Annotated in this window: 54 protein-coding genes (2 of these 54 running past the window's edge); 27 read left to right on the top strand and 27 right to left on the bottom strand. The window is 71.4% G+C overall.

Annotated elements, in window-relative coordinates:
* A protein-coding gene (locus OG788_RS41095) for a tetratricopeptide repeat protein (RefSeq protein ID WP_406376013.1) crosses the window boundary here: on the bottom strand, positions 1-317 show its start. The gene continues 868 nt to the left of window position 1, outside the view; only the first 317 of its 1,185 coding nucleotides appear in the window; it begins with the start codon at positions 315-317; its stop codon lies off the left edge, out of view.
* A 291-nt stretch (positions 318-608) separates the two neighbouring features.
* Here OG788_RS41095 and OG788_RS41090 point away from each other — a divergent pair, with 291 nt between their 5' ends.
* Entirely contained in the window at positions 609-2,243 is a 1,635-nt protein-coding gene (locus tag OG788_RS41090) for a protein kinase domain-containing protein (RefSeq protein ID WP_406376012.1), read from the top strand.
* A complete protein-coding gene (locus OG788_RS41085; RefSeq protein WP_406376011.1) occupies positions 2,240-2,953 on the top strand; it encodes a hypothetical protein in 714 nt (237 codons plus the stop codon). The genes OG788_RS41090 and OG788_RS41085 overlap by 4 nt, the downstream gene beginning before the upstream one ends.
* Positions 2,954-2,982: 29 nt before the next feature.
* On the opposite strand, the gene OG788_RS41080 is transcribed toward OG788_RS41085, so the two are convergent.
* Positions 2,983-3,987, bottom strand: a complete 1,005-nt coding sequence (locus OG788_RS41080; RefSeq protein ID WP_406376010.1) for a LacI family DNA-binding transcriptional regulator — start codon at positions 3,985-3,987, stop codon at positions 2,983-2,985.
* 159 nt (positions 3,988-4,146) lie between these two features.
* On the opposite strand from OG788_RS41080, the gene OG788_RS41075 reads away from it, so the two are divergent.
* Both OG788_RS41075 and OG788_RS41070 read left to right on the top strand, forming a co-directional pair.
* Positions 4,147-5,037, top strand: coding sequence for an amidohydrolase (locus tag OG788_RS41075; protein WP_406376009.1), 891 nt, complete (start codon positions 4,147-4,149; stop codon positions 5,035-5,037).
* 36 nt (positions 5,038-5,073) lie between these two features.
* The gene (locus tag OG788_RS41070; RefSeq protein WP_406376008.1) at positions 5,074-5,622 is read left to right on the top strand and encodes a cysteine dioxygenase; all 549 of its coding nucleotides are present in this window, start codon (positions 5,074-5,076) and stop codon (positions 5,620-5,622) included.
* Here the strand turns inward: OG788_RS41070 and OG788_RS41065 are convergent.
* A complete protein-coding gene (locus OG788_RS41065) occupies positions 5,580-5,966 on the bottom strand; it encodes an alpha-amylase (RefSeq protein ID WP_351549490.1) in 387 nt (128 codons plus the stop codon). The genes OG788_RS41070 and OG788_RS41065 overlap by 43 nt on opposite strands.
* Here OG788_RS41065 and OG788_RS41060 point away from each other — a divergent pair.
* Entirely contained in the window at positions 5,965-6,195 is a 231-nt protein-coding gene (locus OG788_RS41060) for a hypothetical protein (RefSeq protein ID WP_351549493.1), read from the top strand. The two genes, OG788_RS41065 and OG788_RS41060, sit on opposite strands and share 2 nt — an antisense overlap.
* A 131-nt stretch (positions 6,196-6,326) precedes the next feature.
* Here OG788_RS41060 and OG788_RS41055 read toward each other — a convergent pair whose 3' ends face one another.
* The 3 genes from OG788_RS41055 to OG788_RS41045 form a co-directional block, all read right to left on the bottom strand.
* Entirely contained in the window at positions 6,327-6,818 is a 492-nt protein-coding gene (locus tag OG788_RS41055) for a hypothetical protein (RefSeq protein ID WP_351549495.1), read from the bottom strand.
* A 395-nt stretch (positions 6,819-7,213) separates the two neighbouring features.
* Positions 7,214-7,471: a hypothetical protein gene (locus OG788_RS41050; RefSeq protein WP_406376006.1), complete on the bottom strand. Its 258-nt coding sequence runs from the start codon at positions 7,469-7,471 to the stop codon at positions 7,214-7,216.
* Entirely contained in the window at positions 7,458-7,772 is a 315-nt protein-coding gene (locus OG788_RS41045) for a DUF6400 family protein (RefSeq protein WP_406376005.1), read from the bottom strand. The genes OG788_RS41050 and OG788_RS41045 overlap by 14 nt, the downstream gene beginning before the upstream one ends.
* A gap of 233 nt (positions 7,773-8,005) precedes the next feature.
* Here OG788_RS41045 and OG788_RS41040 point away from each other — a divergent pair, with 233 nt between their 5' ends.
* The 5 genes from OG788_RS41040 to OG788_RS41020 all read left to right on the top strand — a co-directional run bounded on the left by OG788_RS41040 (position 8,006) and on the right by OG788_RS41020 (position 13,129).
* Positions 8,006-8,503 carry a lamin tail domain-containing protein gene (locus OG788_RS41040; RefSeq protein ID WP_406376004.1) on the top strand — a complete coding sequence of 166 codons (498 nt, stop codon included), beginning with the start codon at positions 8,006-8,008 and terminating at the stop codon, positions 8,501-8,503.
* 380 nt (positions 8,504-8,883) lie between these two features.
* Positions 8,884-10,638, top strand: a complete 1,755-nt coding sequence (locus OG788_RS41035) for a diacylglycerol kinase family protein (protein ID WP_406376003.1) — start codon at positions 8,884-8,886, stop codon at positions 10,636-10,638.
* Positions 10,638-11,591, top strand: a complete 954-nt coding sequence (locus OG788_RS41030; RefSeq protein WP_406376002.1) for a YihY/virulence factor BrkB family protein — start codon at positions 10,638-10,640, stop codon at positions 11,589-11,591. The genes OG788_RS41035 and OG788_RS41030 overlap by 1 nt, the downstream gene beginning before the upstream one ends.
* Positions 11,592-12,377 carry a phosphatase PAP2 family protein gene (locus OG788_RS41025; RefSeq protein ID WP_406376001.1) on the top strand — a complete coding sequence of 262 codons (786 nt, stop codon included), beginning with the start codon at positions 11,592-11,594 and terminating at the stop codon, positions 12,375-12,377.
* 80 nt (positions 12,378-12,457) lie between these two features.
* On the top strand, positions 12,458-13,129 hold the full coding sequence (locus OG788_RS41020) for a VOC family protein (RefSeq protein ID WP_406376000.1): 672 nt from the start codon (positions 12,458-12,460) through the stop codon (positions 13,127-13,129).
* 79 nt (positions 13,130-13,208) lie between these two features.
* On the opposite strand, the gene OG788_RS41015 is transcribed toward OG788_RS41020, so the two are convergent.
* The 3 genes from OG788_RS41015 to OG788_RS41005 all read right to left on the bottom strand — a co-directional run bounded on the left by OG788_RS41015 (position 13,209) and on the right by OG788_RS41005 (position 14,885).
* Positions 13,209-13,436 (bottom strand): helix-turn-helix domain-containing protein, encoded by a 228-nt coding sequence (locus OG788_RS41015; protein WP_406375999.1) that lies wholly within the window; start codon positions 13,434-13,436, stop codon positions 13,209-13,211.
* Positions 13,436-14,083, bottom strand: a complete 648-nt coding sequence (locus OG788_RS41010) for a DUF2975 domain-containing protein (protein ID WP_406375998.1) — start codon at positions 14,081-14,083, stop codon at positions 13,436-13,438. The genes OG788_RS41015 and OG788_RS41010 overlap by 1 nt, the downstream gene beginning before the upstream one ends.
* Before the next feature lie 67 nt (positions 14,084-14,150).
* Positions 14,151-14,885, bottom strand: a complete 735-nt coding sequence (locus tag OG788_RS41005) for a hypothetical protein (protein ID WP_406375997.1) — start codon at positions 14,883-14,885, stop codon at positions 14,151-14,153.
* A 269-nt stretch (positions 14,886-15,154) separates the two neighbouring features.
* Between OG788_RS41005 and OG788_RS41000 the strand changes: the two genes are divergently transcribed.
* Entirely contained in the window at positions 15,155-15,487 is a 333-nt protein-coding gene (locus OG788_RS41000) for a putative quinol monooxygenase (protein WP_406375996.1), read from the top strand.
* A 176-nt stretch (positions 15,488-15,663) separates the two neighbouring features.
* Here the strand turns inward: OG788_RS41000 and OG788_RS40995 are convergent, their stop codons facing one another.
* The 9 genes from OG788_RS40995 to OG788_RS40955 all read right to left on the bottom strand — a co-directional run bounded on the left by OG788_RS40995 (position 15,664) and on the right by OG788_RS40955 (position 27,290).
* Entirely contained in the window at positions 15,664-16,380 is a 717-nt protein-coding gene (locus OG788_RS40995; RefSeq protein ID WP_406375995.1) for a DUF4232 domain-containing protein, read from the bottom strand.
* Positions 16,381-16,541: 161 nt separating this feature from the next.
* Positions 16,542-19,652, bottom strand: coding sequence for a BTAD domain-containing putative transcriptional regulator (locus tag OG788_RS40990; RefSeq protein WP_406375993.1), 3,111 nt, complete (start codon positions 19,650-19,652; stop codon positions 16,542-16,544).
* Between the two features lie 625 nt (positions 19,653-20,277).
* Positions 20,278-20,661 carry a DUF2267 domain-containing protein gene (locus OG788_RS40985; protein ID WP_266764567.1) on the bottom strand — a complete coding sequence of 128 codons (384 nt, stop codon included), beginning with the start codon at positions 20,659-20,661 and terminating at the stop codon, positions 20,278-20,280.
* Between the two features lie 231 nt (positions 20,662-20,892).
* Positions 20,893-21,924, bottom strand: a complete 1,032-nt coding sequence (locus OG788_RS40980) for a medium chain dehydrogenase/reductase family protein (protein ID WP_406375992.1) — start codon at positions 21,922-21,924, stop codon at positions 20,893-20,895.
* 194 nt (positions 21,925-22,118) lie between these two features.
* Entirely contained in the window at positions 22,119-22,586 is a 468-nt protein-coding gene (locus OG788_RS40975; RefSeq protein ID WP_406375991.1) for a DUF5990 family protein, read from the bottom strand.
* Positions 22,587-22,705: 119 nt separating this feature from the next.
* Complete coding sequence (gene pgm / locus OG788_RS40970) at positions 22,706-24,346, bottom strand: phosphoglucomutase (alpha-D-glucose-1,6-bisphosphate-dependent) (RefSeq protein ID WP_406375990.1); 1,641 nt, start codon at positions 24,344-24,346, stop codon at positions 22,706-22,708.
* Positions 24,347-24,625: 279 nt separating this feature from the next.
* A complete protein-coding gene (locus OG788_RS40965; RefSeq protein WP_406375989.1) occupies positions 24,626-25,630 on the bottom strand; it encodes an MASE1 domain-containing protein in 1,005 nt (334 codons plus the stop codon).
* A gap of 75 nt (positions 25,631-25,705) precedes the next feature.
* Entirely contained in the window at positions 25,706-26,536 is an 831-nt protein-coding gene (locus tag OG788_RS40960; protein WP_406375988.1) for a PP2C family protein-serine/threonine phosphatase, read from the bottom strand.
* A 169-nt stretch (positions 26,537-26,705) separates the two neighbouring features.
* Positions 26,706-27,290, bottom strand: coding sequence for a TetR/AcrR family transcriptional regulator (locus OG788_RS40955; RefSeq protein WP_406376981.1), 585 nt, complete (start codon positions 27,288-27,290; stop codon positions 26,706-26,708).
* Positions 27,291-27,412: 122 nt separating this feature from the next.
* Between OG788_RS40955 and OG788_RS40950 the strand changes: the two genes are divergently transcribed.
* Entirely contained in the window at positions 27,413-28,441 is a 1,029-nt protein-coding gene (locus tag OG788_RS40950) for an NAD-dependent epimerase/dehydratase family protein (protein ID WP_406375987.1), read from the top strand.
* A 29-nt stretch (positions 28,442-28,470) separates the two neighbouring features.
* On the opposite strand, the gene OG788_RS40945 is transcribed toward OG788_RS40950, so the two are convergent.
* From OG788_RS40945 to OG788_RS40935, 3 genes are all read right to left on the bottom strand, one after another.
* Positions 28,471-30,621, bottom strand: a complete 2,151-nt coding sequence (locus OG788_RS40945) for an MMPL family transporter (protein ID WP_406375986.1) — start codon at positions 30,619-30,621, stop codon at positions 28,471-28,473.
* A 225-nt stretch (positions 30,622-30,846) separates the two neighbouring features.
* The gene (locus tag OG788_RS40940) at positions 30,847-31,611 is read right to left on the bottom strand and encodes an LmeA family phospholipid-binding protein (protein WP_406375985.1); all 765 of its coding nucleotides are present in this window, start codon (positions 31,609-31,611) and stop codon (positions 30,847-30,849) included.
* On the bottom strand, positions 31,608-32,228 hold the full coding sequence (locus OG788_RS40935) for a TetR family transcriptional regulator (RefSeq protein WP_351549556.1): 621 nt from the start codon (positions 32,226-32,228) through the stop codon (positions 31,608-31,610). Before OG788_RS40935 ends, OG788_RS40940 begins: the two co-directional genes overlap by 4 nt.
* Before the next feature lie 295 nt (positions 32,229-32,523).
* On the opposite strand from OG788_RS40935, the gene OG788_RS40930 reads away from it, so the two are divergent.
* The 10 genes from OG788_RS40930 (at position 32,524) to OG788_RS40885 (ending at position 41,180) form a co-directional block, all read left to right on the top strand.
* Entirely contained in the window at positions 32,524-33,459 is a 936-nt protein-coding gene (locus OG788_RS40930) for an ATP-binding cassette domain-containing protein (RefSeq protein WP_356747517.1), read from the top strand.
* On the top strand, positions 33,456-34,304 hold the full coding sequence (locus OG788_RS40925) for an ABC transporter permease (RefSeq protein ID WP_406375984.1): 849 nt from the start codon (positions 33,456-33,458) through the stop codon (positions 34,302-34,304). Before OG788_RS40930 ends, OG788_RS40925 begins: the two co-directional genes overlap by 4 nt.
* Positions 34,305-34,513: 209 nt before the next feature.
* Positions 34,514-35,872, top strand: coding sequence for a sensor histidine kinase (locus tag OG788_RS40920; RefSeq protein WP_406375983.1), 1,359 nt, complete (start codon positions 34,514-34,516; stop codon positions 35,870-35,872).
* On the top strand, positions 35,869-36,546 hold the full coding sequence (locus tag OG788_RS40915) for a response regulator (protein WP_406375982.1): 678 nt from the start codon (positions 35,869-35,871) through the stop codon (positions 36,544-36,546). Before OG788_RS40920 ends, OG788_RS40915 begins: the two co-directional genes overlap by 4 nt.
* A 142-nt stretch (positions 36,547-36,688) precedes the next feature.
* A complete protein-coding gene (locus tag OG788_RS40910) occupies positions 36,689-37,327 on the top strand; it encodes a hypothetical protein (protein ID WP_406376980.1) in 639 nt (212 codons plus the stop codon).
* Between the two features lie 135 nt (positions 37,328-37,462).
* A complete protein-coding gene (locus OG788_RS40905; RefSeq protein ID WP_406375981.1) occupies positions 37,463-37,903 on the top strand; it encodes an OsmC family protein in 441 nt (146 codons plus the stop codon).
* Between the two features lie 112 nt (positions 37,904-38,015).
* Positions 38,016-38,492, top strand: a complete 477-nt coding sequence (locus OG788_RS40900) for an ATP-binding protein (RefSeq protein WP_406375980.1) — start codon at positions 38,016-38,018, stop codon at positions 38,490-38,492.
* A 314-nt stretch (positions 38,493-38,806) separates the two neighbouring features.
* The gene (locus OG788_RS40895; protein WP_406375979.1) at positions 38,807-39,697 is read left to right on the top strand and encodes a Ppx/GppA phosphatase family protein; all 891 of its coding nucleotides are present in this window, start codon (positions 38,807-38,809) and stop codon (positions 39,695-39,697) included.
* Between the two features lie 303 nt (positions 39,698-40,000).
* Complete coding sequence (locus tag OG788_RS40890) at positions 40,001-40,267, top strand: hypothetical protein (protein WP_406375978.1); 267 nt, start codon at positions 40,001-40,003, stop codon at positions 40,265-40,267.
* A 361-nt stretch (positions 40,268-40,628) separates the two neighbouring features.
* Positions 40,629-41,180, top strand: coding sequence for a hypothetical protein (locus OG788_RS40885; protein ID WP_406375977.1), 552 nt, complete (start codon positions 40,629-40,631; stop codon positions 41,178-41,180).
* 128 nt (positions 41,181-41,308) lie between these two features.
* Here the strand turns inward: OG788_RS40885 and OG788_RS40880 are convergent, their stop codons facing one another.
* From OG788_RS40880 to OG788_RS40860, 5 genes are all read right to left on the bottom strand, one after another.
* Positions 41,309-43,849 (bottom strand): discoidin domain-containing protein, encoded by a 2,541-nt coding sequence (locus OG788_RS40880; protein WP_406375976.1) that lies wholly within the window; start codon positions 43,847-43,849, stop codon positions 41,309-41,311.
* Between the two features lie 381 nt (positions 43,850-44,230).
* Positions 44,231-45,925, bottom strand: coding sequence for a hypothetical protein (locus OG788_RS40875; protein ID WP_406375975.1), 1,695 nt, complete (start codon positions 45,923-45,925; stop codon positions 44,231-44,233).
* A 243-nt stretch (positions 45,926-46,168) separates the two neighbouring features.
* The gene (locus tag OG788_RS40870) at positions 46,169-48,448 is read right to left on the bottom strand and encodes a M4 family metallopeptidase (RefSeq protein WP_406375974.1); all 2,280 of its coding nucleotides are present in this window, start codon (positions 48,446-48,448) and stop codon (positions 46,169-46,171) included.
* A gap of 478 nt (positions 48,449-48,926) precedes the next feature.
* On the bottom strand, positions 48,927-50,471 hold the full coding sequence (locus OG788_RS40865; protein WP_406375973.1) for an MFS transporter: 1,545 nt from the start codon (positions 50,469-50,471) through the stop codon (positions 48,927-48,929).
* 325 nt (positions 50,472-50,796) lie between these two features.
* On the bottom strand, positions 50,797-50,970 hold the full coding sequence (locus tag OG788_RS40860; RefSeq protein WP_406375972.1) for a CsbD family protein: 174 nt from the start codon (positions 50,968-50,970) through the stop codon (positions 50,797-50,799).
* Between the two features lie 213 nt (positions 50,971-51,183).
* Between OG788_RS40860 and OG788_RS40855 the strand changes: the two genes are divergently transcribed.
* The 4 genes from OG788_RS40855 (at position 51,184) to OG788_RS40840 (ending at position 53,895) form a co-directional block, all read left to right on the top strand.
* The gene (locus OG788_RS40855; RefSeq protein ID WP_406376979.1) at positions 51,184-51,741 is read left to right on the top strand and encodes a DUF5709 domain-containing protein; all 558 of its coding nucleotides are present in this window, start codon (positions 51,184-51,186) and stop codon (positions 51,739-51,741) included.
* Between the two features lie 667 nt (positions 51,742-52,408).
* Positions 52,409-52,588 (top strand): CsbD family protein, encoded by a 180-nt coding sequence (locus tag OG788_RS40850; RefSeq protein WP_266764544.1) that lies wholly within the window; start codon positions 52,409-52,411, stop codon positions 52,586-52,588.
* Between the two features lie 2 nt (positions 52,589-52,590).
* Entirely contained in the window at positions 52,591-52,959 is a 369-nt protein-coding gene (locus OG788_RS40845) for a low affinity iron permease family protein (protein ID WP_406375971.1), read from the top strand.
* A 222-nt stretch (positions 52,960-53,181) separates the two neighbouring features.
* On the top strand, positions 53,182-53,895 hold the full coding sequence (locus tag OG788_RS40840; RefSeq protein ID WP_406375970.1) for a GvpL/GvpF family gas vesicle protein: 714 nt from the start codon (positions 53,182-53,184) through the stop codon (positions 53,893-53,895).
* A 221-nt stretch (positions 53,896-54,116) separates the two neighbouring features.
* Here the strand turns inward: OG788_RS40840 and OG788_RS40835 are convergent, their stop codons facing one another.
* Positions 54,117-54,965 carry a thermonuclease family protein gene (locus OG788_RS40835; RefSeq protein WP_406375969.1) on the bottom strand — a complete coding sequence of 283 codons (849 nt, stop codon included), beginning with the start codon at positions 54,963-54,965 and terminating at the stop codon, positions 54,117-54,119.
* A gap of 673 nt (positions 54,966-55,638) precedes the next feature.
* On the opposite strand from OG788_RS40835, the gene OG788_RS40830 reads away from it, so the two are divergent.
* A protein-coding gene (locus OG788_RS40830; protein WP_406375968.1) for a GH25 family lysozyme crosses the window boundary here: on the top strand, positions 55,639-56,247 show its 5' portion. Its footprint extends 732 nt past the window's final position; the window shows 609 of its 1,341 coding nt (coding positions 1-609); it begins with the start codon at positions 55,639-55,641; its stop codon lies off the right edge, out of view.

The following is a 56,247-nucleotide window of genomic DNA, read 5'->3' as shown; positions in this document are numbered from 1 at the left end:
TCCGGGACGCGCGGGCCCGTCGCCGACGCGACGCCCGGCGCCATGGCGCGGCCTCGGCCGGAAGCACGCGCCGCGGAGTCCATGCCCACGTCCCGGCGGTCCACGGTCCGGCCCAGGCGGCGGGTGAACACCTCGCACAACAGGTCCGGGACGGGTTCACGGGCGCGGGTGCCGCGGACCCAGTGCGCGATGGAGGTCCGGTCGTAGGTCATGGGCCTGCCCTGGGCGCGCCCCAGCACGTTGACCCGCCGGGCCAACGCCTCGTAGGTCAGATCCGCTTCGTCGATCAGCGCCTTGAGCGACTCGTTGTGCCTCATGCGATGTCCCACTCCTCTCGGCCGGGCCGGCTCAGGGAAGCCGCGTCACCGACGTCAACCGGGAGACCGGCCCGGTGGTTTCGGCCCGGCCGGGCCCGGACCCCTCCCGCACCTGTCCCGCACCCCTCCCGCACCTCGCCGTGCGCGCGGGAGACCCGTGGCGGCGGGCGGGAACCGAACCTCTCCCTTGCCCTGCAACCGAAGTGGCCGGAATCGTGTCTCACAGCACGCGGCTGGGAGCGCGAGGGGATCGGAATGCCTCACGCGCCCCACGTCTTGGGGAGATGGGTCATGAACGATTGGGCGGTGCCGGGCTACACCGAGTCCCGCGAGCTCGGTTCGGGGGCGAGCGGACGCGTCGCGCTGGCCGTTCACGAGCAGACCGGCCTTCCGGTCGCGGTCAAGTACCTCAGCGAGTCGCTGCGAACCCGTCCGGGCTTCGTGCGGGAGTTCCGCGCGGAGGCCCGGCTGCTCGGCGGCCTGCGGAGCGAGCACGTGGCCGGCCTGTACGAGTACGTGGAGGGGCCGGACGGCGCGGCCATCGTGATGGAGCTGGTGGACGGCGTCTGTCTGCGGGCCCTGCTCGCCAAAGACGCTCCCCTGGCCCCGGAAGCCGCTCTCGTCCTCCTCAAGGGCTCCCTCCTCGGCCTCGCCGACGCCCACCGCCTCGGCGTGGTCCACCGTGACTACAAGCCGGAGAACGTCCTCGTCCGCCCCGACGGCACGTCGAAGCTGGTCGACTTCGGGATCGCCGCCGCCGACGGGACCACCGCGGGCATCGCGGGCACCCCGTCGTACATGGCGCCCGAGCAGTGGACCGGCGCCCCCGCCTCTCCGGCCGCCGATGTGTACGCCGCGACCGCGACCTTCTTCGAGTGCCTGACCGGGCGCAAGCCCTATACGGGCGAGAACCTCGCCGAACTCGCGCTCCAGCACGTGGACGGAGTCATTCCCGCCGACGAGGTCCCCGAGCCGGTGCGCTCCCTCGTTCACCGCGGTCTGGCCAAGTCTCCCGAGGAACGGCCCGCCCATGCCGAGGACTTCGTGGCGGAGCTCGAGGCCACGGCCGGCGGCGCGTACGGGCCGGACTGGGAGGAGCGCGGGCGCGGACGGCTCGCGACCCTCGTGGCCCTGTCCCTTCTGCTGCTTCCCTCGGCTCCCCCCGTTCCGCGCCGCGCCACGGACACGGCGCGCACGGTCATCGGCAGGACACCGGACTGGATCCGGGCCTGGAGGCCCAGCCTGCGCTCGCTGCTGGTGTCGGGCGCCGCGCTCGTCGCGGCACTCCTCCTGACGTACGGCATCGACCGGCACGCTCCGGACTTCGGCGCGCCACGACAGGCCGCCCAGGCGCTGGCCACCACCAGCGCGCAGCCGACCGGCCCGAACGGGCCCACGACGACTGACCCCGATTCCCCTACGCCGTCCTCGTCGTCGTCCGCGTCGACTCCGCCCACCCCCTCGGGCTCGGCCGGCGAATCGACCACGGAACCTCCGGTGTCGGCGTCGGCGAGCGCGTCCCCCACGGTCGCGGGCACGACACCGCCGGCCACGCCTACGGCCGAGCCCCCGACGACACCTCCGTCGCCGACCGCCACCGTCAACGTCAAGGCCGTAGCGTTCAGCGGCTTCCGGCAGACGGGCACGGCGACCGCGGCGGCGACGGTCACCGTCACCACCGACGGAACCGGACCGGTCACCCTCACGGTCGCGTGGTTCACCGGCGAGGTCAGCGGTCAGGCCGGGTCCCAGGACGGGGCGGCCGATACGTTCCAGCGCAGTGGATCGACCCAGTACACCCTTGCCCTCGACCACACGTTCCAGGGGACGGGCTGCTATTGGGGCGTCCAGGCCAGGACCCAGCCCGCCTCCGCCGACGGCGGCGCGTGGCAGCAGCTCCTCACCCGGCGGTGCACCCTCCGATGAACGAACGCCCCGGCGCTCCAGGCGCCCACTCCGCCGACGACGACTACAGCGCGACCGTGCTGGCCAGCCACTGGATCCAGCGGCCGGACTCGCCGGACACCCTCCCTCTCCCGGACTCCCCCGACACCCTTCTCCTCGGCGGGAACACGGCTCTGCTCGGCGGGAACACGGCGACCGAGGTGCTGTCGGGACCCGCGGCCCAGGACACGCCTCCCGACCGGGTCGAGGGCACCCTGCTGCGCTTCGGCCCCGGCGTGAACGCCGACACCGTACGCCGTGTCACCCAAGCTCCTCCCGCGGTGGTGGTCCCGGTACGCCGCCGGACCTGGCGCAGGCACGCGCTGCCCACCGTGGTGCTCCTGGCCGTCCTCGCCTTCCTCCTCTGGCACCGTCCCGCGCCGTCCATCGACGTGGACGGCGTCGCGGTCTCCACCGTGTCGTCCTCCCCCGGATGCGACGAGACCGCGGATGTCGTGGCCGTGGTCAGCACCAACGGCAGGCCGGGCACCCTGGCGTACCGCTGGGTCCGCAGCGACGGTACGTTCTCGAAGGTCCTGCACGAGGACCTGACGCGCGGCCAGAAGCGGGCACGACTTCACCTGTTGTGGACGTTCCAGGGCAAGGGCACGTACGGAGCACGCGCCGAGCTGCGTCTGCTCTCGCCCGAGCGGCGCACGGTCTCGACGCGGATCGCCTACCACTGCCGGTGACGCGGCCGGTCCGCGTCACCGGCGGGCCCTCAGACCGCCACGGCCGATCCGCGCGCGCACATCTCCGGAGCGCACAGGATCCGCTTCCTGCGCGCCCGTTTCCCTTCGATCGCGGAAGCGGTCAGCCGGGCGGCCTCCGCGGCGATCTGTGTGAGTCCCCAGCCGACGGTGGTGAGCGGCGGAGTGAGGACGCGGGAGACGGGGTGGTCGTCGAAACCGACGACTGAGACGTCCCGTCCCACCACGAGTGACGCCTCCGCCGCCGCCGCGTACACCCCGTACGCCAGGGAGTCGGAGAAGCAGAAGACGGCGGTGGCGCGCCGGTCCCCGTCGAGGACCCTCCGTGCGACGACGGTCGCCGCGCCCAACTCCTGCGGGCAGGGGACGAGTTCGGCCTGTACCCCTATCCGGTCCGCCGCTTCGCGCACATAGACGTCGGCGGGCCGGTCGGGCGTACTCGGCCGGGTAGGGGTCAGGACGGTCACCCGGCGGTGGCCGAGGCCGTGGAGGTACTCCAGTACGGCGTCGATCCCGGCCCGGTTGTCGAAGATGACCTGCCCGGCCGTGCGCGCCCGGCTCAGCGAGTCACCGACGGCGACGACCGGCAGCGTGTCGGCGATCGCCGCCCACGCCTCCGCCGCCGGGTTCACCGGGGACACCACGAGCGCGTCCACGCGCTGATCCCGCAGCTGCTTGGCGAGGACGAGTTCCCGGTCGGGGTCGCCGCCCGCGTCCAGGATCAGCGCGTAGCGGTCGCCGGCCAGGAGTTCCCGGCCGATGGCCGCCATGAGCTGCTGCTGCCACAGGTCCTGGAGGTCGCCGGCGAGCACGCCGACCATGCTGGTGCGGCCGCTGGCGAGGGCCCGGGCGATGGGGTCGGCCTCGTAGCCGAGTTCGGCCGCGGCCTTGCGTACGCGCTCCTCGGTCTCCTTGGAGACCTGCTTGCCGCGCAGGGCATAGGAGACAGCTGCGGTGGAGAGGCCGGTGGCCTCGGCCACCTCCCTGAGGGTGGTGCGCTTCTGGGGCCTGACCATGCCGGAAAGCCTACCGGGCCGCGTCCGTACAGCGGGCACGTGCTTGACACGCTCTGTTGTGAAGCGCTTAAGTTAAGCGCATCACTGAAACGCTTAACCACCGCTTGACCACTGATGCTCCCGCCCTGTCACCGCAACGGACCCCTCAAGGACCTCAGGGTGCCCATAGACGTCCACCAGCACATCTGGCCGCCCGACTTCGTCGAGCTGCTGCGTGCGCGCACCGCGCCGCCGCACCTGGACGGCTGGACGCTGCACCTGGAGGGCGAGCCGCCCTACGAGGTGGACCCGGCCGACCACGACATCGACGCCCGTACCCGTCTGGCCGGCACCGACGGCCTCGACCTCGCTCTGGTCTCCCTCTCCAGCCCGCTGGGCATCGAGCATCTGCCGCCCGCCGAAGCCCTGCCGCTGCTGAGCGCCTTCCACGAGGGAGCACTCGCCCTCCCGGCCCCCTTCGGCGTATGGGCCTCCCCCTGCCTGAGCGAGCCGGACCCCGGAGCGGTGGAACGCGACCTCCGCCGGGGCTGTGTGGGCCTTCAACTCCCGGCCACAGCACTCCTGGACGCGGCCGGCCTGCGCGCGTGCGCCCCGTTCCTGGACCTCCTGACCCGCCTCGGCAAGCCCCTCTTCGTCCATCCGGGCGTGGCTCCGCCGACGCCCCGGGCCCCTTCCTGGTGGGCGGCCCTGGTCCCCTACCAACAGCAGTCGCACGGTGCGTGGTTCGCGTTCCGGGCCTTCGGCCGTGCCCGCCATCCGGAACTGCGTGTCTGCTTCGCGGCACTCGCCGGCCTGGCCCCGATGCACGGCGAACGTCTCGCGGCCCGGGGCGGCGGCCGCGGCGAGGTCGACTTCGACGTCTTCTACGACACCTCCTCCTACGGCACACGCGCCGTGGACGCCCTCGTCCGGGCCGTCGGTATCGACGTCGTCGTCAGCGGCAGCGACCGCCCGTACGCGCACCTCGTCATCCCCGACCTGGGCGCGGAGGCCGCCGTCCACGCCCTGCGCACCGTCAATCCCGCCCGCCTGCTGCACGGCCGCTCCTGAGCCGGCCGGCGGACCTCACCTGGAAGGGAATCCCCCATGACGTACGCGTCCCTGCCGGACCGCACGCTCGACAAGCACGAACTCCAGCGGCTCGTCGACGACCTCGCCGCCCGGCCCGAACTCTGGCGCGACCGCATCGCCTTCTCCCACCAGGAACGGCACTACGCCTCCCTGTACCGCGACGAGTTCGTCGACGTCTGGCTGCTCTGCTGGACCCGGCGGAACGACACCGGCTGGCACGACCACGACGTGTCGTCAGGCGCCGTCCGGGTCGTCCAGGGCGCGCTGACCGAATCCAACCCCCGCATCGGCGGCCGTCATCTGTCCGTCGGCGTCGGCGCGGGTGACTCCTTCTGCTTCGGCCCCGACCACATCCACCGACTCACCGGTGCCACCGACGACGCGGTCTCCCTGCACGCCTACTCGCCGCCGCTGTGGCGCCTGGGCCAGTACGACATCAACGAGGACGGGCTGATGCGCCGCGTCTCCGTCTCGTACGCCGACGAACTCCGCCCCCTGGACAGCCCCGCCGCGTCAGGGCTTCACACGGTCGCCGGTGTGCAGGCGCTGAGTCCCGTGACGTAGTTGAGCTGGGGGCCGTAGCCCGCGAAGGTGGCGATGGCGCGGGGAAGCACGGTGCGGCACGGGGCGGCCTGGCCGTCGGTGTAGTCGACGGTGACGTCCACGGTCGTGTCGCAGTCGTTGACGACCGTCGTGTAGCGCCAGTCGCTGTAGTAGTGGACGCAGTCCGGTGCAGGCGTCGCGTGGACGGAACCGTCGTCGGAGGCCACCCGGCCACCGTCCCGCGCTGTGGCGGGTGCACCGGTCGCGCTCAACAGGCCGAGAGCCGCGGCGAACAGCCCCAGGACCGTCCTGAGCCGGTGCGGGGGCAGGAATCGACTGGCGGGGAGCATGGTGGCGTCCTTCATGTCGGCGAAGGCAGCGGCCTTCGAGCCGCTGCGCGATGCCACCCTGCAACGCCTGCAAGAATTGCGCAAAGGCATGCAACTTCTTTCAGTCGATGATGAACTCTCAACCGAATCAGTGCCGTTCATGAAAATGCGCAGATCAGAGCCGCGCACCCGGCTCCGGCGCGGGCTCCGCCGCGCCGGCCGGGTCGGGCGGACCGGCGCGTATCGCACTCTCACCGAGGGGTGACAGCACCCCCGGACCTCACCTTCGCCCGGATCGTGCCGACCGCCGGGCGGTGACAACCGGCGGCGCCCCGAGCCGCCTCGGCGGGACGGTGGCCGGCCGCGGTGAACCGTGGTCGGCCGGATGGGCCACGGTCAGCCGCGAGACCTGCCCTGATCCCGTCGGCCCTGGCGGGGCTGGGGGCGGCCACGGCCGCCGGATCGACGACGCGACGGTGCCGGGGGCGCGTCCGCGCTGTTGAAACCGGGCCCGCTCGGGGCACTGAATCCGCCGGGGACCGCGGGCGCGCTCGCCGGGGCGCCGGTGGCGGCCGTGGGCGCGGGCGGCACGACGGGAGTACGGGTACGGGGGACGGCGCGGCCCACGACGCGGGTGTGCGTCATCAACGGCGCACAGGCGGCGCAGACTTCCATCAGGGTCCACACCTGGGCAATGGCCGGATCATGGCGCAGTACCAGCAGCACACTGCCCATGCAGTGCACCTGGCTGTCCTCGTGGGAGGCGCACTGCGTCTGCCGACAGGCGCAGGCGGCGTCCGCGTGCACGGTGGCCGCGCGGGCATGCGCCCCGACGTGGGCCTCGGCGAAGCGGCGCAGCCCGGCGAGGTCACGGGACCGCGGCGGCATGGCGCAGGGAGAGGAGCACGTGACCGACGCGGTGCGGTCGCTGTGGCCGGAGATGCGGACGGTCCAAGTGCGTCCCGGACGTCGCGCGGCAGGGGATTCGGAGTGTGGGAGGTCCAAGACCGGCAGTCCTTCGGCAGTGGGATGTTCGCGCAGGTGCGCATAGTTTCTTTACCCGCGCGGGCCGGTCCGTCATCCACCGGTGGGCCGCGAGCGTCCTCGAATCTACGAGCGATGGCGTGCGCGGGCCCGGACTGCTGTCGTGCGGGGTTGCGATCTTCCCACAGCGGCGCATCGGACAAGTTCGACCCGCCTGGGCCCCTGAGGATATCCCCGCCGTGAAACAGGGGTCCCGTGGGGGCGGGTCTCATGCCCCGCCCGCGACGCCGGCCCGTAGGTCAGCGCTTCGGGCGGCCGGTACGGATCCGGCTCCACAGGGAGCGGGTGGCCCCGAATCCGGTCTCGTGCACCCAGACATGGGTGCACGACGGGCACTGCAGGTGCAGCAGACTGCCGGTGGTGGAGAGCAGATAGCGCCAGTGGTCGGAGCACGACCGCCGCTGCTCGCAGGCCACGCACCCATGGCTGTCGGCACAGTTCGGACAGCTCACCCAGGCGCGGCGCCCGGCGTCCGCCTGGGGATCAAGCGGCAGCACTGCCGTCTCCGCGCCGCGGGAGCACGCCGGACGCGACCAGGTCGTCGTACACGCGCTGCTGCTCGTCGTCGAGACCGGAGTACAGGAGGGCGTACGCGGCCTCCTCTCCGCGCAGTGCCTCCATCGGGTCCCAGTCGGAGCCGAGGGCGGACAGGACCTGGGCCTGCCGCAGGACCTCCTGAGCGGCGAGGTCGATGGTGAAGTCGACCAGTGCGGGGGCGTCCGGTCGGCCGGCACCCGTGGGGCGCGGGCCGCCGGCCTCGCCGGGGCCGTCGGGGAGCGGGGGATTCTGTGGGGCCATGGGACAGAACTTAGGTATGCCTTCCTTGTCGCGACAAGGGGAGGTGGGGCAAATCACAGCAGGTCGGCGGCATGACGGCGGGGTCCGCGGCGGGACGGCCGACCCGCCGGGCGGCCCGCGCGGGACCTCACCAGGGGAGGGTGTTCACGTTTCCCCCACACTCCCGTCACTCAGCGGTCACGCCCTCGGTATGCTCCTGGGGCTCCATCCGCACCACTGAGGGGGGATTCCTCATGCGTATACGCAATGCCCTGGCTGTCACCGCCGCCGCTGCCGGAACGCTCGCAGCCGTCGCCGCCGCCCCGGCGCAGGCCACCGAGTACTCGTCCGCGCTGAAGATCAAGGGCGTCCAGTACGACGCGCCCGGCTCGGACTCCAACAGCTGCTCCACCGGCAACAGCAAGAGCGAGTACCTGACGATCAAGAACTACTCGTCCAGCGCGACGGTGAACCTGAAGGGCTACCGCGTCAAGGACGCCACGGGCAACACGTTCACCTTCCCGGCGAACCACTACCTCCAGCCCGGGGACTACATCAAGCTCCGCGGCGGGCACGGCACCGACTCGGACACGAACAACGTCGTCTACCGCCAGAACTGCAACTTCATCTGGAACAACGACAAGGACACCATCAAGCTGTACAAGCCGTCCGGCGCCGGCGCCGACGTCCACTCGTACACCAAGTCGGCCAACGACCGTGACAACAACGGCTACATCACGTATCACGACTGAGCCGACCGCCAGGGCCCGTTGACGGGTCCGGCGACGGGCTCGGGCTCCGGCCCGCCAGGAACGACCGCCCCAGGTGCACCGGCGCGCACGCGCTCCGCCTGGGGCGGGTCCGACCCGTCGTTCCGGCCATTGCTCACCACATTCGGCAGTCTCCTGGACGTCACGCCCGATCCGGCCGGGCTCGCCTCACCAGGGACGGCGAGCCACTCTCCCCGGATCAGCGCCCCTCCGCGGGACACCCGCTCCAGGCCGGGGCCTCCGCGCATTTCCCCGCCGGGACAGGCCTGTCCGTGACGTTCCGGGGCAAACGGCGATGGACCCGGGAGGAAGCGCGGCCCGGGCCGAAGCCAGCCGCACCGCGCTGACCCCTGGGAGCCGCGATGCCGACCGCCGTGCCGGACCGACCTGGTGCCATACCCGGCATCCGAACCGAAGCCACCGGCCCCGCCCGCTCGTTCGCACCACCCCGGGGCACCGGCAGGACCGCCGCGCGCATCGCCGCGCTCACCGTCTGCCAGGCGGCGTTGATGGTGGGATTCGGACTCCTGGTCACCGGTCCCGCCCGGGGACTGTGGCCGATCACGGCCGAGGACAAGGTGAACGAAGGCCTCGAACGGGCCCGCACCGGCACACTCACCACGCTGTCCTCCGTCGCCTCCGAGGCCGGCAACACCCTCACGGTGATCGCCATCACGCTGGCGACCTGCCTGGGCCTGCTCCTGATACCCCGTCTTCCGATGTGGCGCCAAGCGATCTTCCTCGCCGTCGCCGTCTCGCTCCAGTCGCTGGTCTTCCTGGCCATCACCGAGTCGGTGGACCGGAACCGGCCCGACGTGGACCGCCTCGACGCCTCGCCGCCCACCTCCAGTTACACCTCCGGGCACACCGGCGCGGCGACCGCGCTCTACGCGGGTCTGGCGGTGCTCGCGCTCTCCCGGATCCGCGGACCGTGGCGCAGGATCGTGGGCGGACTGCTGCTGCTCCTGCCGTTGCTCGTGGGTGCCGCCCGGCTCTACCGGGGCATGCACCACCCCACGGACGTCCTGGGCGGTGTCGCCAACGGTGGCCTGTCCCTGCTGATCGTGGGACGCGCCCTGCTCGTCGAGAAGTCCGTGACCGCTCCGCCGTCGGCGGGCGCCGTACCGGCCGCACGCACCCCGGACGCCCGCGGCGGCGAGGCGCGCCCGGGTGCGACCGCCGTGATCCTCAATCCCACGGTGACCGACGAGGCAGCCCGCAACGAGCTGCGGCGGGTCCTCGAACGGCACGGCCACCGCGACCCCGTGTTCCTGGAGACGACCGCGGACGACCCGGGCGCCGGACAGACGGACCAGGCCCTTCGCGAGGGCGCCACGCTGGTGGTGGTCTGCGGCGGGGACGGGACCGTCCGCACGGTCGCCGACGCCCTGGCCGACCGTGATGTTCCGCTGGTCATCGTGCCCTGCGGCACCGGCAATCTGCTGGCGCGCAACCTCGGTCTGCCGCTCTCCCCCACCGCGGCACTCGACGCGGCGCTCGGCGGCAGTCCGCACCGTCTCGACCTGGCGAGCGTCGAGGGCGACGGCCTGACCGCCACCCGGTTCGCCGCGATGGCCGGGGCCGGCCTCGACGCCGAGATGATGGAACACACCGACGAGCACGCCAAGGCTGCCCTGGGCTGGCCCGCCTATGTCCTCGCGGGCGTCCGAACGCTGCGCACACCCCGGATGCGGGTGACCATCCGGCTGGACGACTCCCCCGCCTTCCGCCGCACGGCCCGTATGGTGCTCCTCGCCAACGTCGGAACCGTGCAGGGCGGGGTGACATTGCTGCCCGCCGCCCGACCCGACGACGGGCTGCTCGACCTCCTGGTCCTCGACCCCCGCGGCCCCGGCGGCTGGCTGCGCGCCCTGGGGACGCTGTTGCGCGGCCGCGCCAGGCCGTCCCGGCCGTCCGCCGTGCACACCCTCGCGGCCGAGGGCGACGCCCGAAGCAGGGTCCCCGTCGAGTTCTTCACCTTCCGCCGCGCCGAACTCACCTTCGACACCCCGCAGTCCCGGGAGCTCGACGGGGATCCGGTGGGTACCGGCCGACGCCTCACCGCCGAGGTCAGGCCCGGCGCACTGACCGTTCTGCTGCCGCCCCGGGGGAAGTAATGAGTACCGCGACCAAAGTCCCCGAGACCCGTGACATGACCGGCGACGAGCTCTCCGCCGACGATGCGCTGGCGTCCCTGCGCCGCTACGGCGGCTGGCCCCTGCTGCGCGACGCGTTCATCCGGTTCCGCTACGCCGACGGGTTCAGCCATTCCCGTGCCCTCGCCCTGCAGACGGTGCTGGCCCTGATCCCGCTCGCCATCGCGTTCGTGGGACTCTCCTCGGCACTGCACACCGAGGACGTCGGCAGGGTCGCCGAACTGACCATCCGCCGGCTCGCCGCGGGCCCGAGCGCCGACGTCGTCGACGACGCGCTGCGCCGCAGCCGGCACCAGGCGGGCGACGGGGCACAGGTCGCCCTGTGGTTCGGCCTCGCCTTCTCCCTGGTCAACGTGACCACCGCGATGTGCCAGATAGAGCGCGGTGCCAACCGGATCTACGGCAACGAGCGCGACCGCGACTTCCACCTGAAGTATCTGCGCGGCCTGGTGATGTCTCTGAGTGCGGGAATCCCGCTCGGCCTCGGGTTCATCCTGATGGTGGCGGGCGGCGATCTGGCGTCCGCGGTCGTGACCGTCTATCACCTCGACGGAGGTGCCAAGACCGCCTGGGACCTGCTGCGTTGGCCTTTCGGGCTGCTCCTCGCCCTCATGTCGGCCAGTGCGATCTTCCGCCGCTCGCCCCGGCGACGGCAGCCCGGGTACACCTGGCTGGCCTTCGGCGCCGCCGTGTATCTGGTGCTGTGGACGGCGCTGACCTGGCTGCTGAGTCTCTACCTCGGGGTCAGCGGCTCCTTCGACACGGTCTACGGCCCGCTCAGCGCCTTCATGTCGCTGCTGCTCTGGGCCTACCTGACCTCGATCGCCCTGTTCCTCGGACTGTCCTTCGCCGCGCAGCTGGAGGCCTCACGGGCCCGGCGTCCCGGTCCGATCCACCCCGACCCGGGAGTCTGAATGGCAGCGCGCGTCGCGGTCCGGAGCCTGCGCGAGCGTCGGCGGCGGACGGCCGACCGCCGATTCGGCGTCCGGCTCCTCGGCTCGGCCGCCGTCGCCGCGATCGCCGCGGTCCCCTTCGGGCTGCTCCTCGTCCTCGTCGAGGGACAGTGGCAGCCCCTGCGCCTGCTGGACGCGGGCGCCGCCCGGCGGCTGCACGGCATCGCCCTGGACCATCCCGCCTGGACGAGTACGCTGCGCTTCCTGTCCGACTGGGTCTGGGATCCGCTCACGTTGCGAACGGCCGTGGGACTGCTGACCGTCTGGCTGTTGTACCGCCGGGCGTGGCGACTGGCCGCCTGGTCCGCCGTGACGGCCGTGGCCGGGGGCCTCATCGGGCTGCTGGTGAAGACCGTCGTCGAACGGGCACGTCCGTCGCTGGAGGATCCCGTGGCGCGGGCTCCCGGCTTCTCCTTCCCGTCGGGCCACGCGATGACCGCCACCACTTCGTTCGCCATCCTGTTGCTGGTCCTGCTGCCCATGGTGCCGCGCTCCTGGCGAACGCTCTGCTGGTACGCCGCCGTGGTCTCCGTCCTCGGAGTCGGCTTCACCCGCGTCGCCCTGGGCGTGCACTGGTTCAGCGACGTCGTGGGCGGCTGGCTGCTTGGTCTGGCCGTCGTCGCCCTCACCACCTGGGCGTTCGAGGCCTGGCGGGCCGACGCGGGGCGGGTCCGTGCCGACGTCGCCGAAGGTCTGGAGCCCGAACTCACCGACGAACAGCCGGAACCGGGGGCGTCCGGCGGGTGAGCGCGGGGCACTCGCCACGTGTGGCGGTTCCTTGGACACCTTGCCGCGTGGCGTCGGCGGCGGTCTGGAAGCATGGGCCCATGGACAAGGTCGGCAACCGCGAGATTCTGGAATCGATCGCCAACGGACTGAACGACTGGCGCAAGCTCGCTCAGCCTCTCGCCGCCCGATACCGGGCCACAGACGCGGGCTCCGGGGGCGCTTTCGTGGGCGCGGTCGCGCAGGCGTCGGTCGCCGCCGGGCATGACGTTCCGGAGATCAGGCTGGGGCCCGGTCTGGTCGATGTGAGCCTGTACAGCGTCGACGCGAGCGGTGCCCGCTGGGTCACCCCGAAGGACCTCGACCTGGCTCGCGTCATCTCGGGGCTGGCCCGCGAACACGGGCTGACAGCCACCCCGGACGAGGTGGCCCAGGTGGAGATCGGGCTCGACACCGCGGACGACGCGACGGCGGGCCCCTTCTGGGCGGCGCTGCTCACGGGAGACGCCGGCAACACGGTGCACGACTCGGTCTTCGACCCGACGAACCGTGTCCCCGGCGTGTGGTTCCAGCCGACCGACGCCCACGAGACCCCGCGCCAGCGCTGGCACATGGATCTGTGGCTGGCCCCCGAGGCGGCGCGGACGCGCATTCCGGCCGCTGTCGCCGCCGGGGGCACCGTGGTCGACGATTCCCACTCCCCGTCGTACACCGTGCTCGCCGACCCGGAGGGAAACCGGGTCTGCGTCTGCACGGCGGTCGACCGCGACTGAGAACGCCCGCCGAACGACCCTGGAATCGGCCGATGCCGCGAGCCTCGCGCGGGCCCGGTACTCAGTGCGTGCGGTGGCCTCAGTGCGGGCGGTGGCTGAGGAGATCCCCCGGCTGACACTCCAGCACTTCGCAGAGCCGTGTCAGGGTGGTGAACCGGACTGCTCTCGCCCGGCCGTTCTTCAGGATCGACAGGTTCACGTGCGTGACACCGACCCGATCGGCGAGCTCGGCCAAGGTCATCCCGCGTTCTTCGAGCAGGCGATCGAGATGGACCTCGATCGCGTGCTCCTCCTTGTCCTCGGACATCAGACCGTTCCGTCGAGGTCTTCGCGCATGGCGATGCCGATGCGCATGACCCGGGCGAAGGAAAGGACGCCGAGGCCGGTGAGGATCGCCATGTAGGGCATGTCCCACGTCAACAGGCCGGTGACGGCACTGTCGTCGGTGTTCCGGCTCAGGGAGTGGACGAGAGACTGCTCGGTCGTGGACTCGGTGATCGCGGCGATCACGCTGCCGGCCAGCAGCCACCAGCCCAGCGTGCGCAGGCGTCCCGCGGTTCGCGCGGTGTAGAGGCCATCTCCTTCCGCACCCCTGATCAATCTGAGCACGAGCAGGAAGGCTCCGACGCTGAAGACGAAGGGAGGCACCAGGCCCGTGGTGTGGAGCAGGCTCTGGGCCGTAGTGGGGTCGTCGGTGCAGTAGTTCGGGTGGGCGTCCAACTGGATCGTGGCTCCCGGTGCGGGCTTGAACTCCATGGGCGGCACCTCGCCGCCGCCCACCGTCGCGGACTCGTCCATGACGCAGACGGACTTTTCACCGATGCCGAAGACGTGCACGTTCACGCCGTCCACGAACAGACCGACCACGCCCGCGACCATCAGCACCGCCATCAGCGTCACGATGCCCTTGACCGCGCTCGACATCGGCTCCAGCGGATTACGCACCGTTGCCATGACTACCCCCGTATCGATTATCGATGTTATCGAAAAACGATACACACCCGGTCGGGGCTCGGCAAGATCAATCGACCAGGGAGGTCGGGTCGAGTTCGTACGCCTCCAGGGCCGGCGTCGCGAGAAGGTCCGCGACGCAGGCCGCGGTGCCGCCGACGTAGGTGCTCACCAGGTCGACATCGCCGCCCACGCACCAGGTCCGGTCCTCCGGCCACCACAGGTCAGGGATCTCGGGGACTCCCTCGTGAGACCCCCGCTGAGGTGAGTCGGCGTCATCGAGGGGGCCGGAGAGCAGGATCTCGTCGCGGCCCGGCGTACGGAAAACGGGGACGCCGTCCCACGCGTAGTGGCCGTAGCCTTCCCACAGTCCGTACCAGCACCGGTCAGGGGTGCCCGTGTGCCGGGACAGCACGGGGATTAGTGCGCAGGCCACGTCCGCGGGAGTCGGGCCCTCATGGGGGTGTTCGTCCCAGACGCCGGGGACCGCGGGCGTGTCCTCGTTGCGGTGGACGAGGCGGTCCTCGTCCTTCACTCCGATCAACGCGTGCCAGCATGTCGCGGCGGTGACCGACCGGCCGTACACCGGAGCCACCCGGTCCCAGCGGACGGGTTCCGCGCCGAGCCGTGCCGGGTGGAAGATCCGCGCGTACGCCTCGAAGCCGGGCGCGCACACTCCTGCCACGGTGCCGAACCGGCCCTCGCCTGGCGGCCGTTGCTCCAGCCACGCGGCGGGGGCGAGGTCGCCGCGCTCGACGCGGAGCCGACCGTAGCGGGAGGGGGGCGGGGTGTTGTGGTCATACATGAGTGCAGTGTCACTCGCGCCCGACAGCTCACGCATCCGTGTTCGGGGGCGGCGGGACCTGCCGAGCACGCACCCTGCCCACCGGTCCGGCGCACTGCCGCACCGCATCTGGCCCACCGCATCCGATGCATCGCATCCGATGCGGACGAGCGATCGTCGCCGGACACGACAGACCTCCTTGCGGAGGTTCCCTCTGTCGGCCTACGGGCCCATGGTGTTCAACCGCCGCCGACGGCACAGAATGGCTCGACACCGACCGAGGAGCCTTCATGATCTTCATTACCGTCAAGTTCCGTGTCCGCCCCGAGGACGCGGAGCGGTGGCCCGAGATCACGGCCGACTTCACCGCGGCGACCCGCGCCGAACCCGGCTGCCTCTGGTTCGACTGGTCCCGGAGTCTCGACGATCCGACGGAGTACGTCCTGGTCGAGGCCTTCCGGGACGACGAGGCCGGCGCGTCCCACGTACAGTCCGACCATTTCAAGGCCGCGCAGCAGGCGCTTCCCGGGCACCTGGTCGCGACCCCGCGCATCGTGAACATGAAGATCGACCAGGACGACTGGTCCCTCCTGGGCGAGATGACAGTCGAGGAACAGCCCTAGGGACCAGGGGCAGTTCCGGGGCGGTTCCGGGCGGTGGCCGCAGCCCCGTCCGGTTCACGACGACGGTCGCATTCACTCGCCCCGGGGCCGGTGGGCGGCCTCGGGGCGAGTGGATGCGACCGTGTGTTGCGCGGGCGGTGTGGAACGGGCGGTGAACCCGGGCGACCAGGCCTGGCCTAGAAGTCGTCGGCGCCGTTGCGGAGTTCGTGGGTCCAGTAGCCGGTGGCCCACTTCGCGGAGTCGACGGCGATGCCGTCGGCGCCCGGAGCCCTCACGGTGGCCAGTCCACTGCCGCCCTCGATCATGACCGAGAAGGCCGTCACAGGCTCGGTGTCCTCGTCCTTGCCGCCGTCCGACAGCCTCACGAGAGCGTAGGCGGGTGCCCCGGCGGCCAGCACGACGGGAACGCCGGGCTTGCTCTTGGCGACGGCGGGCACGTTCTCCCGGTGGCTCTCCAGGAACTGGATCTCGGGGAAGCCGTTCATGCGGCAGCTGTGGCCCGAGGTGTTCTTGGCCGTCAGCACGATGTGGGTGTAGGGCGGGCCGCCCTGGTGGGCCGCGCTGATGGCGACGTCCTTGGTGGTGCACGCAGGGGTGGAGCCGGACGCCTTGCCCGAGCCCGAGTCGGACCCCGAACCCGACGCCGCGTCCGAACCCGATCCGGAACCGGTCGAGTTCTTCGCGCCGGTCGAACCGCCCGTGGTGCCGGAGCCCTTCGCGTTGCCGGCGTTCCGCGCGGTCGTCCCCGAGGAAGCTGCCTTCCGGGAGCCGCTGGTGTCCGGGCCCGACGTCTTCGTGCCGGTGCCGTCCTGCCCGCAGGCGGTGAGGGCCAGGGCGAGCATGGCCGTGGTCGTGGCGGCGAACAGAGTGGTGCGGTTACGGATGGTGCTCACGAAGGATCCCCCGAGAAGATGTGCGGAGAACGCCGGGCCATGGGGCGCGCGCCGTCCCTGAACTGCTGACATGCATCAGTCTTGGGCCTGGCGCTCACGTCACGCTGACGTCGCACTGGCGTGCCACTGACGTCCGTGATGTGACCGAGCGCACACGGAGGTCACCCGTCGTCGGCGATCCGGCGCACCGCTTCCTCGTACCGTCTGCGGTAGTCCGCCCCCGGGTTGACCCGCAGCAGCGCCGCCAGGGCCTGTACGGCGCCCTCGTCGTAGCCGGCGCGTTCGGCCTCCCCGGCGGCCCGGTCCAGCAGCAGGATTCCCTCGCTGTCGGCGCCGAGCGCCAGCTGGGCCTCCCCGCTGACGGTCAGCAGCAGTGCCCGCCGGGCCGCCTCCTCGTGCTCGGGGCCGAGATCGAGTGCCGTACGAGCCGATCGCAGCGCCTCTCGGGGCTGGTCCGCGGTGAGTTGTATCCGGGCGAGGTGCTGGAGCGCGAGCATCTCGGTGTGCGCGTCCGGTTCCTCGCGGGCCAGCGCGATGGCCCGGGCGCAGTTCTCCAGCGCGGCCCCGAGGTCGCCCTGCCCGGCTTCGACGACGGCGAGATTGATGAGCGCGGTCGCCTCGCCGAGCCGGTCGCCCGCCTGCCGGGCGAGCGGGGGCGAGATTTCCAGCAGAGCGAGTGCCTCGGTCGGCCGGCCTTCCTCGCTCAGCACCCAGCCGAGCAACGTGAGCACACGCGACTGGGCATACGGGTCGCGCTGGGCACGCGCGCATTCCAGCGCGATGTTCAGCAGCGGAACCCAGTTGTCCCTTACCCGCCACACCACTTGGGGCCACTGGAGCAGGATGATGCGCCAGGCGCGGTCGTCGAGGCCGGCGGCCCGGGCCGCGCCGACGGCCAGGGCCAGGTCGTCGCGCTCGGTGGCCAGCCAGCGCATGGCCGCCGCCCGGTCGGTGAAGTCCCGTACGGCGGCGGGACGCCGGAAGCCTCGGGGCAGCGTGAAGCAGGGTTCGCCGCCCGGTTGCGCGGTGTCGGCGGCAGCGAGAGCGGTGGCGATGTAGTGGTCGAGGACGCCGGTGAGGGCCTCGCGTCCGGATCCGGGATCGAGCGTGCGGGCGTAGAGACGTACCAGATCGTGGAGTTCCCACCGGCCGGGTGCCGTCTCGGTGACCAGGTGCGCGGCGGCGAGGCGATCCAGTGCCGCGGCGGCGACGGGCGGGTCCGTGTCGGCCAGTGCCGCGGCCGTGAAGGGGTCGAAGTGCGCGCCGGGATGGTGGCCGAGCCGGGCGAACTGATGCAGTGCGTCGGGCGGCAGTTGCTGCACGGTCAGTCGCAGGGCGGCGGAGACACTGGTGTCGTCCACGTCGAGATAGGTCAAGCGGCTCCGCTCGTCGGCGAGTTCGTCCGCGAGGTCGGCGAGCGTCCACTGCGGGCGGCCGGCCAGCCGTGCGGCGGTGACGCGCAGGGCGAGGGGCAGCCCGCCGCACAGTTCGGCGAGTCTGCGCGCCGCGACCGGTTCGGCGAGAACGCGGTCCTTGCCGACGACGCCGGCCAACAGGGCCGTGCCGTCCTGGGGTTCGAGACTGTCGAGCGGGACGGCACCGGCCGCCTCGGAGGCGATGAGACCGTCCAGCCGGTGCCGGCTGGTGACCAGGGTGACGCAGTCGGCGCCGCCCGGCAGAAGCGCGCGGACGGTGGCGGAGTCACGGGCGTTGTCGAGGATGACGAGCAGGCGGCGCCGGTGGGTCAGGGAACGGAAGAGCGCGGCCGCGGCCGACGCCGATTCGGGCACGCGGCGCGGGGGCACGCCGAGCGCCGGGAGGAACTCGCGCAGGACTTCTATGAGTTCGGGTTCGCCCGTGTCGCTGAATCCGCGCAGGTCGGCGAAGAGCCGTCCGTCCGGAAACAGGTCGGCGTTGCGGTGAGCCCATTGGACGGCGAGCGCGGTCTTGCCCACCCCGGGCAGCCCGGTGACCAGGCAGACGGGTCCCTCGGCCGCGGTGGCGCGGGTCAGCGCGGCCAGTTCGGCCTCCCGCCCGTGGAAACCGCGGGGTGCCCGAGGCAGCAGATCCGTAGGGTACGGCAGGCCCCCGACCAGGGGCGGGAGAACAACGGGCCTGGAGTGTACGGGCGTTGAGGCGGAGTGTCCGTCGCTACGGTCGCCAGGCGCCGCCGGAGGGAGACCAGCCGGCGAGTCGTACGCGCGGTCTGCGGCCGCGGCGACCGGGCGTGGACCGTGCGGCCCGGACTGCTCTCCCGCCCCTTGACGCACGGACTCTTGATGCGTGAGCCCTTGCAGTACGGACGCCCGGTGCACCACTTCTTGCCGTCCGGAGCCATGATGTCCGGAGGAGCCCTGACGACCGGGCCCTTGGCGTCCCGTCGGTCTCGGTCCTGTCGGTTCATGTCCCGCCGTTCGGGATCCGGGCGCGTTCCGGCCGGACTCGGCGGCCTGGCGGCCGGCCCCGTCAGGTATCCCCGCGGCCGGCGCCGCGACCGGGTCGGCCGACGTGTCCGGCCCGCCCTGCTGGACCTGGTCGCCGCGCAGGATCAGCGCGTACGCCTGGGCGAGTTCGCGCCCCGGGTCGACGCCGAGTTCGTCGACGAGCAGCCGCCTCGTGCGGTGGAACCAGTCCAGCGCCTCCGACTGGCGTCCGGCCCGGTACAGCGCGGTCATCAGGGACGCGGCCAACGGCTCCCGCATGGGGTGGGCGACCGCTTCCGCGCGCAGGACGGCCGCGGCGCGGTCGTGCTCCCCCAACGCGGAGTGAGCACGGGCCAGTTGCTCGACGGCCACCAGCCGCGATTCCTCCAGCGAGTGCGCGGCCGCCTGAAGGGGCGGGCCGGGGAACGCGCCCGCGAGGGCGGGGCCCTGCCACAGGGACAGGGCGTCCTTGAGCATCAGTACGGCGTCGTGCGCGTCCTGCTGCTCCCTGGCCAGCGCGAGCAGCTCCTCGAACCGCTGTGAATCCAGCAGGGTTTCCGGCGCCCGCAGGGTGTACGCGTCGCCGAGTGTGGCCAGTTCGACCCCGTAGGCGGCGGCGTCCGCACCGGCCAGCAGGGCGCGCAGCTGGGACACATGCCCCTGGATGACGCTCCGGGCGTGCAGCGGTGGCGCGTCGTCCCACAGACAGTCCGTCAGACGGGCGACGGGCACAGGCGTGTTGACCGACAGCAGCAGCGCCGCGAGGAGGCTGCGGCGCTTGGCCGGGCCGAGTGGCAGCGGTCCCGCGAGGGTGTCGACCGACACCGTGCCGAGCAGCCGGAACTCCACGGGCGCGATCCCTTCCAGGTGGGAGGCACCCGAGGTCGGAGATGAGGACGAAGTTCCAGGGTATCGGGGGTGCGGCGGCCCGCCGACGGGCCAGGTCGGTGTCCGGCCACGGGCCGCGGGACGCCTCTGCCCTTGCTGGACCGGCTCGAGCCGAGGGATCGACGGAACTATCGGCGCGCACGGAGCCACCGGGGCGACCGGCCCGCGCGAGCGGGACGTGCCGGAGAACGGGTGGCTGGCCGGTACGGGGCCGAGCGCGGATGGCCGGAGCACATCCATGCCCCGGGGCAGGCATGCCGACGGCCCGGGCCGCCGAGGGCGCTTACGGCCCGGAGACGGTCGTGCCGACAGCCCTGCGGTCCCGGCATAAGGTGCCGGGACCGCAGGGCTGGTGGACCGGCCGGGGCCGGGGCCGGTGCGGACTGCCGGGCCCGGGCCCACGGCCCGGGTCGTGGCGCGAACCCGTGCCGCCAGGGGACGGCGAGTGAAAGCGGTGCTGTGGGCCCGTCCGCCTCGAAAGGCGTCGTCCTGGCCGGACGCGGTGGCGTGACTGCCTGAATCGTGCCCCTGCGCCGGACGCGGTAAAAGTGCCCGAATCGCGTCCCTGCGGCGACGCCCCGGCGAGTCAGCCGACGAATTCCTCGACCGGCTTGGAGAACTCCGCTCCGAGTTGCGACATCAGGTTGCCGAACTCCTGCTCGCTGATCGCCTCGCGCAGGGTCACGAGCACCGCGCGGACGCCGCTGTCGGCCTCTTCCTTCTTGAGCACGTTGCGCTCGGCGACGCGCCGTACGGTCTCGTCGTAGCCGAAGACCTCGATGGCCGAGGTGGCCCCTCGCTGAACGGCCTCGGCCAGGCCTTCCGGGAGCTCCAGCGCCAGTGAGCGGTCCTTGCTCCCGCTCAGTCGGTGGGCGAGCGTCTCCAGCGTGGCACGGGTCAGATCGGCCGACTCCTGCCGCGACAGACCCGTGCGCTCCGACACCGCTTGGATGAATTCCCTCTCCTCCACGCGCTGTCTCCTTTTCTGCCTCGTCCGTCCGACGGCTCGGCTGTATGAAGGCCTGGCGGCCCGAGATCCTGGTGGTCACGTGGCCTCGCGGCCCTGCAACAACCCTGACACGGGGCTGCCGGGCCCGCGCGGCCAAGCCGTCGCAGCCTGAAGGTCACCTCGGTGCCCGTCACCGTCGCCGATGACGGCCCCCGCCCGCGCAGAAGCCGGGCGAGACGGTGCCCGGCGGTCCTACGGGTTGAGGACGACCTTTCCGGCGACGGTGCCGGACTCGGCCAGTCGCAGGGCCTCGGCGACCTGGGTCAGCGGCAGTTGGGCGGCGATCTGGGCGGTCACGTCACCGCGCTGGAGGGCGGTGAAGACCTGCGTGAGGTCGGCGCGCAGCCGGGCCCGGAACCGGTTCTTCGACAGGGCCCGGCCGGCCCACACGTTGAAGAAGTAGGCACGGCGGCCGTTGGGCAGGGTGTTCCACAGCCAAACCCTGCCGAGGAGCTTGAGCACGGGTCCCTGCTTGGACCCCGTGTCGTCCCGGGTGGAGGCGCTGCCGTAGGCGACGAGCGTGCCACCGGGGGCGAGCAGGTTCCAGGAGTCGACGGCGCTGCGGCCTCCGACGTGGTCGAAGACGGCGTCGACCCCGCCGGGGGCGAGTTCGCGCACACGGGCGGCGACGTTCTCGGTGCGGTAGTCGACGGGCGTGACGCCCCGTTCCCGCAGGGCGTCGTGGTGGCGCGCGGAGGCCGTACCGATCACCTTCACGCCCGCGGCACGGGCGAGCTGGACGAGGACCGAGCCGACGCCGCCGTTGGCGCCGTGCACCAGAACGGTCTGGCCGGTGCGGACGCGCGCCTTGCGGTGCAGCATCTGCCAGGCGGTGATGCCGTTGACGACCACGGTCTCCGCCTCGGCCGCCCCGATGCCGTCGGGCACCGGCACCACGTCCGCCGCCTCCACACGCACATGGCTGGCCCAGCCGCCGACCTTGACCAGAGCGGCCACCCGCGTGCCGGCCAGCCCCGGGTCGACGCCGTGGCCGGTGGTGAGGACCGTGCCGACGAGGTCGTAGCCGGGCACGAAGGGGAACGGAGGCTGGTCGTAGTACCGCCCGCGGCGCATCTGCTGTTCCGCGAACGAGACTCCGGTCGCCTCCATGCGGATCACGACCTGGCCGGGGCCCGCCACCGGCACGGCGCCGTGCCGGATCTCCAGCCCCTCCGGCTCCACCTTGCCCGGCAGGACGACCTCGACGAGCCCTTCGGCGTTCATGACGACCTCCACTGCGCTCCGCGCTGAGTTATCTGCTCTCGCTTTAGTTAGAGGCTATAACTCGACCACGGCAACCGTCAAGAACTTTCGTTATAGGGTCTAACTCGATCACCTCGGCCGCGATGCCACGCGAGTCCCGCGCACCGGACCCGGCCGTCACCGCCGCCCCGACGGGGCCCCGGGGCGCCGAGGACCTACACAGCGGATTCCGCGGTCCAGGCGATCTGGGGAGGCACGACACGGGCGCACCGCGGGTTGCCGCATTCGTCGGTCAGGCCCAGCCGCCCGACGAGGAGTCCCTCGCGCGCGGCCGCGGCGAGTACGTCGGAGGGGACGGCGTCGAGCATGAGCTTGGCGCGGCGGAACATGCTGAAGACGCCCGCCTCGTCGACGGTGCCCCACGACAGATAGATGAAGCGGTGGCCCAGACGGTCCTGAACGTAGGGGCCCTTGATCTCGATACCCGTCGGCGACGGTGCCGTGGTGCAGTCGAGGGTCCAGGTCGCCGACTCGCCGTCGCCCGGCTGCGGATCGAGCAGCTCGGCCGGGCGGTCGCGGCGTTGCACGGCCACGTGGATGTTGTCGTACGCCGAGACGGCGCGGCCCTCGGGGGCCGGGCACGTGAGGCCGGGCAGGTCGACGGCGTCGATACGGATGCGCATGCGGGCCATCATGCCGCCGAACAGCGCGGCGGCGAGACCCGCGAGGTCTCCGGGGCCGGTTCGACCCCCGGTCGGTACCGGCGCCGTGCGGCTGAGGCCACGGCGCCGGTGCCCCGGCCTCAGCCGGACAGGGCCGCCGAGACCACGGCCTTCGCCTCGTCCTGCACCTGGCGGAGGTGATCGGTCCCGAGGAACGACTCCGCGTAGATCTTGTAGACGTCCTCGGTTCCCGACGGGCGGGCCGCGAACCAGGCGTTGTCGGTGGTCACCTTGATGCCGCCGATGGGTGCGCCGTTGCCGGGTGCCTCGGTGAGGACCGCGGTGACCGCTTCTCCGGCGAGCGTGTCCGTGGTGATCTGCGCGGGTGAGAGCTTGGCGAGGAGGGCCTTCTCGTCGCGGGACGCCGGAGCGTCGATGCGCTCGTAGGCCGGTTCGCCGAAGCGTGAGGTCAGCCCGGCGTAGTGCTCGGAGGGCGTCTTTCCGGTCACTCCGGTGATCTCGGAGGCGAGGAGGGCCAGGATGATGCCGTCCTTGTCGGTGGTCCAGACCGAGCCGTCGCGGCGCAGGAAGGAGGCGCCCGCCGACTCCTCTCCGCCGAATCCGATGGAGCCGCTGACCAGCCCGTCCACGAACCACTTGAATCCCACGGGCACCTCGACCAGTTGACGGCCCAGATCGGCGGCGACCCGGTCGATCATCCCGGACGACACCAGGGTCTTGCCGATCCCGGTGCCGGCGGGCCACCGCTCCCGGTGGGAGTAGAGGTAGGCGATGGCCGCGGCGAGGTAGTGGTTGGGGTTCATGAGTCCGGCGTCGGGGGTGACGATCCCGTGGCGATCCGCGTCGGCGTCGTTGCCCGTGGCAATCCGGAAGCGGTCGCGCTGCTCGATGAGCGAGGCCATCGCGTAGGGCGACGAGCAGTCCATCCGGATCTTGCCGTCCCAGTCCAGCGTCATGAAACGCCAGGTGGGGTCCGTGAGCGGGTTGACCACGGTCAGGTCGAGCGCGTGCTGCTCGGCGATGCGCCCCCAGTAGGCGACCGAGGCCCCGCCCAGGGGATCGGCGCCGATACGGACGCCGGCCGTGCGGATCGCGTCCAGATCCAGCACCTGCGGCAGGTCCGCCACATAGGTGCCGAGGAAGTCGTAGCGGCCGGTGCCGGGAGCGGCGAGCGCCCTGGCGTACGGGATGCGGCGTACGTCCTTGAGGCCGCCCAAGATGAGTTCGTTGGCCCGGTCCTGGATCCAGGAAGTCGCCTCGGAGCCCGCCGGGCCGCCGTTCGGCGGGTTGTACTTGAAGCCGCCGTCGGCCGGCGGATTGTGGGACGGGGTCACGACCACACCGTCCGCGAGGCCCGAGGACCGCCCGCGGTTGTGGGTGAGGATGGCGTGCGAGACCGCCGGTGTGGGCGTGTAGCCGTCGTCGCTGTCGAGGAGCACGGACACGTCGTTGGCCGCGAACACCTCCAGGGCGGTGACCTTCGCGGGTTCCGAGAGCGCATGGCTGTCGGCGCCCAGGAAGAGCGGTCCGTCGATGCCCTGGCCGTCGCGGTATTCGCAGATGGCCTGGCTCGTCGCCGCGATGTGGTCCTCGTTGAATGCGGTCGCCAGTGACGAACCGCGGTGTCCGGACGTACCGAAGGCGACGCGCTGGCCGGGCTCGGCCGGGTCGGGGTGGAGCGCGTAGTACGCGGTGACCAACCGGGCTACGTCGACGAGGTCCTCGGGGCCGGCCGGACTGCCCGCTCGCTCGTGCTGCATGGTGCCCGCACCTCCACATCGGTGGTTTCTTCGTTTGTGGACTCATCTTTCCTCACCGGGCTCCGCAGCGGCACGGTGCCGCCACGACGGCCGAAGGCAGCGTTGGGCCTCACAGCTCCTGCGGTGAGGGCGGCCCGGAGCCCGCGAGAAGCGGCAGCGGCTCGGGCAACGGCGGAGACGCGACGGCGAGGGCCACGGCCACGGCTACGGCTAGGGCGTGGGACGAGAGAAGCCCGACCGCCCTCCTCCCCCGGCGTCGGCCGCGGCCGACGACCGCTGTCAGCCCCGGCCGTCGTTCTCCGCAGGGGGCGGTCTGGGCGAGGAGTTCCCGGCGGTCAGGTGTTCCAGCACCTGCACCAGTTCCTGGCAGGCCCGCTCCACGGAGCGTCTGGTGTTGCGCTGCTCGGTGATCACGGCGGACAGGAGGAGCGCGGTCAGGGCCATGGAGCCGTTGAACGCCTGAAGTTTGATCATGACCGCGGTATGACTCAACTCGTCGAACGGACCGACCTCGTCCGTGGCCGCGACGGTGGCCATGACGGAGGCGAAGAGGGCACACACCAGGCTGCCGGGGAGCTCGAAACGCAGCGCCGCCCAGATCAGCAGCGGATAGACGAGGAACAGCATGCTGATGTCACTGCGCGTGGCGAGGGGCACGATGACGCAGGCCGCGACCAGGAGGACGGCCGCCTCCTTCCACCGCGACAGGCCCACCGGCCCGCGTACGGCGTACAGCATCAGAAGGATGGGGGTGACGATCAGGACTCCCATCGCGTCGCCCACCCACCACGCGAGCCAGACCGGCCAGAAGCCCTCCGCGGCGAGTTTGTCCTGGAGGACCAGAAGGCCGACATCCACCGTCGCGCTGATCATCATGCTGCCCAGGGCGGCCAGGAAGACCAGCGCGAGGCCATCGCGCAAGCGGCTGAGATCGGGGCGGAAGCGCACCCGGCGCAGCAGGAGGTACGCGCAGAGCGGAGCGATGGTGTTGCCCGCGACGATGCCGATCACCGAGGGCTGGAAAGAGGAGAACGAGGACAGGGACAGCACGACCAACAGGGCCCCGAGCGCGATGCCGAAGCACGAGGTGATCCCCAGGAGCAGCAGGGCGGCGACGGCCACGCCGCTGGGCGGCCAGATGGGGGTGAACACGGCCCCCTCCACGGAGAGCTGCCGCAGGAGTCCCAGCCAACCGGCCCCGTAGTAGCAGGCGGCCACCGCCAGCGTCTGAAGAGCGACGACGGCTCGTCGGGACAGCTCGTGTGTACCCACCACAGGAGCCATCAGACACCGCCGAGGCCCTGTCGGCGAGGCGAGCGGGCATCCGGGCCTGCCGGCGAGGCGAGCGGGCGTCCCGCGCTAGGGCCTGAAGGTGTGCTCGCCGTGGCCGACCACGAGTACGGCCGCGTCGTCCTCGTGTCCCACACGTTCGGCTCCCCGGATCACCGCGGCGGCCAGGGAAGCGGCCGACATGCCCGCGACGGCGGCGATTCCGGCGAGCCGTACGACCTGGTCGAGCCCCTCGTCGACGGTCATCGACGGGCCCTCGACGACGCCGTCGGTCAGCAGGACGAAGTGTCCGCCGACGGTGAGCCGGTGCCGGGTCACCGGATACCGCATCCCGGCCTCGACGCCGAGCGGCGGCCCGCCTTCGTCCTCGGCGATGCCGGACTTCCCGTCCGCCGTCGCCCAGACGCAGGGTATGTGCCCGGCCCGCGCGCTCTCCAGGACGCCGGTGGCCGGGTCGAGGCGCATGAAGGTGCAGGTCGCGAAGAGGTCGGAGCCGATGGACAGGATGAGGTCGTTCGTCCGCGCGAGCAGTTCTCCCGGGTCGCTCGTGACGGAGGCGAGCGCCCGAAGGCCGACCCTGACCTGCCCCATGAACGCGGCGGCCTCGATGTTGTGGCCCTGTACGTCGCCTATGGACAGGCCGATGCGCTCGTCGGGCAGCTTGAAGGCGTCGTACCAGTCCCCGCCCACGTTGAGCCCGTAGCAGGCCGGCGCGTACTGGACGGCGACGTCGAATCCGGGGGCGGACGGCATGTCGCCCGGAAGCATGCCGCGTTGCAGCGCGATGGCCAGCTCGACCTGCGAGCGCTGGAACTCCGCGCGTTCACGTGCCTGAGCGGTCAGCGACCCGAGCCTGGCGAGCAGCTCGTCGTCGTCGCCCGTCGGGGGCTTGCGGGACATCGACCACCCCGGGTGAAAAGCCGCACGATGAAAGAAACATTAAAAAAACGGTTCTATCGGATGATAACGACCCGAAGCGCGTGACCTGACATCGGCACTTCCCGGCCGGCCGGCGGCGCGGGCGTCACGCCGTACCTCCGCCGGCCCGGCGGACGAACGGGGGCAGCCCTCACTCCGCCGACGCGGGCTCGGGACGTGGCCGACGGAGGCCGTCGACGATCAGGTCGAGGATCCGTGCGGCACGGGCGTCGCCTCCGTGCGCCGGGTCGATCCGCCACAACACGCTGAGCTGCAGCAGGACGTCCTCGGGGTCGAGTCCGTCCTTGAGCGTCCCGTCGGCCGCTCCGGCGTCGAGCAGCACGGCGATGGCACGGAGGAAGGGTTCGTAGTACTCGTCGTCGAGACCGCGGTTGGTCGCGGCGTGAATGACCTCGGCGACGCCGTACTTGAGCCGGCCGTAGCGGGCGACCTCGTCGAACCAGCGGCGCAGGGCCTCGATCGGCGGGTGCGACGTCACCAGCTCCGGCGCGAGATCGATGAGGTGCTGGATGTCGTGCCGGTACAGCTCGATGATGAGCGATTCCCTGTTGGGGAAATGGCGGTAGAGCGTCCCGATGCCGACGCCCGCCTTCTTGGCGATGCCGGTGAGGGACGCGCCGGCCGACTCGGCCAGCGCCTCGCGGGCCACGGCGAGAATCCGCTCCCGGTTGTCGACCGCGTCTCTGCGGGTCGGCTTCGCGTGCTGCGCGTTCACAGGCAAGGGCCGTCCATCCCGTACGGATTGATAAACGGAGGCCCCTCCGGTAATTTCGAACTTATCGGAGGGCCCTCCGTTTCATTCTCCCACAGCAGCATCCACACCGTGGAGGAGACATCATGGCCGAGCTGGTTCTGGTCACCGGGGGCAGCGGCTACATCGCGGGATGGTGCGTGGCCGAGCTCCTGAAGCGGGGCTACGACGTGCGTACCACCGTGCGTGACCCCGAGAGGGCGAAGAGCGTCACCGCGGCGGTGTCCGGAGTCGTCGACCCCGCGGGCCGGCTGTCCTTCGCCGTCGCCGACCTCACCGCCGACGAGGGCTGGGACGCAGCCCTGAAGGACGTCGACCGCGTTCTGCACGTGGCGTCCCCGCTCGGGATCGCGGCCGGGAACGATCCCGACGCACTGATCGCCCCCGCCCGCGACGGAGCCCTGCGGGTCCTGCGCGCCGCGACCGCGGCCGGGGTGCGACGCGTGGTGATGACCTCGGCGGCGAACGCGGCGAGCCCCTCGTCGTACGCCACGGAAGGAGTGACCGACGAGACGCTGTGGACGGATCCCGACGACCCGACACTCATCCCCTACCGGCGCTCGAAGACGCTCGCCGAGCGCGCGGCCTGGGACTTCATGGACGGCCACGACGGCCCGACCGAACTGACCACCGTCCTCCCCGGAGCCGTGTTCGGCCCGGTCCTCACGACGGAGAACATCGGGTCCGTCGGCATCGTCGCGCGCATGCTCTCGGGCCGGATGAGCGGGATTCCGCGGATCGGGCTGGAGGTGGTGGACGTGCGCGATCTCGTCGACGTGCACATCCGGGCCATGACATCCCCGCAGGCCGGGGGTCAACGCTTCCTGGCCACCGGGGAGTTCATCTGGATGGCGGACATCGCGCGCGCTCTGCGCGAGGAACTCGGGCCCGAGGCGGGCCGGGTGTCCACCCGGCAGGTCCCCGACTTCGTCGTACGCCTGGTGGCCCGCTTCAAGGACCCGTCGTTGCGCGAGATCACTCCGGCTCTCGGCCGACGCAACCGTCACAGCACCGAGAAGGCCCGCCGTGTCCTCGGCTGGCAGCCTCGTCCCGCCCGGCGGACCGTGGTGGACTGCGCCAGGAGCCTGATCGCCCACAGCGCCGTCCACGCCTGATCGGTCCGCCTTCGCCCGGTCCGCAGAGGTCAGACGGTGGTCTGCGGCAGTCGGCGGTCCAGCCACCCCGGCAGCCACCAATTGGCGCGCCCCATCAGGAACATGAGGGACGGCACCAGGACAAGGCGTACGACGGTCGCGTCGAGGACGACGCTGACGGCGAGGCCGAGCGCGAGCATCTTCACCACGACGGCCGGTGAGCCGGTGAAGGACAGGAACACGGCCGTCATGATGAGCGCGGCGCAGGTGATGACCCGTCCGGTGAGCGAGAGACCCGTGCCGACCGCCCGCTCGTTGTCATGGGTCGCGTGCCATTCCTCGGCGATGCGGGAGAGCAGGAAGATCTCGTAGTCCATCGAGAGTCCGAAGACGATGGCGAACATCATCATCGGGACGTAGGACTCGATCGGGACGGGCTCGCTCATGCCGAGCAGGTCGTCTCCCCAGCCCCACTGGAAGACGGCGACCAGGACGCCGTACGAAGCGCCGGTCGTCAGCAGATTCAGGACGACCGCCTTGAGAGGGATCACCAGGCTGCGGAAGACGAGCGTCAGCAGCAGGAACGCGGCGACCAGCACGATGCCGATGATGACGGGCAGGCGTTCGGTGACGGTGTCGCGGAATTCGAGCTGGCCCGCGGTACTGCCGGTCAGATGAGCCGTCGCGCCGGTGCCTTGGAGGGTGTCGGGCAGCGCGGTGTCGGTGAGGGTGGCGAACAGGGCGTCCGTGTCGGCCGATTGGGGGCCGGTGACGGGAACGACCGTGGTGACGAGGATCTTGCCGTCCTGGCTCGGGCGGGGTGGGGTGACGCGGGCGACGCCGTCCGTCTCCGTCAGTCCGTCGGTGAGCCGGCCCGCGACCTGGTCGGCGGACGCGGTCGCGTCGGCCAGGTCGACGACCACGGTGAAGGGCCCGTTGACGCCCGGCCCGAATCCGGGACCGTCGGCGTCGGCTATCCAGTCGTAGGCGTTGCGGGTGGTACTGCCCGCCGGGCCCGCGCCGTCGTCGATGTGCCCGAGGCGCATCGAGAACAGCGGTATCGCGCAGAGGGCGACGAGTGCGCACCCCGCGGTGAAGAACCTCCACGGGTGCCGGGCGACCCGGCGCGCGTAGCGGTGCCATCCGTCGTGGTCCCCGGCGGTCTCGGCGACCGGCCGGCGGCGGACGCGCAGCACGTCGATCCTGCGCCCGACGAGGCCCATGGCCGCGGGCACCAGGGTGAGCGCCGCGAGGGCGGTGACGACCACCGCGACGGTGGCGGCCAGGCCCAGCCGTCCGATCATGGTCAGACCGCAGGCGTACAGGCTGAGCATGGCCACGGCCACGGTGACGGCGGCGACGAGAACCGCCTTGCCGCTGACGGCGGTTGTGCGGGCGACCGCCGTCTCGGGATCGTGCCCGTCGATCAGGTGCTGGCGGAACCGGGTGATCAGGAAGAGCGCGTAGTCGATGCCCACGCCGAGCCCGATCATCGTGGCCAGCGTGGGTGCCGAGGTGGCGAAGGTGAGGGTTCCGGCCACGATGCCGACGACGCCCAGGCCGACGCCGACGCTGATCAGGGCCGTGAGCAGGGGCATGAGGGCCGCGGCGACGCTGCCGAAGGCGAGCAGCAGCACGAAGAGTGCGGCGCTGACGCCGATGGCCTCACTGGCGGTGTCGTCGGCGGGGGCGCGCACGATGTCGTGCAGGTCGCCGCCGTATCCGACGCCGATTCCGGCGTCCCTGGCAGGGGCGGTCGCCGCGTCGAGCCGCTCGGTGTAGGCGTGGCCGAGGGACTTGAGCTTCTGGTCGAAGGACACCGCGGTGTACGTGGTCGCCCCGTCGGCGCTGGTCACGGGCGCGGCGACGGTGGTGACATGGGGCAGGTCCTTCAGGCGGTCGAGCGTCGTCTCCAGCCCGGCTCCGTGGTCGGACACCTTCCCGGAGCCGACGTGGAAGACGACCTTCCCGCCGGGCGCGCCCGCTGCCGGGTCGGACCTCTCCAGCAGATCCGCGCCCACGCTCACCTGGCTTCCGGGGAGGCGCACCTCGTCGCCGTAGGCCGCCCCGACCGCGTGCCGGCCCGCGATCGAGGCCGCCAGGACCAGCAGCCAGGCGGTGATCACCCATACGGGGTGCCGGGCGCAGAAGGCGCCTGTGCGGCGCAGGACCGACGGACGGCGGGCAGGGGGAAGGGACACTGCGCCTCCAAGAAGTGACAGGACTGCCACAACTTAACCGGGAAGATGGCAGGCCCGTCAATTGTCAGTCATGCCACTTCCCAACCTCCTCCCGACCGGGCCAGGCCGAGCTCGCAGCCCCTCCGCCTATCCCGATCCCGGTCCCGTTCCCGATCCAGGTCCCGACCCCGCTTCGGGTCCGGGTCATGGACGCGGCGGGCGCTCCGGCCCACGGCGGGCCGGCGGTCAGCCGTCGACCCGCCCCCGACCCGAAGCGCACGCGGAAGCCGCCTTCGCCTCCTTCTTCAGCCCGCCGGGCGCCACCTCGAAGTCCAGGACGAGACCGTCGCTTCCGGCGTGGGCGCCGACGAGCGTGGCGCCGTCCGGGAGCTTCTGGATGTCGACGGTGCGCGGCTTCAGCTTGTCGGCGAACCCGGTCGCGCCCGGGAGTGCGGAGAGCGTCGACACCGGCACCTCGCGGCCGAGGATCCGGACGTTCTCGGGGGTGATGGTCAGGCTGTGCGCCGTGGTGGACAGGCTCGTCACCACCGTGGCGGGCATACCCGCCTCACCCGCCTTGCCCGTGAGGATGAGGTGCGTGCCGTCCGTCCCCGTCTTCAGCCCGCCCGTGGCGGTGTCGGCGCCGCTCTGCTCGGCGGCGGTCGTGTCCAAGGCGTCGTAGGCGATGGTCGCCGTGGCGGTTCCACCAGTGGTGGCACCGGCGGTCGACACGTCACGCAGGTAGACATCGACGTCCATGTCGGTGCCCTGCCGACGCACGCCGTCGGCGCTGACATGGACGCCGCCGACCGTGCCGGTGAGCGCCTTGAGCCCGGCCAGTGTGTCGTCGAGGTCCACCTGCACTCCCCTGGTGGCGTCGAGGCGGCACTCGGCGGTCTCCGCGACGCGCCGCTGCACCTTGCGTTCCACGACGAGGTCGGTGGTCGCGGCTCCCGCGACGGCGGCGGTCAGGCATATCGCGGTGATGATGACGCGACGGCGATGGCTCACTTGGTGGTGGCTCCGATCATGGACAGGAAGGTGAATGCCTGCGGGAGCAGGCGGTCGGGCTCGACGGGCACTCCGGCCGTACGGCGGTTGCGCAGGGTGCGCAGAACGGCGCGCGCGGCCGACAGCGCGCAGTTGGCGATCACGGCGGCCTGGAGGTCCGCGTCCGGCGCGCCCTCCGGAAGGCGTTCCAGGACGAGTTCGGTGAGGCGCTCCTCGAACTGCTGGAACTGCCGGGACAGGCCTTCGCGCGCCTGCTCGCGGATCTCGCCGAGAGGATGGGCCAGCGCGGTCAGGCTGCTGGTGGCGAAGTAGGCCACCGCGTCGGTGATGGCACCGCAGGCCGCTTCGAGCGGGGCCTCGCTCGCCGGGCGGGCCAGGAAGGCCGCCTCTATGCGCGCGAAGAGTTCGATCCCGTCCGGGAGCAGCAGGGCTTCCTTGCTGTCGAAGTAGCGGAAGAACGTCCGCTCCGACACGTTCGCCTCGGCGGCGATGTCGGCCACCGTCGTCTGCGCGAAGCCGCGTTCGGCGAAGAGCCGCCCGGCGGCCTCCCGCAGCCCGCGCCGGGTCTCGTCCTTCTTGCGCTCGCGCAGACCGGGCTTCTCGGTTCTCTCTGGCATGGTGCCACCCTCACCATTGGCGCCGGGCCTGTCAATTGTCAGCCCTGCCATTTGACACGAGGGCTCCGCACGTCCTGGTGGCCCCAACCGCCCGCCGCAGGAGCTCCGAGCCGGCGTGACACCACGGTCCACCACCCCCGCATCGTCATCCGAACGCCGGACACCGGTGATACCGCGGTACTACGGGCCTCGCCGCACAGAGCTCTTCGGTACCACGGAACCCGGGCCGGCGGCACCTAGCGTGGACGGTGAGCAGCCAGGTGGGGGGCCTGCCCCCGGACGTGAGGGAACATCGATGATCGAGGCACATCAGCTGACGAAGCGCTACGGCGAGAAGACGGCGGTGGACCGGCTGGACTTCGTCGTCAAGCCCGGCACCGTCACCGGCTTCCTCGGCCCGAACGGCGCGGGGAAGTCCACCACCATGCGCATGATCGTCGGACTGGACGCGCCGTCCGGCGGCAGCGTCAAGGTCAACGGCAAGCAGTACGCCCAGCACACAGCGCCGCTCCAGGAGGTCGGCGCGCTGCTGGAGGCCAAGTCCATCCACCCGGGCCGGTCCGCCTTCGACCACCTCATGGCCCAGGCCCACACCCATGGCATTCCGCGCCGCCGGGTGGACGAGGTCATCGAGCTGACCGGCCTCCAGTCGGTGGCCAGGAAGCGTGCGGGCGCCTTCTCCCTCGGAATGGGCCAGCGCCTGGGCATCGCCGCGGCCCTGCTCGGCGACCCGGCCACCGTCATGCTCGACGAACCGGTCAACGGACTGGACCCCGAGGGCGTGCTGTGGATCCGCAATCTGCTGACGGGACTCGCGGCGGACGGCCGTACCGTCTTCGTCTCCTCGCATCTGATGAGCGAGATGGCGCTGGTCGCCGACCACCTGATCGTCGTGGGACGAGGGCGCCTGCTGGCGGACACGACCGTGCGCGAGCTGGTCCAACAGGCCGGCGGTGACACGGTCACCGTGGCGTCCGACGAGCCGGCCCGGCTGCGCGAGGTGCTGGCAGGGCCCGGTGTGGAGATCACCGGTGCGGCCGGATCCGAGGAGCTGCACGTGACGGGCCTGTCCACGCGGGCGATCGGCCTCAAGGCCGCCGAACACGGCATCCCGCTGTACGAGCTCAGCTCCCGGACCGTCTCCTTGGAGCAGGCGTTCATGGACCTGACCCGCGACGCCGTCGAATACCACGCGAGCGCCACCGTCGAGACCTCCGGGAGAGCGGCATGAGCACCGTCACCGTCACCGACAGCCCCACTCCCGCACCGGCGCGGGCGGCACGTCCGGCGTACAAGGTCACCGGGCGTCGCGTGCTGCGCTCCGAGTGGGCGAAGATGTGGTCGCTGCGCTCCACCTGGATCACCCTCGGCCTGGGCCTGCTGTTCCTCGTCGCGTTCGGCGTGATCGCGGCCGCGCACTACAAGTCCGAGCTCGACTCCGGCCACCCCATGCGCCCGGACGACGTCTCGGCCACCGCGCTCAGCCTCTCCGTGTTCGGCACGAACTTCGCTCAACTGGCACTCGGCGTCCTGGGCGTGCTGGTCACCGCGGGCGAGTACTCCACCGGAATGATCCGCTCCACGCTGGCCGCCGTCCCGCGCCGGCTGCCGGTGCTGTGGTCCAAGGCCGCGGCGTTCGGCGTGGTCGCCCTCGTCGTCTCCACCGTCGGCGTGCTCGTGGCGTTCCTGATCGCGAGCGGCATCGTCTCCGGCACCCCCGCGGCCCTCTCCATGTCCCACTCCGGCGTGGTCCGGAGTCTGCTGGGCGCGGGCCTCTACCTCGGTCTGGTCGGCGTGATCGGCACCGCGCTGGGCGCCCTGCTCCGGTCGGTCGCCGGCGGCATCTCCGTCCTGGTCGCCTCGCTGATGCTGGTACCCGGCCTGATCTCGCTGCTGCCCAGCTCGTGGCAGGACGACATCAACCCCTATCTGCCGAGCAGCGCGGGCCAGTCGATGTTCCAGCTGACACACGACTCGGCATCCCTGTCGCCCACCGCCGGACTCGTGGTCTTCCTCGGCTGGACCGTGCTCGCCCTGGCGGGCGCCGCCTACCGTCTCGTCCGGTCGGACGCCTGACACCCCGCGCCGAAGCAGGACGTCCGACGCCCCGCCTCCGGCACGGCGCCGAACCGGATCATCCGGTTCGGCGCCGTGCCCTCCGGGCGCCGGGCCCCCGGAGATCGTGCGTGGTGACGCGCGTACGAGGACATGGGGAGGCGCGTACGAGGACGCGGCCGGACACACAATGGACAGGTGACACCCATGAGCGTGGACCAGTGACTCGCATGAACATCGACGACACCGACCGGCGGACGGCGGTGGACGACCCGCCCTTCGCGGAGGCGGACCTGCCGTGGAACCACCCGCTGGCCCGTGCGCTGTCCCGTCTCGGCCGTCGGCTCAAGCAGGGCGACCGGAACCGTCCGTGGATCCTGGACGCCGCGGTGACGGCTGTGGTGGCGCTGATGTTCTGCGTACCGGAGCTGGTGCACGACGACGACGGCATGCGCCATGGGTTCGACAGCCGGTTCACCGAGCTGCCCTGGCCGGGGACGCTCGCGTTGCAGGCCGGACTGGTGCTTCCGCTGCTCTGGCGGCGCAGACGACCGTCGCTCGCCTTCGCCGTGATCATCTCGGTGTTCCTTCTCCAACTGGCGCTGGGCGTCTGGCTGCGCGCCGACATCGCCGTGCTGATCGCCCTCTACAGCCTGGTGCTGCACGGAGAGCTGCGGCGGCTGCCCGCGGCCTGCGCGGTCACGGCCGGTGCGCTGGGGCTGGTGGCGGTGCGCCTGCCGTCCGAAGTGCACGTCCTGGACGCGCTGTTCTTCCTGTTCAGCACCATAACCGCGGCCGTCGCGCTCGGACTGGCCGTACGGATCCGGCGCGGCCAGCTCGCCGTGCTGCGGGACCGCGCGACCCGGCTGGAGATCGAACGCGACCAGCGCAGCAAGCTGGCCGCCGCCGCCGAACGTACCCGCGTGGCCCGCGAGATGCACGACATCGTCGGTCACAACCTCTCCGTCATCATCACCCTCGCCGACGGCGGCGCCTACGCGACCGACCTCGCGCCCGAACGCGGCAAGCAGGCCCTCCAGCTCATCGGTGACACCGGCCGTCAGGCGCTCGGCGAGCTGCGCCGGATGCTCGGCGTCCTGCGCGAGGGGACACAGACTCCCGCCGAGCCCGAGCTGAGCCCCCAGCCCGGCGTCGGGGACATCGACGCCCTGTGCGAACGGATCCGGTCCGCCGGCCCGCAGGTCGTCCACCGCAGCAGCGGCCGGTTGAACACCCTGGACCGCGGTGTCCAGCTCGCCGTCTACCGCATCGTCCAGGAGGCCCTCACCAACGCGCTCAAGCACGGGGGACCCGACGCGCGCGTCGAGCTCACGGTGAGCGTCGAGGACAGCCTGCTGCACATCGACGTCCATGACACCGGCCGGGGGGCCGACACCGGCCGCGCCCGGCCGCACGACGACGAAGGACACGGAATCCCCGGCATGCGAGAACGCGCGGCCCTCTACAACGGCACAGTCGTCGCGGGACCCGCCCCCGGCGGGGGATGGACCCTGCGGGCCACCCTCGACGTCACCCCTTGGGCCGACATCGGCCTCGCTCAGGCGGCCACCACCGGCGGTGCGGCGTGACCACCGTGCTCATCGTCGACGACCAGCCGCTCCAACGCCTCGGCTTTCGCATGCTCCTGGAGAGCACGCCCGACACCGACGTCGTCGGCGAGGCGTCCCACGGCGGTGACGCCGTCCGCAGGGCGGCCGAACTCCGCCCGGACGTGATCCTCATGGACGTACGGATGCCGGGTATGGACGGGATCGAGGCCACGCGTCGGGTCGTCGCGTCCGGTGGCCGCTCCCGCGTCCTCATCCTCACCACGTTCGACCTGGACGAATACGCCTACGCCGCACTGCGCGCGGGGGCCAGCGGCTTCCTCCTGAAGGACGCCCATCCCGAGGAGCTCCTCGCCGGTATCCGCGCGGTCGCCGCGGGCGACGCCGTGATCGCCCCCGCGCTGACCCGCCGCCTGCTGGACGCCTACTCCCGGCACCTCCCCCACGATCCGTCGGGCGGCAGGCCGCAGGACGACCCCCGGCTACGCGCCCTGACGGATCGGGAGTACGAGATCTTCGGCGCCATCGGCCAGGGCTGGAGCAACAGCGAGATCGCCGAGCGCCTGGTCGTGGCGGAATCCACCGTGAAGACCCATGTCGGCCGCGTCCTGTCGAAGGTGGGAGCCCGCGACCGCGTCCAGGCGGTGATCCTGGCCTACGACCTGGGCCTCGTCCACCCGAACCCGTCGGCTTGACGCGCAGGTTCCGGGGGGAGGTCGCCGACGTGCGCGTACCGCGTCGTGCCCACCGCGCGGCGGGCACGGTCCGAGGCGGTGCTCCTGGTGCCCCGGGCTTCCTGGCGTTCCCCCGGGCGGGCACACTGACGGCGTGCTGATCATGGATGCCGTCATGGAGACCTACGAGGCGAGGGACTTCACCCTCTGGCCCACCGCTGCCCCGCCCGCGGACGGCCTCCTGCCGTTGTCCGGCCGCCTGTCCCCGGCCGAGACCGGTACGGCGATGGCGGTCCTCGCCACCTACAACAAGGGGGAACGCCGACGGGGAGCCCGGGACCCCGAGGACGGTGGGGAGCTGATCCGCCGGCTGAAGGCCACCGAGCGCGTCGTCGCTCCCGGTGGCCTCAGACTCACGGACACCGCGACCGGCGTCACGGCGGCGCCCGGATGCTGCGTCGGCACGGAGGACTGGCGGGACTGGCTCGGGCTGGCGACCGGTGAGGAGCCCTGGCTCGGCCACGATCCCACGCCGGTGGTCGAGCACGCCGGGGCGATCGTCAGGCTCTGGCCCGACGAGGATCGGGGCGCGGGGCGCTCCATCGACATTCCCCGGGCGCAGCTCCCTCTCCTCCTGGGCTCCGTCCAGGAGGATCTGGCCGGCTTCCTGGCCTGCGTCGGCCGCTGGGCCGCGACGCACGTTCCGTCCACGACAGCCTCGGCATTGGCGGAGAAGCTCGACGAGGACTGGGCCGTCTCCGCCCCGCTGCCGGAGGTCCCGCACGGGACGCCGTCCGGCTGACCCCCGTCCGGCACGGGGACGCGTATCCCGCGCGTGCCGGCGCGATCACCGACGCCACCGCTGTCCGGCCGAGCCAGCTCGACCAGTCATGGCGACCTGAGGCGGGCGGCGCGGCACGACATTAGGGTCGGCGGTATGACCGACAACAACCTGCGCCTCGTCACCGTGGAACGGACCGGTGCCGGACACTTCACCGCGACGAACGCGCGCGGCGGGACGATCGCCTTCGGCACCGGTTCCGATCCCGACGGGGCCGACGCGTTCACCCCCGTCGAGTTGCTGCTCGCCGCCATCGGCGGCTGCAGCGCCGCCGATGTCGATGTCGCGACCAGCCGCCACGCGGAGCCCGGTCGGTTCACCGTGACCGTGACCGGCAACAAGATCAGCGACGAGCACGGAAACCGGATGACCGACCTGGCCGTCACCTTCTCCGTGGCGTTCCCGGACGGCGAACCCGGCGACCGAGCCCGCGCGATCCTCCCCCGGGCGGTCAAGACCTCCCACGACCGGCTCTGCACGGTCAGCCGCACGGTCGAGATCGGTACGCACGTCACCGCGACGGTCGCCGACACGTGACCGCGCCGACCCCGGGCAAGTGCCTCACAACTCTTGCGCGGCCGGGTGGAGTGAAGCGGGATTTCCGGGGCAGACGCGCAACGTCGGAGACGGTGAATGCGGGACGGATCGTATGGGCCAACCGGTGAGCGAAGCAGGACAGCAGGAACAGCGGGGTGCACTCATCGAGGCGTCCGTCGCGTACGACGGTGATTCCGCGTGCATTGCGCAGGCGCGGGCGTTCACCCGTGATTTCCTGACGCGCGTGCAGGCGGTCGCCGGGCTGCCCGTCTCCGGACGGGTGATGGGCATGGTGCCCCTGGTCGTCAGCGAACTCGTGACCAACGCGGTCAAGTACGCGGGCGGCCCCTGTCTGTTGTCCCTGGAGGTGGACAAGGGCGCCGTGAAGGCCACCGTGTGGGATTCCGACCCGACCCTTCCGGTGGCCCGTGCCGCCGACGCGGGCAGGGTCGGACAGCACGGGCTGGAGATCGTCATGGCCGTCTGCCAGGCCTTCGAGGTGCGCCGGGAACCCGTCGGCAAACGGATCACCGCTGTGGTGACGCTGGCCGACACCCCTGACGGCGATGTACCCCACCCCCTCGCCTGACCTGACACCGAGCCGAGCCCCATCACCGGCGGAGCGGAAGCCCGGAGCGCACCGACACGGGTGCCGTCCCTCGCCGTAGCCGTAGCTCTGGCCCTGGCCCTGGCCCTGGCCCTGGCCCTCAGGGGCCCTACGGCGCCCCCGTGACCCTCCCGAGGGGCGTCTGAAAAGGCAAAACGAAATCGAGTGGCCTCACCACGGTCGGCTTGCGGGACAATGGAGAGTTCGCAGGTCTCGTTCGACCGGGGAAACGGGGGGTTAACACTGTGCAGCAGGCAGGTGTACTTGACGTCGGGTGCCACAGCGCGTTGCTCACCGTGGCGCGACGGCGCGCCGGGGTCGACATGGAGCAGGTGCTGTCCCGCAAGGTGCGGCTCCAGTTGCACGAGACACTCGACGCCACGGGACGACTGGGCAAATCCGGGGTACGCAGCGTCCAGCTCGCCGTGGCCGAAACACTCGCCGAGGACCGGGAGTCCTTGCCGGAGGTGTACGCGTTCGCCACCTCGGTGATTCGCGACGCGCCCAATCGCGAGGAGGTCCTCGCCCAGGTGGCGCGCCACACCGGCACGCGGCTTCGGGTCCTCGCCGGTGAGGAGGAGGCCCGCCTGGCCTATGTGGCGGCACGCCGTTGGGCGGGCGAGCGGACCGGTTCCCTGCTGGTGCTCGACATCGGGGGCGGGACCGTGGAGATCGCGTCCGGCACGGCCAAGCAGCCCCGCACCACCCTCTCCCTGCCGCTGGGCGCCCGCACGGTCACCCGCGACTGGGGACTCGGCGAGGCCGTGTCCTCGAAACGGCGACTGGCCGAGGTGCGCGACCATCTGGGCGACCGCCTGGCCGAGGTGGCCGACCTGCCGCGGGCCGAGCCGGACGGGCGCGTGCTGGCCTGTTCCAAGACCTTCACCCAGCTCGCCCGCTACACCACCGCCGGCCGCCGCCGCTCCCGCGAGACGCAGCGCCTGACCATCGAAGAGGTACGGGCCGCGGTGGGCGTACTGGCCGAGCGCGGGCCCGCGGAGCGTGGCCGTCTGCCCGGTATCTCACGTCACCGGGCCGGGCAGTCCCTGGCCGGGGCGCTCGTCGCGGAGGCCCTGATGGCGGCCTGCCGGGCCACGAGTGTGGAGATCTCCCCCTGGTCCACCCGGGAGGGTCTGCTCCTGGAGCGTCTCGGTGCCCTGCGCACCAAGGGTTCCGCCCACCGCTGACCCGGAGAGCGGAACAGGGTCGCTCTCCGGACGGGGCATCGGTGTGACCCCCCGTCACCTGTGCGGGGACCGCTCGCGGGGGCGCGTGCCGAGGAGAAGCGGGAACAAACCCGTGACGGGTGACGCTGATCTGAATAGCCCGGCAGGTACCGGGGCACGGGGTGTCACCTCGCCCGGTGGACGGTCCGGCGGATCTGCGCGTGGAAAGGCGTGAGAGCGATGATGGCGTCCGGACAACGTCGACTACAGGAGTCCGGGGCGGGCGAGTTGCCCCTGGTGACATCCTGCGGCCGCAGGATCGCCGTGAAGGAACTGCGGCTGGCCACACGGGACCGGCCGATCGGCCGCGTCACCCTGGACGTGGGCCCCGACCAGGGCGACGAACACGGCGTGTGGGCCTCCCTCACTCCCGCCGAGGCGCGTGAACTGGCCCGTCGCCTCCTCGCCCACGCCGCCCTGGTGGAACCGGCGGGGCCGCCGGACCAGGAAGCACCCCGCGCTCACGACGCGCCCCTCGACACGACGCGTCCCGGCATACGGGCGGGAACGCACGCGGACACCTCCCGCTGAATGACCCGGCGCCGCACCGGGCCGACCGACCCACGATCGTCCCGGCGCCCCGACATCACCCGAGCCCCCTTACCTGCTCGCCCCTCACCTCTTGGCCTTTTCGCGCCTTCACCCCTTCGAGCCTTCACCCCTTCGAGCCTTCACCCCTTCGAGCCTTCGCGCCTTCGAGCCTTCGCGCGATGTGATCGCGAGCGGCGCTCGGGCGCGGGGCCCCGACCGGCCGGACCGTCGAGGCCAACTCATGTGACGGAGGCGGCGGTTGTGGCGCGGCCCCGCTTGATGTCCTTGTCGGCGCGGGGCATGGCCCGGCCCGCTTCCGGGAAGCCGGAGTTGGTGTACCGGTGAGTGAAGGGGGCGTGGGATGGGTACGACGATCAGGTTCTGGCGCTGGCGGCGCAACCCGCTGCGGCGGCGCTCCGACGTGACCGAGGCGTGGGTGGCGCTCGGCACGTTCGTGCTGCTGACCACGGGTGCTCCGGCGGTCGGTGCGGCCGTCGGACTGAGCGTGCACGACGCGGCGCTGCGGCACGGCCAGGACTGGCGGAGGGCCACCGCCGTGCTGGTCGTGGACGCCCCGCGCAGCGTCTACGCGGATGTGCGGGGGGTCGTGCGCTGGACGGCTCCCGACGGGTCGCCCCGTACCGGTACGGCGCTCGTGCGGGCCGGTACCGAGGCGGGAGCCACGGCCACCGTCTGGCAGGACTGGCGCGGCGCGATGCACGAAGCACCGGCCACGGCCACCGAGGCGGTGGCACAGGGCGTCCTCTTCGGCACCATGGCCGCGGGCGGCGCCGCCGCGGTGGTGCTCGGAGCCCGCTGGGTCGTGCGCGTACGGCTGGACAGGTGCCGCGACAGGCAATGGGAACGAGAGTGGGCCGTGATGAGCCCCCGGTCAGGACACCGCCCCGCCTGAGAACGCGACGGCGGCGGAGCCCGGCCCGGCGCGAACGGCTCGTGGGTGCCGGTGCTCCCCCCCAGAGGGCGGAGCACCGGCACCCACATGCCGTTCAGTCGGTACCACTCAGTCGGTACCTCTCAGGGTCACGGGAACGTGGTGACCTTCGACGGGACGGTGTCCGTCCCCGATGTGGGGGCGCCGGTGTTGTTGACGACGTGGGCGTACTGGCCCTTGCCGCCCAGGGAGATCACCAGGATGTCGTGCAACTTGATCCCCGTCTTCACCGGGACCTGGAAGCCGTGGGCCTGCACGATCGACGGATCGGAGGTGAAGTTGCAGTAGCTTCCCAGGCCCCATGCCTCGTGCACGGCCACGGAGTCGGCGACCTTGTAGGCCGCGTATCCGACGATGCCGTCGTGGGTGATGGCGGCGGAGTTGGGCACGTCGTACGCCTTCTCGTTCTGGAAGAAGATCGTGCGCCCGTTCTCGCCGTTCCACAGCACGTCGTACTTGTTGAAGTGCTCCACGAACAGGCCGGTCGCCAGGACGTCGTCGCCGTTGACCACGAGGCCGTAGTCGGCGCGGTTGGTGTCCCAGCCGACCCCTTCACCGTGGTCGGCCCGCCAGAGCCAGGTGTGGTCGATCACGACGTCGTCGCTGTTGACCACGACCGAGTTGGTGGCGAGGCCGGGGCCGGCGCCGCCGATCCGCACGAACACGTCCTGCATGGTGGTCGGGTTGGCGGAGTGGTCGGCCGAGGCGCCCGACGGACCGATCTGCAGCAGGGTGTCGGACTTGGAGCGGCCGGCGTCGATGAGGAAGCCGGCGAGCCTGACGCCGTCCACGTCCGCCACATGCATCGCGTCGATGCCGTTGTCCGGCACGACGGTCGCGAGCCCGAGACCGAGGACGACGGTGTTGGCCCGGGTCACGTTGATCGTCTGGTCCAGGTGGTAGACGCCCGGGGTGAACAGCAGGTTGAGGCCCTGGGCGAGGGCCGCGTTGATGGTCGCCGCGGTCGCACCCGGCTTGACGACGTAGAACTGGTCGAGCGGGATCGACGTACCGGCCGTGTTGGGCCACGAGACACCGCGGGCGTTGGTGCGCTTGGCGGGCACGAACACCTTGTAGGCGCTGCCGTCCAGGTAGAGGAAGGGCTTCTCGCGGGAGACCGGGGTGGTGTCCAAGGTGGTGTACGGGCCGGAGTCGAAGTTCGTCGCCGGCGCTCCCTGGACGCCGGTGAAGGTCATGTTCCACACACCGTTGGTCCAGCCTCCGACGGAGCTGTCGCGGGTGTACCACTGCTGCTGGGAGTACGGGCCGACCGTGCCGTCGATCTTGGAGTCGGCGATGTAGCCGCCGGACGCCCAACCGTAGCCGTTCGGGGCGAGGTTGAGGCCGCCCTGCACGTGGATGCGGCGGAAGGGCGCCGCCTGTGCCACCGCCCAGCGGTCGGTGCCGTTGGAGGGAGTGATCGACAGGTTCTCCGCCGAACGCCAGAAGTTCTGGGTGGCGTTGCCGTTGAACCAGCCCGCGTCCACGGTGATGTCACCGTTGATGTGGACGTCGTCGGGATTGAGGCCGAGGCCCGAGACCGAGGTGTAGAAGCCGAGTTGGGCATTGATGCCGTTGTAGGTGCCGGGCTTCATGAGGAACTGGTAGCGGCCGGCGCCGAACTGGTTCGATTCCTGCTGGGCGAAGACCTGGTCGAACTTCTGCTGCAGGTTGGGCGTCGAGGGGTCCACGACGATGACGTTGGGCCCGAGGTCGCCGCCGCCCTCCACGGGCGGGGTGCCTCCTGAACCGGTGTGAACGGCGACCTCCCACAGGGAGTACCCGTACACGGTGGCGCGGGTCGTCCCGTTGATCCGGAGATAGCGGCCCTGGCCGGAGACGTCGTAGGAGGCCTTGCCCCCGGTGCCGTCGGTGACGGTCTTGAGCGTGGTCCAGTTCTGGCCGTCCGTGGAGGCCTCAATCTGGAAGGACTTGCCGTACGCCGCCTCCCAGTTGAGGTCGATCCCGCACAGGTCGCGGGTGGCTCCCAGGTCGACCTGGACCCATTGCGGGTCGGAGGCCGCGCTGGACCAGCGTGTGCCGGTGTCGCCGTCGAAGGCGGCCGACGCCGGGGTTCCCGCGTTCTCGGTGGAGGAGGCGGTGGCGGACTTGCCCTGCGCCGCGTTGCCCGAGTCACAGGTCGAGGGCGGGGTGGTCCCACTGGTGCCGAACACCTGGAACTCCCAGAGGGAGTAGCCGTACTGGGTGCCGCGGTGGACGCCGTACATCCGTACGTAGCGGCCCTGGCCCGAGACGTCGAGGGTGTCGGTGCCCCCGTCGCCGCCGGTCACCGTCTTGATGTCGGTCCAGTTGCTCCCGTCCGGGGACGCCTGGATGCGGTAGTCGCTGCCGTACGCCGCCTCCCAGTTGAGGACGACCTTGGTGACCGCGGCCGAGGCGCCGAGGTCGACCTGGAGCCACTGGGTGTCCAGGGCTGCCGAGGACCATCGGGTGGCGGTGTTGCCGTCGACGGCGTAGGCGGCGGGAGTGCCCCCGTTCTCGTCCGACGAGGACGTGGCCGTCTTGCCCTGGGACAGCGGCAGTTCTGCCGCGGCGGCCGGTCTTTGCAGGGGCAGGGTGATGAGCGCGGCCATCGCGGCGAGCGCGACACCCATGGTTCTGAGTTTCATGCCGTGACTCCATGCGGGTGGGGTGACGAGCGGAGCGGACACACTGGGGTTGGGAGCTGGGGAAACAGCTGTGCCATGTGAGGATGGGCGTGAACCGGCCTTCCGGCGCTCTTAGTTCACGGTTTGATTTAAGTAATGAACCATCAGGGTGGCAAGTCCCGCGACGCGAGTTTCTTCAACTCGTGTGCGGGGGAGCCGAGTCGGCGGACCGCCCCACGGGGTGTGACCTGGATGGAAGCGGGCACCGGCGGGCGGAACACCGCACGGAAGCGTCAAGGCTTGAAGACAAAGGAGAGCTCCGGTCGCTCCGGCCGACCGTCACGAAGTCATGGGCCGAGGTACCGGATCGACTGCTCTCAGCCACTCTTGACACACCGTCAGCTACTGTCCGTCACAGCAGTCCCGCTCGGCGGGAGCGGCGGCCGGATCGACAGCGGTCTCGAGACGGCAGTAGCAGGACGCCTCGATCGGTACGTCCGCCACCGCGAGCGCGATCTTCAGCTGCTGGGCCACGATCCTCGCCTCCCCCGCCTTGCCGAGCCGGAGCAGGCACTCGTGGAAGCCGTGCAGGGACCAGACGTTGCCGGGGTGCTGCGAGGCCCGCGGCAGCGTGTCGTCGAGTCCGAGGTCGGCACGGTAGACGGCCTCCGCCTCCGCCACGCGCCCCTGTTCCAGGAGCAGTGCCCCGTAGGCGTGGCGGGTGGGCTGCATCCACCCCCAGGGCTCGTCGTAGGGAAGGCCGTCGTCCAGCTCGATCGACCGCTCCAGCGCGGCGAAGGCGATGTCGTGGTTGCCCTTGCGGTACTCCAGCTCGCCGTCCAGCATCGCCGACGCGATCGCGAGGATGTCGGCGCAGGTGTTGTTGAACAGCATGCGGCTCTCCGGGACCCGGGACACCGCCTCGCGGAACCACCCGCGCTCCGCCTCGGCCGCGGCGGTCCGGCCGGTCGCGGAGAGGGCGACACCGCGGGCGTAGTGGAGCATCGCGGTCGTCACGCAGTACAGCCGCGGGTCGGCGGGCAGCGGCAGTCGCAGGATGTCGTCCCAGCGGCCGAACCGGATCAGCACATGGACCCGCATCGCGAGGAAGCTCTCCAGCCAGTCCGCCATGGGCGGACTCTGCACCCGCAACAGTTCCTCGGGGATGGACGCCTCGAGTTGCGCCGCGGTCTCCAGAGCGGTCTTCGCCTGCCCGAGGAACATGGCCCCGTAGATCTTGAAGTGGAAGTCGTGCGACCGGTACAGCGTGTAGAAGTTCATCGCGCCCGACCGCGCGCGGACCTTCTCGTCGGCGACGATCGCGGCACTGTTGTCCGCCACCACGCGCCGGTAGTCACCGCACAGCACGTCCAGGTGCGTGGGCATGTGCTGGAGGTGCCCGGCGTCGGGCACCAGACCGCGCAGCCGGTCCGCGACGGGCAGGGCGGTCTCGGGGGTGGGCGACATCTCCATCAGGTGGATGTACAGGTGCAGGAGCCCGGGGTGCCGCTCCCCGGCCTCGGTGGCGAGCGCCCGCTCCAGGACGGCCCCGGCCTCCCGCGTCCGGGCGCCCTCGGCCGGTTCACCGGACCGCAGGTCCCACAGTCGCCACGGGGTGAGGTTCATGAGCGCGTCGGCGTAGAGGGCGGCGAGGTCTAGGTCGTCGGGGGCGAGTTCGTAGGCGCTGCGCATGCTGTCCGCGTAGGGCGTGTTCCACACCGAGCAGTCCTCGACCGGTTCCGCCCGCGGGTACCGGGATGCGAGCGCAGCGATCAGGGCCTGTTCGACCGGGGTCGCGGCAGCCGCCTTCTCGCCCGCGAGCCGCACCGCGGCGTGCGTGCGCTCGACCGTGCGGGCCAGGTCCTCGCCGTCGAAGAACTCCCAGGGCTTGTTGTAGTTGGGGCCCAGGGCGTAGGCGATGCCCCAGTACGCCATGGCGCAGTCGGGATCGGCCGCAGCGGCGGCCTCGAAACAGGCGACGGCCTCCTCGTGATGGAAGGCGTACGACCAGACGAGACCGCGGTCGAACCACAGCTGGGCCTCGGCGGAGGACGTTGTCACGGGACGGCCGTGGGTGCCGAGGTCGTAGTAGTCCATGCCGTTCTCCCGCACGCTTCGGCCGGCCCGGCGGCGCCAACGAGCCGGTCCCGCCTGGCTCCAGAGGTGGACGCGCCGCACCGGGCACGTGCTGTCCCCTCCATCGTCGAACATCCGAGGGGCACCCGCCGCCGGAACGTCGGGAGTCCACGGAATCACAGCGCCGACGGCTCGCCCGTCCGGTCCGCGAAGGCGGTCCGGACGGGCGGGTCGGATCAGGGTCGGACGGGGTTCGGAGCTGGGTCAGGGCGTGATCCGCCACTGCTGGATGTAGCCCACATCGATCGAGGCGAGGTCCCGGACACGGAGCTTCCACGTGCCGTCGACCGGCTGCGCCGAGGCGTCCACCGTGAACGTCTGGTCCACGTTGTCGGCCGAACCCCCGCTGCGGTTCAGCAGCGAGTACGCGGTGCCGTCGGGGCCGACCAGATCGACCGTCAGATCACCCCGGTAGGTGTGGACGATGTTGACGTAGACCTCGGTGGTGGCCGAGGCGTTGCCGCTCCGGCCCGTGATGGTGATGGGTGACTCGACCGCCGCGCCCACGTCGGGGATGTCGACGCGGGTGCTGTTGGCGTAGACGTACGCGACCCGCCACTGGAAGGCCACCGACACGGCCGCGCCGGTGCTGTCGGTCACCGTGACCTTGGTGTCGCTGGACCCGGTGGTGGTCGGGACCCCGGAGATCAGGCCGGTGTCGCTGATGGCCAGGCCGTCCGGCAGTCCGGTGGCCGCGTAGGCCAGGGTCGCGCCGGTGTTGGTGGTGTACGCGTTCACCTGGAGGGACACGTCCTGGCCGACCCCGGAGGTCTGGTCGGCGACCGGGGCGATGTTGACACCCAGGGCGATGCGGTCGCCGACGTTGATGCCGGCCCAGGCGTCCGCGACGGTGAGGTAGGTGGCGCTGTAGGCCCCGAAGAGATCGGCCGCGGCGTGGAGGGTCGCGACCCTGGCACCGGCGTAGTCGGTCGTGGACGTCATGTACGTCGTCAGTGCGCGGTACCAGATCCGGGCGGCGTTCTCGATGCCGATGCCCGTCACGGCCAGGCCGTCATGGGTCGGGCTGTCGTACGACACGCCGTTGACGGTCTTGGGGCCGCTCCCCTCGGAGAGCAGGTAGAAGAAGTGGTTCGCGGGCCCCGACGAGTAGTGGACGTCGATGCCGCCCAGCGAGGAGTCCCAGTAGTCGCGGGAGGATCCGTCCCTGGAGGGCTTGTCCATGTAGCGCAGGGGCGTGCCGTTGCCGCGGATGTCGATCTTCTCGCCGACGAGGTAGTCGGGGACGTCGGCCGCGAGGTTCGAGTGGAACTCCACCGCCGCGGCGAAGATGTCCGACGTCGCCTCGTTGAGACCGCCGGACTCTCCCGAGTAGGTCAGGTTCGCGGTGGCGCTGGTGACACCGTGGCTCATCTCGTGGGCCGCCACGTCCAGCGCCGTCAGCGGCTTGGCGTTGCTCGCGCCGTCGCCGTAGGTCATGCAGAAGCAGCTGTCGGACCAGAAGGCGTTGACGTAGCTGTTTCCGTAGTGGGCCCGGCTGTAGGCGGCCACGCCGTCGTTGCGGATGCCGTTGCGGCCGAAGACGTCCTTGTAGTAGTCCCAGGTCGCGGCAGCGCCGTAGGCGACGTCGACGCCGGCGGTCTGCCGGTTGCTCTGGGTTCCGTCACCCCAGACATCGTTGTCATCTGCAAAGAGGGTCCCGGTGCCGGACGTGCCCTGGTTGAGGTCGTAGGTGCGGTGGCCCGCACGGTCCCCGTCGACCAGCTGGTACGCCGATCCGGACGGCGTGGTGCCGAGCTGCACCGTGCCGCTGTACTGGCCCGTACCCGTGCCGGTGTGCACGTCCTGGTACCGGGAGGCGACCTTGCCCGAGGCCGCGTCGGTCACGACGTGCAGCTCGCTCGGCGTGCCGTCGTGCTGGAAGCCCTCGATCACCGACTCCCAGGCCAGGACCGGGCGGGTGCCTCCGGCGGCCCAGACGACGAGCCGGGGCGCCCCGTCGACCTCGGATCGCTCGACGGCCGCCTTCCTGCTCACCGTGAGGGCCTTCGCCGCGGCGTCGGCGGCGGCGATCCTCGGCTTGGTGGTCGCCACCGTGATGGCGGCCCGGCCGGCCTCGGACACGGTGCTCCGGCCGTTCTTCAGGTGGACGACCAGGTCGCCGCCGAGCACCGGAAGCCCGGCGTAGGTGCGCTCGTACCGTGTGTGGGTCGTGCCGTCCACGTCCTGGGCGACGTCCTTGACGACGAGTTTCTCCCGCGCTCCGAGGCCGAGTCGCTTCGCGGTGGCCGAGACCTCCGCTCCGGCGCTCTTGACGAGGGCGGTGTGCCTGGCGGGCGACAGCGGGACCTGGGCCGCACCGGCCCGGGGCTCGGCGACGGTCTTGGCGGGAACGGGGTCAGCGGGCGCGGCGGACGCGGCGCCCGGCTGGACAGCGAGGACCAGTAACGAACTCGCGGTGGTGAGGGCGAGGGCAGCGGCGTGTCTGCGCCGACGGGCGGAACGGGGTTGCAGGTTCAAGGTCATCTCCTTCTGCGGGGGGTTGGCCCGGGAGAGGTCCGGGCGACCGGACCGGCGGGGTGCGGCCGGTCCGCGGAGCGCTGGGCGGGAAGGAGCACCGCACGAAGTGCCGCACGAAACGCGCTCGCGGACTCGGCGGCGCATGGATCGTGAGGGGGCGGGGGATGAGGGGCGCGAGGCGCCCGAGGGGGGTGTGAACGAAGCGTGAACGTTCGACAGCAGAGTGACATCACCCCGGCGGTCTTGTCATGGAGGCGACAAGACAAAGGCTTGAACTTGCCATTGCCTACTGCGAGTTCATCACTTCGGGCAGACCTTCTCGGCCGCTGTGAGGTGGCTGTGAGCACGGCTGCCACCGTCGACGCGCACGGCTCGACTGCGGGACACGTTCTGGCGGAGAAGCGTGCTCAGCCTCTGAGCCCGGGCGTCCGATGGGCGGCCTTCGGAGCACGCTCCCCTGCTCCGGCCTTCGAGGGCTCTCCCCTCAGAGCTGGCTCGCGTGGGTGTGGCCGTGGGACAGTTCCGGCGGGCAGGGCGGTGTCCGGGGTTTGCGGTCGCGCAGCCAGTCGTGGACCGCGAGGCCGAGGGCGCAGAGGATGGGCACGACCCCGGAGCCGACGGCGATCGCCACGGCGGAGCGGTAGTCGTGACGGCCGGTGCCGAGCACCACGTAGAACAGCCCCGGCAGCGCGGCCGTGCCGACGGCTCCGCCCAGCCGCTGGGCCGTCTGCAACGCGCCGCCGGCAGCTCCCGCCATCCGCACCGGCACGTCCCGCAGGGTCATCGTGACGTTGGGCGAGATGACGCAGCCGCTGCCCAGACCTCCGACGAACAGGGCCGGAGCCGCGAACCACACCGCGCTGTCCCCCGGAGCGAGCCTCAGGGTCAGCACGGCTCCGCCCAGACCGAGGGCGACGGCGGTGAGCCCGCAGACGGTCAGCAGTCGGCCGAGCCGCTCCACCAGCCGCCCCGCCACCACGGCGGCCACGGCCGAACCGATCGCGAAGGGGGTCACCGCGAGCCCCGAGTGCAGAGGGGAGTAGCCCTGACCGTTCTGGTAGTAGAGGGCGAACACCAGCCACACCCCGCTGAACCCCACGAAGTACAGGGCGGCGATGGTCGCTCCGGCGGCGTATCCGCGCGTGCTCGTGACCAGGCGAGGGTCCAAGAGCGGATGGCCGCCGCCGGCCGCCAGGCGCCGTTCCCACCGCGCGAACGCCGCGAGGAGACCCAGCCCGACCGGGAAGAGCCACCACAGCTTCCGTACGCCGCCGGACTCCGCGAGAACCAGCGGAAGCATCATCGCGAGCACACCGCTGCCGAGCAGCAGAACGCCCCGCAGGTCGAGTCGCTCCCGGCGGCCCGGAGCGACCTTGGGCAGCAGGCGCACACCCAGCAGGAACGCGACGGCTCCGACCGGGACGTTCACATAGAAGATCCAGCGCCAGCCCTGGGGCCCGTCGGCGAGCATCAGGATCAGCCCGCCGACGACGGGGCCCACCGCGCTGGAGATGCCGACGGTGGCGCCGAAGAGCCCGAAGGCGCGTCCCCGCTCGGCTCCCCGGAACATCTGCTGGATGAGGGCGGAGTTCTGTGGTGCGAGGCAGCCGGCGGCCACGCCCTGCGCGAGTCGGGCCACGATGAGGAGCGTGATGGTCGGTGCGGCGCCCGCCGCCGCGCTGCACAGGACGAAACCGGCGAGCGCGAGCAGGAAGATCCGCCGTCGGCCGATCGCGTCGCCCAGCCGCCCGGCGGTCACGAGAACGAGCGCGAAGGTGAGGGCGTAGCCGGAGACGACCCACTGGATGGAGGGTGCGGAGGCGTGCAGTTCCCGCTGCATGGAGGGCAGGGCCACCGCGACGATGGTGACGTCGAGCAGGCTCATGAACCCGGCCGCCAGGGTGACCCACAGGGCGCGCCAGCGCCGCGGATCGGCTCCCTCGGCCGCCCCCTGTGTACTGCCCTCACGTCCGTCTGCCTGCGTGTCCCGTCCCACGCCGGGGGCTCCTCTCCACCGCTCCCCCACCATCTTCGGCCCGTGGCGGCATCCGGCAACACGACATCGTGGTCAGGCGCTGCCGGAGGGAACGGGGGCGGGCTTCACCCTGTGGTTCGCCCCGGGCAGCGGGGCGCCGGGACGGCCCGGGGGCGCGAGCCTCGGGCGCAAGCCTCGGGCGCAAGCCTCGGGCGCAAGCCTCGGGCGCAAGCCTCGGCAGACAGCCGTAGGCACAGGACCGTGCGCGCAGAGAGCTGCGGGCGGACGTGGGCGCAGAGCCGTGGGGCCCGTTCCCCCGGAACGGGCCCCACGTGTGGCTCGGCCTGGCGGCCGCACCGGCTCCCCCGCGCCTGAGCCGTCAGTGCTTGAAGACGTCCTTCGTCTTCTCCTTGGCCTGCCGCGCGTCGCCCTTCGCCTTCTCGGCCCGGCCCTCGGCGGTCATCCGCTCGTTGCCCACGGCGTGCCCGGCCGCTTCCTTCGTCTTGCCCTTGGCCTGCTCCATCTTGGCCTTGGCCTTCTGCTCTCCACTCACGACGTCTCACTTCCCCATCACGATCGACTTCGGGTGCCGAGGAGTCGAGTGACCCCTCACACCCGTGCCAAACGTGAAGATCCCCGATCGGACCCGACGCCCGGTCACTCTCCGTGATCCCGTGCGGTTCCGGCGTGCCGGAATGGATGGGCTGGGCCAGCCTGGATACATGGGCCCATGACAGTTCGATCCGTTCGGAGGGTCGCGCAGATCATGGGCAGCCGGAGCGAGGACGACGTCATGGGTGATGAGGTCTACCAGTCTGAAGGCTCCGACGTCCGCGAGGACGAGGGCATCCTCGACCCGGAGGACACTCTGGAGGACCGGGGCTCGGATCCCTTCGACGAAGGATGGACGCCGCCCGAGCGTCCGCTCGCCGTGGACCATTGGGGCACCACGCCGCGTGAGCAGCGCGAAGGGGAGACCCTGGACGAGAAGCTGGCCGAGGAGCGGACGGATCCGGCGCTGGAGGAGGCCGGCACCGACGACGGCGAGGACGACCTGGAGGGCGAGGAGTCCCTGGACGACGAGGCGGGGGCGGATCGTACGGGCTCGCCCGGCGCCCTGGACGAGGGCGCCCACCTGGACGCCGAGCACGACATGCTCGCCGAGGAGCTCGGCATCGACGGTGCCACCTCCCCTTCCGGGGAAGAGGCTGCCGTCCACCTGTTTCCGGACGAGGTGCCCGAGCGGCTGCCGGACGAGGACGTCCGGCGCCCCCCGGAGGACGTGGTCCGCCGGCTGCGGACCGACACGGACGCGGCTCCCTAGAGGTCGGTGCGCGGACCCGTGGTGTGCGGAGTCCTTGAACTCGCACGGATCGGCTGCTCGGACTCGTACAGATCGAGTCTTCGCGTACGTACGGACCTGCCCAGGGGCCTGCCTACGGACCTGCAGACCGAGCCTCCGAGCTCGTACCGGGTCTCCGAGCTCATGAGGATTCGGTGCGGCGGACGGTCAGTATTCGGTGCGGCGGACGGTCAGTATCGGTGCGGCGGGCGGTCAGTCCTCGCCCCTGACGATGTTCCACTCGGGGGCGGACCGGTCCTGTCGTGCCGTTCGGTCGGCCGTCGCCGGAACACAGGTCCGCGGAGCGCTCTTCCGCGGACGGCGCGCCTTCGCCCATCCCGTTTCGGTTCGCACGGTGGTCCTGATGCTGATGTCCGCGGTCACGGCACTTCATCTTCCTTCTGTGTTCGCCCCCGGTTCCTTGTGCGTGCGGTCCCGGTCGGCACCGGTTGTCCCTGCGACTCCGGGCTGTCAGCATCGGGTCCCCCTCGGTGGCGCGGAGAAACCCCGGACGTACGCCGGGAGGTGCCGGGCGCGGACGAATACGCCGGCGCCGGTTTGCGGTGCCGTCCACGAGGCCACACGGTGAGGAAGAGGGCGGTGACCGGCCAGGTTCGCGGCGCGGGCCGCCCCTGAGAGGACGGCGACGATGAAGTTCAAGGGCAACGCGAAGGCGAAGCAGATCAAGGGCAAGGTGAAGGAGTCCGTCGGCAAGGCGCTGGGCGACAGTTCGGTCCAGAGGGCGGGACGGCGTGAACAACTGCGTGGCAAGGCACAGGAGATGACGGAGTCGGCCACGGCCCGTGTGCGCCAGTGGACCAAGCACTGACCATGGCTCTTCAGCATCCCGCCGACCGCGGTGGTGACGAGCGCGGCTGGTTCGAGCGGTTCGCCGAATCGGCGTCGCGGTTCACCAGTTCGCCGCTGTTCTTCGTGTTCTGCGTGGGGCTGGTCTCGCTCACCCTCGCCCTGCACGTCGCCGACCTCGGCGTGAAGTGGCTGCTTCTCGCCGGGGACGCGATGACCGCGGTGACGCTGCTGCTCCTCGCCCTGTTGAAGAATTCCGAACTGCGGTCGGAGCGTGCCGTCCAGCGCAAACTGGACGCCATCGCCGCGGCGCTGCTGGAAGCGCAGGAAGGCGCGTCCGGAAAGGCGCACGCGGATCTCAGGAAGGTGATCCGCATGGAGGACGAGACCTAGAGCCGAGGAACCCGGCAGCTCTCCGCTCGCCTCCGCGGATCTCGCCGCGCCGGCCCACGGCCTCGCCTGTGCCGCAGGTTCCGGCGACCGACCTCATGGGCAGCTGATCCCTACCGCATGGGTCAAGTACCCTTATATGATGGTATTGCACTTTTGTGTACGAGTGCGGCGTGACGATCCTCCCGGCGGGAGAGGAGCGCGTCTCACGCGGAGAAATGAGCCATGGCCGTATACATCTACTCGATCACGTCGAAGGACCATCCGCTAAGGCTCGACGGTCTCGACGGAGTTGGAGCATCGCCCTCCCGGCTGCGCACGGTGACCGCCGGCCCCCTCTGCGCGGTGGTGAGTGACGCACCGGAGGAACTGGGGCCCGAGCAGAGGGACATCGACGCACATCAGGAGGTCCAGCGACGCCTGATGACGGACGGTACCGTACTGCCCCTGCGGTTCGGCAGCACCGCCCCGGACGACGAAGCGGTCCGGCTCGCGCTGGAGGAGCACGCGGACGACTACGCCGACCGGCTGCGCCAGTTGGAGGGCTGCGCCGAGTACCGCCTCAAGGCGTCGCAGGACGAGGAGATGCTGTTGCGCGAGATCCTCTCGGAGTCGGAGGCGGCCCGGCGGCTCGACGACGAGATCCGCGCCGGCACGGCGGAACCCGACGCGGCTCCGCGGCTGGGCAGGTTGGTCGTCCAGGAATCACGGGCCCGTCAGCAGGCCCTGGCGTCAGGGGTGATCGAGGCGCTCCGCCCGTTCGCCCGGAAGATCGACGCCACTCGGCCCGGCGGGACGGACTTCCTCAGCGTCGCTTTCCTCGTGAGCGACGAACAGGACGAGCTGTTCCTCACCACGGAGTTGAGTCTCGCCCATCAGATGGGAGAGGGCTTCGACTTCCGGCTCGACGGACCGCTGCCTCCGTACAGCTTCAGCTGACGGAGACTTCTTCGGACGGTCCAGGCAGCTCCGATACCCCATGAATTCCCCACCGCCGTCGGCATGGTGGCCCGTCCCGGGGACCCGCCCGTGGGCGCGCACCCCGGAACCACGGCGGTTACAGGGCCCGCTGGGGCCGTAAGTGGCCTCAGGGGGCGACGAGTTGGTGCTCGGCGCCGACGCCGGACGCGTTGCCCTCGGTGTACGGGCTCGTCATGGGTTCACCCTTCGTCGAAGAGCAGATCGGCGGCGGGGTGCGACAGGCGGACCAGGTCGCCGTTGCTGACTTCGATGACGTTGTGCAGACCGACGAACCGCTCTCCGGTGGACAGAACCGTGACCGGGTCCCCCTGGCCGGCGAGATACGCGGGGAACCAGGTGATCGGCATGCCGAGCTTCAAGTAGTCCACCAAGCGCCGGAACAGCTTGGGCAGGATCACCGAGTCGTTCTCGATGGACGACAGCCCCGTGACCTTCACGCCGGAGAGCGAGACGTCGTCGGGCCATACGCCCTTGCCGGCCGCCTCGGCCTGCTGTGCCGCGGCGGTCAGTTCGAGGCGCAGGTCCTTGAAGAGGCTGCGGTAGAAGGTCGGGTAGGCCAGCCCTTCGGAGACCATGTGGTGGTTGGCCGTCTTCTTCAGGAGAGCTGCGTCGACGGGGATTTCCGTGCCGCTGGTTCCGGGAGGGCTGCCCTTGCCGACCAGGGCGATCACACGGCCGTAGAGGTCGGCACCGCGGGTCAGGACGAAGCCAGGTGTGGTGGCGGGAGTCGACGCGGTGACGCTTTCGTCCGGGTCGCGCTGCACGGCGGTGAAGCCGAGCCATTCGACGAGCTCCTTCGCCGCGGCGTGGGCATGGGGCAGCGGCTGATGGGCCCCGTGGTAGTGCGTTTCGAGTGCGTCGATGCCTTCCAGGCGCAGTTTCGCGTGGCCCGCCGCGGTGAGCTGCACGGGGTTCTTGCCCCCGACGAGTTGCCATTCGTCGGGGTTGTCGGCGATGAAGTGGACGGTGTCTCCGTCGGGCGCCGTGTCCTTCAGGTGGAACGATCCCTTGATCAGCAGCATGGGCATGATGGCTCCTGTGAGTGACGAGGTGGAGTGGGGGGAGGCAACACCCCCTGCTCGAATGTTCGAGCGAAGATCGAACGGGAGGGTCGACCTCCCATAAGCCGCAACCTACTCGTCGCCAATGGCATATGCCTGCTGCCGCGTCCGAACGGGGTACGCGGCGTCGGGACTGCGAACGGCGGGGCATCACACGCCCGGCCACTGGGTGCGGTCCCCCGGGATTCAGCCGGGCGCCTCCGCGACCACAATCCGCCTCAGGGCGGGCCGACCTGAGCCGAGTCCACACCCGCAGGACGATCCCCCTCGCAGCCACATAGGGCTCAGCGAAGGGAGTTGGTGCCCACTCGCACTCCCCCTGCCTCGTCGGTGGCCTGCCCCGTTGGACCGACACCTACGAGGTGGGCCGTCTTCGCTGCGCCGGCCACTCCCGTACCGACGGCGCGCACCGCTCCCCGCCCGCGCCGCGCACCCGTGCGCCCGTCGGCCTCCTCGTCGAGCTCCGGCTCCGCCGCCCGTATCCCATGTGCATCCCAGCGATGACGCGTCTTCGCAGGTCACAGGCGCGGGACTGTCCCAGCGTCCCGACCCGGAGCAAGAGGATCCGTCTCGGAGCGACCGCTGCCAGGATGACCAGCGGCCGGGGGCTCCCGGCCACTCATCAGAGGGGGAACACCAGATGGGACGAAGGACGCTTCTGCGGGGTCTGACCCTCGCCGTGGCAGCGGTCCTGCCCCTGTGCGGTCCGGCGGCGGTGCAGGCTGCGCCGGCCGCCGCGGTGGCGGTCTGCGGGCATACGAGCGCGCAGCCCACGCTGCAGCAGGGATCGACGGGGGACGCGACGGTCGAGGCGCAGTGCGAACTCGGCCTGGCGACGAAGCCGAGCCGGTACACGCCGATCGCGGCGGACGGCTCGTTCGGATCGGCGACGGAGACGCGGGTCAAGGAGTTCCAGCGGTGCGCCGGGCTGAGCGCGGACGGCGTGCTCGGTCCGCAGACCTGGGCGGCGCTGAACTCCTGGGCCGCGCAACCGCACACCTGCGCGACCCAGGGCACGGCGGGCACGGCGCAGGCGACCGTGTGCGGCCACACCGACGCGCGCCCGACCCTCAAGAAGGGCGCGAAGAGCGATGAGGTCAAGGAGGTCCAGTGCCGGCTGAACCTGGCCATGGAGCCGTTCCACTATCCGCCGCTGACCATCGACGGCGACTTCGGGGGCGGCACCGAGGACCGGGTCATCGAGCTCCAGCACTGCGCCAACCTCAGTGCCGACGGCACCGTGGGCCCG

The organism is Streptomyces sp. NBC_00647, assembly GCF_045207245.1.
Classification (GTDB): Bacteria; Actinomycetota; Actinomycetes; order Streptomycetales; family Streptomycetaceae; genus Streptomyces.
Note: the sequence above shows the minus strand (reverse complement) of the source record. Positions and strands in the feature narration are given on the sequence as shown.

What these genes read in the sequence shown, in the direction of transcription:
- OG788_RS41090 (WP_406376012.1), top strand. Translation starts at nt 609, where the DNA reads ATGAACGATTGGGCGGTGCCGGGCTACACCGAGTCCCGCGAGCTCGGT.
- OG788_RS41085 (WP_406376011.1), top strand. Translation starts at nt 2,240, where the DNA reads ATGAACGAACGCCCCGGCGCTCCAGGCGCCCACTCCGCCGACGACGAC.
- OG788_RS41080 (WP_406376010.1), bottom strand. Translation starts at nt 3,987, where the DNA reads ATGGTCAGGCCCCAGAAGCGCACCACCCTCAGGGAGGTGGCCGAGGCC.
- OG788_RS41070 (WP_406376008.1), top strand. Translation starts at nt 5,074, where the DNA reads ATGACGTACGCGTCCCTGCCGGACCGCACGCTCGACAAGCACGAACTC.
- OG788_RS41060 (WP_351549493.1), top strand. Translation starts at nt 5,965, where the DNA reads ATGTCGGCGAAGGCAGCGGCCTTCGAGCCGCTGCGCGATGCCACCCTG.
- OG788_RS41065 (WP_351549490.1), bottom strand. Translation starts at nt 5,966, where the DNA reads ATGAAGGACGCCACCATGCTCCCCGCCAGTCGATTCCTGCCCCCGCAC.
- OG788_RS41055 (WP_351549495.1), bottom strand. Translation starts at nt 6,818, where the DNA reads ATGCCGCCGCGGTCCCGTGACCTCGCCGGGCTGCGCCGCTTCGCCGAG.
- OG788_RS41045 (WP_406376005.1), bottom strand. Translation starts at nt 7,772, where the DNA reads ATGGCCCCACAGAATCCCCCGCTCCCCGACGGCCCCGGCGAGGCCGGC.
- OG788_RS41040 (WP_406376004.1), top strand. Translation starts at nt 8,006, where the DNA reads ATGCGTATACGCAATGCCCTGGCTGTCACCGCCGCCGCTGCCGGAACG.
- OG788_RS41035 (WP_406376003.1), top strand. Translation starts at nt 8,884, where the DNA reads ATGCCGACCGCCGTGCCGGACCGACCTGGTGCCATACCCGGCATCCGA.
- OG788_RS41030 (WP_406376002.1), top strand. Translation starts at nt 10,638, where the DNA reads ATGAGTACCGCGACCAAAGTCCCCGAGACCCGTGACATGACCGGCGAC.
- OG788_RS41025 (WP_406376001.1), top strand. Translation starts at nt 11,592, where the DNA reads ATGGCAGCGCGCGTCGCGGTCCGGAGCCTGCGCGAGCGTCGGCGGCGG.
- OG788_RS41020 (WP_406376000.1), top strand. Translation starts at nt 12,458, where the DNA reads ATGGACAAGGTCGGCAACCGCGAGATTCTGGAATCGATCGCCAACGGA.
- OG788_RS41015 (WP_406375999.1), bottom strand. Translation starts at nt 13,436, where the DNA reads ATGTCCGAGGACAAGGAGGAGCACGCGATCGAGGTCCATCTCGATCGC.
- OG788_RS41010 (WP_406375998.1), bottom strand. Translation starts at nt 14,083, where the DNA reads ATGGCAACGGTGCGTAATCCGCTGGAGCCGATGTCGAGCGCGGTCAAG.
- OG788_RS41005 (WP_406375997.1), bottom strand. Translation starts at nt 14,885, where the DNA reads ATGTATGACCACAACACCCCGCCCCCCTCCCGCTACGGTCGGCTCCGC.
- OG788_RS41000 (WP_406375996.1), top strand. Translation starts at nt 15,155, where the DNA reads ATGATCTTCATTACCGTCAAGTTCCGTGTCCGCCCCGAGGACGCGGAG.
- OG788_RS40980 (WP_406375992.1), bottom strand. Translation starts at nt 21,924, where the DNA reads ATGAACGCCGAAGGGCTCGTCGAGGTCGTCCTGCCGGGCAAGGTGGAG.
- OG788_RS40975 (WP_406375991.1), bottom strand. Translation starts at nt 22,586, where the DNA reads ATGCGCATCCGTATCGACGCCGTCGACCTGCCCGGCCTCACGTGCCCG.
- pgm (WP_406375990.1), bottom strand. Translation starts at nt 24,346, where the DNA reads ATGCAGCACGAGCGAGCGGGCAGTCCGGCCGGCCCCGAGGACCTCGTC.
- OG788_RS40965 (WP_406375989.1), bottom strand. Translation starts at nt 25,630, where the DNA reads ATGGCTCCTGTGGTGGGTACACACGAGCTGTCCCGACGAGCCGTCGTC.
- OG788_RS40960 (WP_406375988.1), bottom strand. Translation starts at nt 26,536, where the DNA reads ATGTCCCGCAAGCCCCCGACGGGCGACGACGACGAGCTGCTCGCCAGG.
- OG788_RS40950 (WP_406375987.1), top strand. Translation starts at nt 27,413, where the DNA reads ATGGCCGAGCTGGTTCTGGTCACCGGGGGCAGCGGCTACATCGCGGGA.
- OG788_RS40935 (WP_351549556.1), bottom strand. Translation starts at nt 32,228, where the DNA reads ATGCCAGAGAGAACCGAGAAGCCCGGTCTGCGCGAGCGCAAGAAGGAC.
- OG788_RS40930 (WP_356747517.1), top strand. Translation starts at nt 32,524, where the DNA reads ATGATCGAGGCACATCAGCTGACGAAGCGCTACGGCGAGAAGACGGCG.
- OG788_RS40925 (WP_406375984.1), top strand. Translation starts at nt 33,456, where the DNA reads ATGAGCACCGTCACCGTCACCGACAGCCCCACTCCCGCACCGGCGCGG.
- OG788_RS40920 (WP_406375983.1), top strand. Translation starts at nt 34,514, where the DNA reads ATGAACATCGACGACACCGACCGGCGGACGGCGGTGGACGACCCGCCC.
- OG788_RS40910 (WP_406376980.1), top strand. Translation starts at nt 36,689, where the DNA reads ATGGATGCCGTCATGGAGACCTACGAGGCGAGGGACTTCACCCTCTGG.
- OG788_RS40905 (WP_406375981.1), top strand. Translation starts at nt 37,463, where the DNA reads ATGACCGACAACAACCTGCGCCTCGTCACCGTGGAACGGACCGGTGCC.
- OG788_RS40900 (WP_406375980.1), top strand. Translation starts at nt 38,016, where the DNA reads ATGGGCCAACCGGTGAGCGAAGCAGGACAGCAGGAACAGCGGGGTGCA.
- OG788_RS40885 (WP_406375977.1), top strand. Translation starts at nt 40,629, where the DNA reads ATGGGTACGACGATCAGGTTCTGGCGCTGGCGGCGCAACCCGCTGCGG.
- OG788_RS40880 (WP_406375976.1), bottom strand. Translation starts at nt 43,849, where the DNA reads ATGAAACTCAGAACCATGGGTGTCGCGCTCGCCGCGATGGCCGCGCTC.
- OG788_RS40875 (WP_406375975.1), bottom strand. Translation starts at nt 45,925, where the DNA reads ATGGACTACTACGACCTCGGCACCCACGGCCGTCCCGTGACAACGTCC.
- OG788_RS40870 (WP_406375974.1), bottom strand. Translation starts at nt 48,448, where the DNA reads ATGACCTTGAACCTGCAACCCCGTTCCGCCCGTCGGCGCAGACACGCC.
- OG788_RS40865 (WP_406375973.1), bottom strand. Translation starts at nt 50,471, where the DNA reads ATGGTGGGGGAGCGGTGGAGAGGAGCCCCCGGCGTGGGACGGGACACG.
- OG788_RS40855 (WP_406376979.1), top strand. Translation starts at nt 51,184, where the DNA reads ATGGGCAGCCGGAGCGAGGACGACGTCATGGGTGATGAGGTCTACCAG.
- OG788_RS40850 (WP_266764544.1), top strand. Translation starts at nt 52,409, where the DNA reads ATGAAGTTCAAGGGCAACGCGAAGGCGAAGCAGATCAAGGGCAAGGTG.
- OG788_RS40845 (WP_406375971.1), top strand. Translation starts at nt 52,591, where the DNA reads ATGGCTCTTCAGCATCCCGCCGACCGCGGTGGTGACGAGCGCGGCTGG.
- OG788_RS40840 (WP_406375970.1), top strand. Translation starts at nt 53,182, where the DNA reads ATGGCCGTATACATCTACTCGATCACGTCGAAGGACCATCCGCTAAGG.
- OG788_RS40835 (WP_406375969.1), bottom strand. Translation starts at nt 54,965, where the DNA reads ATGCCCATGCTGCTGATCAAGGGATCGTTCCACCTGAAGGACACGGCG.